The sequence below is a fragment of the Mesorhizobium sp. M0119 genome (assembly GCF_040322615.1).
GTDB lineage: Bacteria > Pseudomonadota > Alphaproteobacteria > Rhizobiales > Rhizobiaceae > Mesorhizobium.
Window position 1 is genome coordinate 1 of sequence record NZ_JAMYTU010000016.1, and the last position, 56298, is coordinate 56298.

Consider the following 56298-nt stretch of genomic DNA (forward strand, 5'->3'; position numbering starts at 1 on the left):
GCCTTCGGCGGCGCGCGCGGCCGCACCGACGTGCCGAAGATCGTCGACTGGTACATGGATGGCAAGATCGAGATCGATCCGATGATCACCCACACACTGAAGCTCGAGGACATCAACAAGGGCTTTGACCTGATGCATGAAGGCAAGTCGATCAGGAGCGTGGTGGTTTACTGACGAGGAGAAAGCCGCCGGCTAGCCAGCCAGAGGCCGAAAAATGCAGATGTTCAACAAGGGAGGAGACAAAAATGCCGGAAAAACTGCATCCTAAAATCGACAATGGATTGCCCCGGGAAAAGGCTGATTTTGCCGGCGGGACGCTGGTCTGCGCCTGCACCAGCAACCCGGTCAAGGTGAAGGTCAAGGGCCAGATCGCCCACAACCATGCCTGCGGCTGCACCAAATGCTGGAAGCCGGAGGGCGCGCTGTTCTCGGTCGTGGCGGTTGCCGGTACGGGCGACGTGACGGTGACCGAAAACGGCGACAAGCTGAAGATCGTCGATCCGGGCGCGCTGATCCTGCGCCATGCCTGCACCGGCTGCGGCGTCCACATGCACGGCCCGGTCGAGCGCGACCACGCGTTCAAGGGGCTCTCCTTCATTCATCCGGAGCGCTTCCAGGAAGACGGCTGGTCGCCTCCGGGCTTCACCGCCTTTGTTTCGTCGATCATCGAATCCGGTGTCGATCCGAGCCGCATGGACGGCATCCGGTCACAGCTGAAGTCGATCGGGCTCGAACCCTACGATTGCCTCAATCCCGGCCTGATGGATTTTATCGCCACCTGGACGGCCAAGAGATCCGGCGCGTTGCCGGCCTAGTAGCTGCTCGACTATCATCGATCGAGCCGGGCGACGCCGCCCGGCTCTTTCACATTTGGAACAACGATGCCCGCACCCGCCATTCTCGTCGATGCCGACGCCTGCCCGGTGAAGGCCGAGGTCGAAAAAGTCGCCGAACGGCACGGCATCGTCATCACCTTCGTCTCCAATGGCGGCTTGCGTCCATCGCGCGATCCGATGATCCGCAATGTCGTCGTCTCCAAGAGTGCCGACGCTGCCGACGACTGGATCGTCGACAATGCCCAGCCCAACGATATCGTGGTGACCGCCGACATCCCGCTTGCCGCGCGCGCCGTGGCGCTTGGCGCCCATGTACTCGGCCCGACCGGACGCCCGTTTACGGCGGAAACGATCGGCATGGCGGTGGCGATGCGCGACCTCAAGCAGCATCTGCGCGAGACCGGCGAAAGCAAGGGCTACAATTCGAGCTTCGCGCCGCAGGATCGCTCGCGGTTTCTTGGCGAGCTTGACCGCATCTTGCGGCGGGCGCTGAAATCCGCCTCAGCGGACTGAAACCATGACGACCGGTGCCCCGACCAAGATGCCCATGCAACGCCACACGCCGTTCGCGCTGTCGGCCTGCATCGGCGTGGCAGCCTTTGGCGCGGCGCTGATCTGGCGCGCGCCGCTTGCCTATTCGATCGGCGCCAATGTGTTCTTTGCCGCCTATCTCGTTCTTGTCATCGCCCACATGCCGCGGCTTACCGGCAGCTACCTGCGCAAGAATGCAGGCGACACGGACCTGCCGGTATTGGCGATTTTCGCGGTCACTCTGGTTGTGGTCGCTATTGCCATCATTTCGTTGTTTCAATTGATCAACAGGGAGAAGAGCGCGGACGCCGTCGAGCTTACGGTGGCGCTGCTGTCTATCCCGCTTGGCTGGTTGACCATCCATGCCATGGCGGCGCTTCACTACGCGCATCTCTATTGGTTGGACGGCGATGCGATGGATGGCGACACCAAAAAGAAAATTCCGGTCGGCGGCCTCGACTTCCCGGGTGGCAAACGGCCGGAAGGCTCGGATTTCCTCTATTTTGCGACAGTGATCGGCATGACGGCGCAAACCGCCGACACCAACATCACGACCTCGCAAATGCGCCGTGTCGTGCTTGTGCATTCGATCCTGGCGTTCTTCTTCAACACGGTCGTCGTGGCAGCCGCGGTCAATCTCGCCGTCAGCCTCGGCAGTCCGTAATAATTCCGTGATCGGGTGAAACATCGCTTAAGCTGGCGACGTATTGGGAGGAGAAGAGATCTGACAGGCCGCGGCGAACACGCGGCCGAAGGGAACAACAGATGGAATCGCTTGCCAGAAACCAAGCCGCCGGAGCAGATACCGCCGCGCCGAGCGATGCGACGCTGATCTATCGCCAGTCGCGCTGGACGCGGCTGACGCATTGGCTGTGGGCGATCGCGCTGTTCTTCATGCTGCTTTCTGGGCTGCAGATCTTCAACGCCCGCCCGCAGCTCTACGTCGGCAAGGAGTCGGGCTTTGGCTACAACAACACCATCTTCGCCATCGGCGCCGAGAACACCGCAAGCGGCCCGCGCGGCTACACCGAAATCTTCGGCAAGCGCTTCGATACCACCGGCGTACTAGGCTGGTCGGGTCCGGCCGGCCAGGAGACCTCCCGCGCCTTCCCGTCCTGGGCGACGATCCCTTCCTACTACGATCTCGGCACCGCGCGCGTCGTTCATTTCTTCTTTGCCTGGGTGCTGACCGCCACGCTGCTGGTCTGGCTGGTCGCCAGCCTGATCAACGGCCATTTGCGCCGCGATCTTGCCCCGCGCCTCGATGATATCAGGCGCCTGCCGCGAGACATCGTCGAGCACGCCAGGTTCAGATTCCACCACAAGCGCGAATACAACACGTTGCAGAAGATGGCCTATGGCGGCGTGCTGTTCCTGCTGCTGCCGCTGATGATCATCACCGGCCTTGCCATGTCGCCGAGCATGGATTCGGTGCTGCCATTCCTGAACGACGTACTCGGCGGCCGGCAGACGGCGCGCACCATTCATTTCACGGTGATGCTGCTGCTCGTCGCCTTCTTCGTCATCCACATCCTGATGATCCTGGCCGCCGGCCCGATCAACGAGCTGCGTTCGATCATCACCGGCTGGTACCGAACCGACCCGCCGGCGCATGGCGACAAAGCGCCAGAGAGGAGTGCCTGACATGGCGAAACTTGAGATCAGCCCCAAGCTACAGATAAGCCGAAGAAAATTCCTGACTTCGGCCAGCCTCGGCCTTTCCGGCATCATGCTGTCGGGCTGCGACGCCTTCGACAGCCAGCTTGGTGTCGGCGACGGCCTGCGCAGCTTCCTCGAAAGCGCCAATGGCCTGACCTGGCGGGCGCAGCGGCTGCTTGCCGGCCGCGATGCGCTGGCGCCGGAATTCACTGAGGCCGACATTCGCCAGCCGCAGCGGCCGAACGGTGTTACCGCGCCCGACGACGATTTCTACAAGGGCCTGCTCGCCAACGATTTCGCCGACTGGCGGCTGGAGGTTTCAGGCCTCGTCGAAAAACCGCTGTCGCTGAGCCGCGAGCAGCTGATGAACATGCCAAGCCGCACCCAGATCACCCGCCACGACTGCGTCGAGGGCTGGAGCTGCATCGCCAAGTGGACCGGCACGCCGCTGTCGCTGGTGCTCGACCAGGCCGTGGTCAAGCCGCAGGCGCGCTATGTCATGTTCCACTGCCTTGACACCATCGACCGCAGCCTGGCCGGCGATATCAAATATTATGGCTCGATCGACCTGATCGATGCCCGTCATCCGCAGACGATCCTTGCCTATGGCCTCAACGGCAAGCCGCTGCCGGTCGAGAACGGCGCGCCGCTGCGCGTCCGCGCCGAGCGCCAGCTCGGCTACAAGATGCCGAAGTACCTCTACAAGATCGAGCTCATCGACGGCTTTGCCAATATCGGCGGCGGCAGAGGCGGCTATTGGGAGGACAATGGCTACGACTGGTACGGCGGCATCTGACGACCGACGATTTAGTGCCTTTTGTTCAGGCGACCTTGTCGATCAGCGGTTTGAGCGCCGGATGGATTTCCGGCGAGGCGTGCTTGATCAGCGTCAGCAACGCGCGCTCGTTCTCATGCAGCGGCCGGTCGCCGATGTGTTCAGCGAGCCATTTGGCCTCGCCGGCGTCGACCGTTTCGGCGCGGCGGGCGAGAGCCTCGGCTGCCTTGTTTCTCGATTCCCATTCGGCCTCGACGTCGCCCGGTGAGCGATAGGCCTCCATAATGCCGGACAGGCCGCCCGACACCATACGGCTGAAGAAACCGCCGATCTCCGGATCGGCCTGCTCGAAAAACGAATCCCGGCGCAGCGCCACATCGCGGATCGGCGCTTCGTAGCCGGCCGAGCACATGACGAAATTGGCGATCGCCTTGACGAACAGATCGTTCCAGGACGGATCGTTGTCGGCCGCCGCTGTCCGCTCGTTGATCTTGAACAGCACCTCGGCCTCGGCGCGGCTGATGGCGATGTTGCCATCGCCGCCATAGGCGTAAAGGATGCGGCGCAACAGCTCGACCTCGGCCTTGGCAATCGACCCGGGGATAAGCCTGCCGCCGGCCATTAGCGGCCCCTTGCCGTCCGCGACCGCATGAGCGACCTGCTCCAGCGCATAACTGGAAAGCGTGCTCGGCGATGATTTGGCAGCTTCCAGCACGTGCACCAGCAACTCGAGTTCTGTCCGGCTATCGACCATGCCGTCGCGCGAAATCGTTCGGATCAGCCAGTCGGCATTCTCCTGCGAAACATAGCCCGCCGGCTTTTCCTGGCGGACGATGAAGTCGGTGACGGCCTCGACGAAAAACTCGAGCCATTCCGCGCATTTGTCCCGCGCCGTCGCGTCGAGTGCAAACAGCGCCTCGGCCTCGCCGCGCGTTACCACGCCGTCGCCGAACACTTCGCCGCGCAGCATGACCACGTCTTCCGCCGTGATCCGATTTTTCGAGGTCAGCCCGGCCATCGGCGCGCTCATGATCAATTCGCCCATTTTCTTCCCCGCCCGCCGCAATCGCCGGTCCTTATCCGGTATATCGGCAAGGTCTTGAGAAACCGGCAAGCAGCGTGGTTAGCGAAGGCTTGCCTGTTCAGAAGGCCTGCAAAGAAGTCTGTCAGTAAAAATGTCGCTGGCAGGTGACAAGGTGTCGTCCACGGGCTATGGATGACGAGTCGAGGGCTTTTAACCGAGTCCTACCTGTTTGCGGGAGAGAGCAGCGAGAGCTGCCGCCGAAGGGGAAATCGCCCGAAATCTCTCAGGCAAAAGAACCGTAGACGGGAAAGACACTCTGGAAAGTCGGGGCTTGCCCCCGCGCCGAAGGTGTAAGCGCTGCCGACAGAGTTACGGGGCGCGAGTCTCTCAGGCTTCAGACAGAGGGGCACGGACTGGTCGCCATTCGCGGCCGCTTGCGTGCGACTCTGGAGATGACATGACGGGCGACACCAAACACCTTCCCCTCGAAGATCTGCACATGGCAGCCGGTGCGCGCTTCGGCGCCTTCGCCGGCTGGTCGATGCCGCTGACCTACCCGGCCGGCGTGATGAAGGAGCACCTTCACAGCCGAGAGCATGCCGGCCTGTTCGACATCTCGCACATGAAGTTGTTCGAAATCAGCGGCCCGGGCGCAGCAGCGCTTCTGAACCGCGCCTGCCCGTTCGATGCCGGCGCGCTTGAGATTTCCCAGTCCAAATACACGTTCTTCCTCAATGAGGCCGCCGGCATTCTGGACGATCTGATCGTCACCAGGCTCGGCGTCGAGCGTTTCATGATGGTCGCCAATGCCGGCAACGCCGCCGCCGACGAAAAGCATCTGCGCGCACTGGCCGGGGATTTCGATGTAAAAGTGGACGCGCTCGACCGCGTCTTCCTGGCCATCCAGGGCCCCGAGGCGTGGGCTGCCCTTTCTCGCGCCGGCATCGAGACCGGTTCGCTGGTGTTCATGCACGGCATCGAGCCGCGCGAAAAATGGTTCATGAGCCGGTCGGGCTATACCGGCGAAGACGGCTTCGAAATCGGCCTGCCGGAGGCGGATGCGCGAAACCTCGTCACCAGGCTGCTCGAGGACGAGCGGGTGATGTGGATCGGCCTTGCCGCCCGCGACAGCCTGCGGCTCGAAGCCGGACTGTGCCTGCACGGGCTGGACATCACGCCGGAGATCGATCCGGCCAGTGCCGGACTGATGTGGGCGATCCCCAAGGAGGTTCGCGCCTCCGGCGCGTTCATCGGCGCCGATGCATTGCGCGCCATCCTGGAGCGCGGCGCGGCGCAAAAACGCGTCGGCCTAAAGCCGGACGGCCGCCAGCCGGTGCGCGCCGGCGCTGCCCTTTTCGATGCCGACGGCAACCCTGCCGGCCATGTCACCTCCGGCGGCTTCGGCCCCTCGGCCGGTCATCCGGTCGCCATGGGCTACGTCCAGACGCCGCTTGCCAAATCCGGCGCAAAACTGTTCGCCGATGTCCGCGGGACGAAAATCCCGGTCGACATCCACCCTCTGCCCTTCACGCCCCATCGCTACCGCAAAGGATGATTTCAATGGCAAAGACCTATTTCACCGAAGATCACGAATGGCTGCGCGTCGAGGGCGGCGTCGCCACCGTCGGCATCACCGACTACGCACAGCAGCAGCTCGGCGACCTCGTCTTCGTCGAGCTGCCGGAATTAGGCAGAAAACTGGCCAAGGGCGACACCGCCGTGGTGGTCGAATCGGTCAAGGCCGCATCGGATGTCTACGCGCCGGTCGACGGCGAGATCACCGAGGCCAACACCTCGCTGTCATCGGATCCTTCGCTCGTCAATTCGGCGGCAACCGGCGACGGCTGGTTGTGGAAGATGAAGCTGGCCAATGAGAGCCAACTCGACGGGCTCCTCGATGAAGCCGCTTACAAAGCCCATATTGGTTGATAGCAGGACCAGGAAGATGACCGCAGCACCCTACCCCTTCTCGGCTCGCCATATCGGCCCGGGCCTCCATGACGTCAGAGCCATGCTGGCGACGATCGGCGTTCCTTCGGTCGAGACGCTGATCAGTCAGGCAGTGCCGAAGTCGATCCGGCTCGACCGGCCGCTGGCCCTGCCCGCCCCCGCAAGCGAAGCGGAAGCGCTGGCCGAGCTCGCGGCGACGATGGCAAAGAACACGGTGCTGAAGAGCTTCATCGGTGCCGGCTATCATGGCGTCCATGTGCCGCCGGTGATCCAGCGCAACCTGTTCGAGAACCCGGCCTGGTATACGGCTTACACGCCTTACCAAGCCGAGATCAGCCAGGGCCGGCTGGAAATGCTGTTCAACTTCCAGACGCTGGTGACAGAACTGACCGGCCTGCCGGTGGCGTCGGCCTCGCTGCTCGACGAGGCGACGGCGGTGGCCGAAGCTGTCGGCATTGCGCTGCGCCATCATCGCGACAAGCGCACCAAGGTGGCACTGGCCGGCACGCCGCACCCGCAGACGCTGGACGTCGTGCGCACGCGCGCCGAGCCGCTTGGCATCGAGGTCGACGGCGAGGTGATCGACGACAACACCGCCGCCCTGCTGGTCTCCTGGCCCGATTCGTTCGGCGTCTACGGCAATCACAAGGCAGCAATCGACAAGGCCCGCGCGGCCGGCGCGTTGGTCGTCTTCATTGCCGACCCGCTCGGCCTGACGCTGACCGAGGCGCCGGCCAGGCTTGGCGCCGACATCGCCGTCGGCCCGATGCAGCGTTTTGGCGTGCCGATGGGCTTTGGCGGGCCGCACGCCGCCTATTGCGCCGTGTCCGACAAGCTGACGCGGCTGATGCCCGGCCGGCTCGTTGGCCAGTCGACGGACAGCAAGGGCCGTCCCGGATATCGCCTGGCTTTGCAGACACGCGAACAGCATATCCGCCGCGACAAGGCGACCTCCAATATCTGCACCGCACAGGCGCTGCTCGCCAACATGGCGACGGCCTATGCGATCTGGCATGGCCCTGCCGGGCTGCAGGCGATTGCCGGCCGCGTCCACACGCTGGCCAACCGCCTGGCTGCCGGCCTCAAGGCAGCGGGCGTTTCGGTGGTCGGCGAAAGCCGCTTCGACACGGTGACCGTGGAAATGAAGGGCAGAGCCGGCGCGATTGCCGCCGCCGCAGAAAAGACCGGCCGGCTGCTGCGCGTCATCGACGCCGACCATGTCGGCATCAGCTTCGACGAGACCTCCACCGAAGCCGATCTGGAGGCGATCGCTGCACTTTTCGGCGCCAAGGCCGGCGTTGCCGCCGGCAGTTCCATGCCAGGAAAACCGCGCGGCAAGGAGTTCCTCACCCAGCCCGTCTTCCGCGAAAACCACTCGGAAACCGACATGATGCGCTTCCTGCGCCGGCTGGCCGACAAGGACCTGGCGCTCGACCGCGCCATGATCCCGCTCGGCTCCTGCACCATGAAGCTCAACGCCGCCGCCGAAATGATGCCGGTGAGCTGGCCTGATATCGCCAACCTGCATCCCTTCGCGCCGGCAAACCATTCGATAGGCTATCGCGCCATGATCGAGGAGCTGGAAGGTTGGCTGGCCGAGATCACCGGCTTCGATGCGGTGACCCTGCAGCCCAATGCCGGCAGCCAGGGCGAATATGCGGGGCTGCTCGCCATTCGCGGCTATCATCTGTCGCGCGGCGAAGGCCATCGCACCGTCTGCCTGATCCCGTCCTCGGCGCATGGCACCAATCCGGCAAGCGCGGCCATGGCCGGCATGAGCGTCGTCGTCGTGCGCTGCACGGAGGACGGCAATATCGACATGGCCGACCTGCAGGCCAAGGCGGCCGAGCATTCGCACAATCTTGCGGCGCTGATGTTCACCTACCCTTCGACGCATGGCGTCTTCGAGGAAGGCGCGCGCGACCTCTGCGCCCTCGTCCACAGCCATGGCGGCCAAGTCTATTTCGACGGCGCCAATCTCAACGCGCTGGTCGGCCTCGCCCGTCCAGGCGATATCGGTGCCGACGTCTGCCACATGAACCTGCACAAGACTTTCTGCATCCCGCATGGCGGCGGCGGCCCCGGCGTCGGCCCGATCGGCGTCAAGGCCCATCTGAAGCCATATCTGCCCGGCCACGTCACCGAGGGGTCGGCCCATGCCGTGGCGGCGGCACCGTTCGGCAGCGCCTCGATCCTGCCGATCACCTGGATGTATATCCGCATGATGGGTGCTTCCGGCCTGAAGCAAGCGACCGAGACGGCGATCATCTCCGCCAACTATGTGGCGACGCGGCTTGGCGAGCATTTCCCCCTGCTTTACAAGGGGCGCAACGGACGCGTCGCGCATGAATGCATCCTCGACACCCGCGTGCTCAAGGACAGCGCCGGCATCAGCGTCGACGATATCGCCAAGCGGCTGATCGACTATGGCTTTCACGCGCCGACCATGTCGTTCCCGGTGGCCGGCACACTGATGGTCGAGCCGACCGAATCCGAGCCCAAGCGCGAGCTGGATCGTTTCTGCGAGGCCATGATCGCCATAGCCGGCGAGGCAGCCAAGGTGGCGAAGGGCGAATGGCCCTTGGCCGACAATCCTCTGGTCAATGCGCCACACACCGCCGCCGAGGCGTTGGCCGGCCAGTGGACCCATCCCTATTCGCGTCTGGAGGCGGCCTACCCCGCCGGCGATGCCGATACCGCGGCAAAATACTGGCCGCCGGTGTCACGCATCGACAACGTCGCCGGCGACCGCAACCTGGTCTGCTCCTGCCCGCCGCTGTCGGAATATCTGGGTGCGGCGGAATAGATCATGATCCCGAAAAGTGGAATCCGGTTTTCGGACAAGATCATGGTCTAACAAGAAGATAGAAGCCTCAATCAGGCAGAACGCAAGGCCGGCCCGTCGGCCTTGCTCGCCCGGTCCCGGGCGACGACGCGATTTCGCCCGGCGCGCTTTGCCGCATAGAGTGCTGCGTCGGCTTCGGCCAACACATCGTCGAGACCGGTGCCGCTTGTTCCGCCAAAGCCGATGCCGCCACTGACTGTGCTTCGCAACGGACCAAGCTGGGTGGCCACGACTTCCGTGCCGAAGGCGACGCTGATCTTGCTCGCAACATCATAGGCCTTCTCTTCCGTCATCCGCGACAGGACGAGGACGAATTCCTCGCCGCCCAGTCGGAAGGCGTCGACGCCGGTCCGGGCGTATTTCCTGATGACGGCGGCAAAGCGGCGCAGGACCTGGTCGCCGACCGGGTGACCGAATACGTCGTTCGTCCTCTTGAAATGGTCGAGATCGAACATGGCGACGGACATGAACGGACCGAAGACCCGCTCGCCGTAGAGTGCCGTCAACGCCCGCCGATTCATCAGCCCGGTCAATGGATCGGTCATCGTCTCGGCCTTAAGTTCGATCTGCGCCTGCAAATGGTGCAGGGAGAGCGTCAATGCGCCGAGCCCGGTCATGCAGGCGACGGCCACGACGGAATTCACCCGCTCGGCCCAATTGTCCGGTGCTACACCGAGCACCCATTGGCCCTTGACCAGCAGGACCGCGCCGCAAAGTCCGAACGACAGCGCACAGACGCCGCTCAGGAACGAGACGACCAGCAATATCCGGCGATCGTGACCACCCTCAATCCAGAACATCGCCCCGATGAGCGAGAGCAGCGCCGTTACCGTCGCGTAGGTGACAATAAAGCCGACACCATCAAACCCGAGATACGTCGCGCCCGCGCAAACAGCCATCGCAACCAAGGCCGGCAAGATGGCTCGCCTGTAGTCGCCTATGCTGAGATATTGCATGGCCGACAGGCAGATAATCAGGAGGCCGAGGCTGAGAAGCACAAGCACGATCTGGCAAAGCCAGGCGCTTGGATCCCTGGTGTAATGCCAGAACAACACTACATGTGCGACGAGCACGAGAATGCCGCACGCCACCGTCAGCACAAATCGTGCCTGTGGCGCGGTGAACCAGATCGCAAACATGGTGATGCTGAGGCACGTGCCCGACAGCGCCGCCGCGAGCAGGAGCGAACTGTAATCCAACATGCTAAAGCGACAGCCTCTTGAGGGTTCCGCTGCATTCTAGGTCAGCGACAGTCCGCAAATACCGTTTTTTCAGCCAATCTTCCGGCGTAACCTTCGGACAGGGTTTACAAAACGTCGATGCTCCAGGCTTCGACCCCATTTCCGCCGCTTGGTTGTCGAATGGTTTTGCAGTAAGAGGCTCTATCCTCGAACGTAACAGGAACCTCCGTCGCCTGCCCGCGAAAAGCGTGGCAGTATCGGGTGGTGATTCGCAGCATCGGAATCCAGAACCAGCATGGACGACAACAACGATCTTTTTGCCAATTTGGGTAAGCAGCCGCAACCGGTTCGCGCCGCCGTGCGCCCAGCCGACCCGCTGGTGCAGGCGGCGAAGCGGCCGGCGGCCCGTGACGCCAGCGAGAGCTACAGTGCCGCCGACATCGAGGTGCTGGAGGGGCTGGAGCCGGTGCGCCGGCGCCCGGGCATGTACATTGGCGGTACCGACGACAAGGCGATGCACCATCTGTTTGCCGAGGTCATCGACAATTCGATGGACGAGGCGGTCGCCGGCCATGCGACCTTCATCGATGTCGAACTTTCCGCCGACGGATACCTGTCCGTTACCGACAATGGCCGCGGCATCCCGGTCGATCCGCACCCGAAATTCAAGAAGCCGGCGCTCGAACTCATCATGACGACGCTGCATTCAGGCGGCAAGTTCGACAGTAAGGTTTACGAAACATCCGGCGGCCTGCACGGTGTCGGCGTTTCCGTCGTCAACGCGCTGTCCGACCATCTCGAGGTCGAGGTCGCGCTGGGAAGGAAACTTTATCGGCAAAAGTTCTCGCGCGGCATTCCTGTGACCGGCCTGGAGCAGCTCGGCGAGGTGCACAACCGCCGCGGCACGAAGATCCGCTTCCATCCAGACGAGCAGATTTTCGGCAAGGGCGCGGCTTTTGAGCCGGCGCGGCTCTACCGCATGGCGCGGTCAAAGGCCTATCTGTTCGGCGGCGTCGAAATCCGCTGGACCTGCGATCCCTCGCTGATCAAGGAAAAGGACACGACGCCGGCCAAGGCAGAATTCCATTTTCCGGGCGGCCTCAAGGACTATTTGAAAGCCTCGCTTGGCGACGAATTCCAGGTGACCCGTGAAATGTTCGCCGGCAAGAGCGAGAAGCAGGGCGGCCACGGTTCGCTCGAATGGGCGGTGACCTGGTTCGGCGGCGACGGTTTTATCAATTCCTATTGCAACACCATCCCGACCGCGGAGGGCGGCACGCATGAGGCCGGGTTCCGCAACGTTCTGACGCGCGGCTTGCGTGCCTATGCCGATCTGGTCGGCAACAAGCGCGCCTCGATCGTCACGTCCGAGGATGTGATGATCTCGGCGGCGGGCATGCTGTCGGTGTTCATCCGCGAACCGGAATTCGTCGGCCAGACCAAGGACAGGCTGGCGACGATCGAGGCGATCCGCATCGTCGAAAGCGCCATCCGCGACCCGTTCGACCACTGGCTGGCCGACAATCCGCAGGAAGCTTCGAAACTGCTCGAATGGGTGATCGCGCGCGCCGACGAGCGGGTGCGCCGCCGCCAGGAAAAGGAAGTGTCGCGCAAGAGTGCTGTGCGCAAGCTGCGTCTGCCCGGCAAGCTCGCCGACTGCACGCAGAATGCCGCCGCCGGCGCCGAGCTTTTCATCGTCGAGGGCGATTCGGCCGGCGGTTCGGCAAAGCAGGCGCGCGACCGCGCCAGCCAGGCGGTGCTGCCCCTGCGCGGCAAGATCCTCAACGTCGCCAGCGCCGGCAACGACAAGCTTGCCGGCAACCAGCAGATATCCGACCTGATCCAGGCATTGGGCTGCGGCACACGCTCGAGATACCGCGACGAGGACCTGCGTTATGACCGGGTCATCATCATGACCGACGCCGACGTCGACGGCGCCCACATTGCCTCGCTGCTGATCACCTTCTTCTACCAGGAGATGCCGAGCCTGGTCCGCGGCGGCCATCTCTATCTGGCGGTGCCGCCGCTGTATTCGATCCGGCAAGGCGGCAAGGTCGCCTATGCGCGCGACGATGCGCACAAGGACGAACTCCTGCGCACCGAATTCACCGGGCGCGGCAAGGTCGAAATCGGCCGCTTCAAGGGGCTGGGCGAAATGATGGCTGCTCAGCTCAAGGAAACCACCATGGACCCGAAAAAGCGCACACTGCTCAGGGTCGACGTTATCGACGCCGAGGCGGCAACCAAGGATGCGGTCGACGCATTGATGGGGACCAAGCCCGACGCCCGCTTCCGCTTCATCCAGGAACGCGCGGAATTCGCCGAGACGGAAGTGCTGGATATCTGAACGTCTTCTGCCTGGCGAGCCACAGACGGCGGTTGTTACTTTCCGGAGTTTTCGCGCAAGGTGAGCCTAAAACGGTTCAGCGTTTCACGGAAACGCCGAACCGCTCTATCTTTTGTTTTGACGCAATTCCGGACGGAAAACCGTTTCACACTTTCCTGGAATTGCTTTAGGCAGCCGCGATCGCCAGCGCGTGCCCGCGTGCGTTTTCGCGCAGCGCGTCGAGGTGGATCGATTTGACCAGCCCGGCGAGATCGCCTTCGGCGGACTGCCCGCCCAATTCCTTCAGCATCAGCCAGCTGACTTCCTGGACGCCGGCGAGGCGTTTGCCATTGGCGACCTCGCGCCAGACCTTCAGCGCGCGCAGAATGATGGCGTGGGTGGCGGCGGCAAGCCCGGCGCGGCGGAACAGTGCCTGCAACGCTATGTCATGCCCGCCGGCCAGCAGCGCCCTCACCCGTTGCTCGGACTGCTGGCTGAGCGCGACCAGCGCCGAGCCAAAGAAGTCGACCTTGCCGTGCGCGATGGTGCGGATGATGAAGCTTGCGGTCAGGTCGCCGCGCAGGCGCAGATGTTCGACAAGTGCGGTATGTTCCTCTGCCCGCGTGCCTTCGATCAGCGTCACCGAAGCCTTGACACAAGCATCGCGCGTGACGCGCTCGGCCCTGGCGGCGCCCATCAGCGCCAGCACCAGCGGCGACCCCTTGAGCATCTCCCCGAGCTTGACCAGCAGCATATGCCGGCAGTCGGCGGGCAATCGGGCGTCGGCGATCAGCGCCTCGCGCACCAGAGGCAGATGGCCGTGCCGCTCGGCCATGCGGCGAAAGCTGACGGATGCGATGTCGGCGCCGCTGTTGGCGAGCAGCGTGGCGCAGGCCTCCGGCTCGCCGATTTCGGCGATCGCTGCCGCAACCGACATCGAGACGCGCGGCCGGTCGGCAATCACCTTCTGCGTCGCCTTCTGGCCGCCGGCAACCCGATCGATCAGGTCGGCATCGGTAAGCAGCGGCGACCGCGCCAGCACCAAGGCTGCGACTTCCGGCTGGTCCGAGGCCAGCGTGCTGACGATCTGCGGCGGCGCATGATGGCTCATGGAAAGCGCGTCGGCGATCGCCAGTCGCACCTTCGACGATGCGTCGTCGAGCAGCAGCGTCAAGGCCGCCTCCGCAGCGCAGCGGTCCTCGAAAGGCAGGTCCGAGTCGACATAGGCGCGAGCCAGTGCGCTTGCCGCCGCGGCGCGCTCCGACACCTTTGCCGTGTGGATCCATTTCAGGAAATGCGAAACGACCATGTCGCCTGCTTACGCCCTTTGCCAGAACGCTTCTGGCCCCTGTCGAGACCGTAGGCACAAATGGTTTACGAACGGTTCACCATGTTCGTTAACTGGCTTGCGAGCCCGGTATGCAAGTCCTATCAACCCTTAAGCAGCGGAGGAGATCGACCATGGCCGGACTTTATCTTGAGGAGTTCGTTGTCGGCAATGAGTTCAAGCACACGCTGCGCAAGACCGTGACCGAAAGCGACAACATGCTGTTTTCGGTGATGACGCTGAACCCGCAGCCGCTGCACATCGATTTCGACTTCGCCGCCAAGAGCGAATGGGGCAAGCCCCTGGTCAATTCGCTGTTCACGCTTGGTCTGATGATCGGCATCTCGGTCAACGACATCACCGTCGGCACCACCATCGCCAATCTCGGCATGAAGGAGACGGTATTTCCGCACCCCGTCTTCCATGGCGACACAATTCGCGTCGAGACCACGGTGGTTTCGGTGCGCGAATCCAGGTCGAAACCGGACCGCGGTATCGTCGAGTTCGAGCACCGCGCCTATAACCAGGACGACGTGCTGGTTGCCAAATGCACGAGGCAAGCCATGATGATGAAGAAGGCATAACCGATGCGTTCACTGCTCTTCGTTCCCGGCGATTCGGAAAAGAAGCTGGAAAAGGGCTTTAGCGTGGGCGCCGACGTGGTCATCGTCGATCTCGAGGATTCGATTGCCGCGCAGAACAAAGGTCTGGCGCGCGACACAGCGGCGCGTTTCATTGCCGAGCACAGGTACCGAACCAACTCCGTGATCTATGTGCGCGTCAATGACCTTTCGACCGGACTGACCGACGACGATCTGGCGGCGCTCGTGCCAGCAAAACCAGACGGCATCATGCTGCCTAAGTCGAACAGCGGACTGGATGTCCAGCATCTCTCGGCCAAGCTCAGGGTGCACGAAGCTGAAAGCGGCCTGCCGGATGGAGCGATAAGGATCCTGCCGATCATCACCGAAACCGCCGCCGGCGTCTTGGCCGCAGCGACCTACGCCCGTGCAAGCGCGCGGCTTGCCGGCGTCACGTGGGGCGCGGAGGATTTGTCGGCGGCAGTCGGCGCGCGCGCCACGCGCGACGCGAATGGCCGCCACACGGATGTGTTCCGCTTCGCCCGCACGATGACCATCCTCGCCGCAAGTGCCGCGGAAGTCGCGGCAATCGACACCGTCTTTCCGGATTTTCGCAACATTGCCGGTTTCGAGGCCGAATGCGCCGAGGCCGAGCGCGACGGTTTCACCGGCAAGATGGCGATCCATCCGGCGCAGGTGCCGGTCATCAACGCCGCCTTCACGCCTTCGGCGCAAGCGGTGAAAAGCGCCCTGGCGATCGTCGAGGCGTTCAAGGCGGCAGGAAATCCCGGCGTCGTCGGCATCGAAGGCAAGATGTACGACCGGCCGCATCTAAAACTGGCCGAGCGGCTCCTGGCGCGGGCCAAGGCATCGGGGCTTGATCCCTAGGGTCTGTTCCGCGCCGAATTTATCCCACCCACGGCCCTGAATAGTCGGCATAGAGCTTTGCCGGATCGGGCCGCGGTCGTTCCGGCGCTGGTCCCTGGTAAGAGCCGATGTGGACAAAACCGACGACCCGCTCATGCGGCGCCAGGCCGAGGATCGCCCTGCCCTCGGGCACGTCGGAATACCAGTTACTGATCATGTTGGTGCCGTAGCCCAGCGCATTGGCGGCAAGCATCAGGTTCATCGCCGCCATGCCGCCGGACAGGAACATCTCCCATTGCGGGATCTTTGGATTTTCCCTGGGGATCGAGATCACGCCGATGACCAGCGGGGCCCGCGAAAAGCGCGCCAATTCCTGGTTGCGCCGGCCTTCCGGCAGCGGCCCTTCGCGCTGTTCGGCAAGTTCTGCCAGCTTCTTGCCGATCTCGATGCGAGCCTCGCCGCGATAAAGGATGAAACGCCAAGGCTCCAGCCGGCCATGGTCCGGCACCCGCGAGGCGGCGGCGATCATCGTCGCGATCTCCGTATCGCTCGGCGCCGGTTCTTTCAAATCCGGGATCGGCGCGGAATTTCGGGTCAGCAGAAGATCGATGATCGGCGACGCCATGGGCGCAAGTCTCCTGGAATTTGAGCTGAAGCGCACCATCGGGACATCGGGCGGCTTGGGCATTGGCGCGGCGCGCCGGACAAAGAGCCCTGTAGCAGAAGCCGACCGGACTCTTAAGCCTTGAAATTGCCACCGCCTTGGGCTTCAACGCAAGGCATGTTTGAGGGGACATTGCGTCTTTTCCTGATATGGCTCGCTGCCGCACTGTTGATGGTGCCGGTTTCGCTCGCCGTCGCCCAGGATGTGGACGGCCTCGGCGAGCTGAAACTTCCCGGAATTTCGGGCTATGCGCCTCCGAAAAGCGAGACATCGCTGGCGTTGGGGAGCAGCGGGGCAATCACGCTGTCGGCGCAATTGACCGACAAGGGCGCCGACATCACGCGCGGCATCGTCTGGCGCGTCTTCAAGCCCGAATCGGCCAGCGACGGCAAGCTGCCGATGGTCGCCTCCGCTCATGGCGGCACCGCCGTATTCCAGCTTGAGCCGGGTTCCTATCTGGTCCACGCCTCCTACGGGCGGGCCGGCGCCACCAAGCGCATCACCGTCGGCAAGGAAGCCAAGCGCGAGAGCCTCGTGCTCGATGCAGGCGGCCTCAAGCTTGATGCCGTGCTGTCCGGCGGGGTGCGCATACCGCCGAAGAAGCTGCGCTTCTCGATTTATGAGAGCCACGCCGCGGCCGATGGCGATCGCGCCCTGATCATACCCGATGTCGAGCCGAACAGCGTCGTGCGGCTCAATGCCGGCACCTATCATGTCGTCTCGACCTATGGTGCGGTGAACGCGGTCATCCGCTCCGATATCCGTGTCGAGGCCGGCAAGCTGACCGAAGCGACGGTCGAGCACCGTGCCGCCGAGATGACCATGAAGCTGGTGCGCGAACCGGGCGGCGAGGCGATCGCCGACACCTCCTGGTCGCTGCTCAACGAATCCGGCGATCCGATCAAGGAAACCGTCGGCGCCTTTGCCTCGATGGTGCTGGCCGAGGGCGACTACACCATCATCGCCAAAAACCGCGACCGCATCTACCAGAAGGATTTTACGGTGGTGGCCGGGCACAACCAGGACATCGAAGTCCTGGCCACCGAGGCTTCGGCCATCGATTCCGAGGAAGGCGCCGACTAAGCCCTGCCTCTCTAAGCTGCCTTGCGCATGCGTCGCGCCAGCAACGGCACGCGGCCACGCGCCTCGACCGGCGCCAGGTCGAAGACGCCACGCTGAAGGCGGTCGAGCAAGGCCTTGCGGTCGCGCAGCTGCTCCAGTTGGTCCCACCCCAGCGCATCGCCCACGCGCACGTCGATCGATTTGCCGGATAGCCGCGCAAATTCGCGGATGAGCAACGATGTGCGCAGGGTCAGCGAGGCCTTGCCGACGAATTTCGCGACACGCCCGTCGCGCTCGGCCATGTTCATCGGCCCGCTGACCAGATGGAACAGCCGCCCGTTCTGCCCGGAAAAATGCATCGGGATGACCGATGCCTTGGCATCCTGGACGAGACGGGCCGGAAACATCTTCCACGGCAAATCGCGCGCCCGGCCAAATCCCTTCGGCGCGGTGGCAACACCCCCCGCCGGGAAGACGACGATGGTGACGCCCTGCTTGAGCAGCCGCACCGCTTCATGGCGGACCGCCATGTTGTTCTTCAGGGCGTCCTTGGTCTCGGAAAAGTCGATCGGCAGCGAATAGGGTTCCATCTCGCGTATCTTCAGCAGATCCTTGTGGATCATGACGCGGAATGGCCGGCCGAGCTGCTCCGCCAGCGACAGCACGGCAATACCATCGCCGATGCCGAACGGATGGTTGGCAACGATCACCAGCGGCGTGTCGGGCAGGTTTGCCGGCGGCCATTGACCGGCGGTCCGCACCCGGACATCGATCAGCTCCAGCATGCGGCTGAACACGCGCTCGCCGCTCGGCACCACGTGCCGGCGCCAGAAATCATAGAGTGCCGCGAAACGATCGCGTCCAGACAGGCCTTCGACCGATTGGATGAACCAGCGCGTCAGCGCCGGCTGATGCGGACTGGCATAGGAGAGCTCTGGAAATGGTCTTTCACGCATCTTCAGCTTGAGCATGGGGCTCGCTATACAATTGGCGTGACAGGCATATGAAAATGGCGGTGGATCGCTCCACCGCCATTCATTGCTGGTCGGCTGGTTCAGGCCGCGCGGCGCCGGCGGTCAGGCGTCACCGCCTCGTCGGCAAGCAGCTTTACGGCGGCTGCGAGGCCGAGCGATTCCTGGTCGCGCGACCCGAGACGGCGGACATTGACCGTTTCCTCCTCGGCCTCGCGCTTGCCACAGACGAGGATGACCGGGACCTTGGCAAGCGAATGCTCGCGGACCTTGTAGTTGATCTTCTCGTTGCGCAGGTCGGCTTCGGCGATCAGCCCGGCCGCCTTCAGCTGCGCAACGACCTTTCGCGCGTAATCGTCGGCATCGGAAGTGATCGTCGCCACCACCACCTGCAGCGGGGCGAACCAAAGCGGGAAATGGCCGGAATAGTTCTCGATCAGGATGCCGAGAAAACGCTCCATCGAGCCGCAGATGGCGCGATGCACCATCACCGGCTGCTTCTTTTCCGAATCCGAGCCGATGTAGAAGGCGCCGAACCGTTCCGGCAGGTTGAAATCAACCTGCGTGGTGCCACATTGCCAGTCGCGGCCGATGGCGTCCTTCAGCACATATTCGAACTTCGGCCCGTAGAACGTGCCCTCGCCCGGATTGACGCCCGTCTTGATCCGGTTGCCCGACCGCGCCGCGATCTTGTCGAGCACGTCCTGCAGCACGCCCTCAGCATGATCCCACATCGCGTCGGTGCCGACCCGTTTTTCGGGGCGGGTCGCCAGCTTGACGGTGATTTCGTCGAAGCCGAAATCGGCATAGGTCGACAGGATCAGGTCGTTGATCTTGATGCACTCGTCGGCGAGCTGTTCCTCGGTGCAGAAGATGTGGGCATCGTCCTGGGTAAAGCCGCGCACGCGCATCAGCCCGTGCAGCGCGCCGGACGGCTCATAGCGATGCACATTGCCGAATTCCGCAAGTTTTACCGGCAGATCCCGGTAGGACTTCAGCCCGTGCTTGAAGATTTGGACGTGGCCGGGGCAGTTCATCGGCTTCAGCGCAAATACCCGGTCGTCGTCGGTGTCGTCGCCGGCGACCGTCACCTTGAACATGTTGTCCCGGTACCAGCCCCAGTGGCCTGACGTCTCCCACAGGCTCTTGTCGAGCACCTGCGGCGCGTTGACTTCCTGATAGCCCTGCTCGTCGAGGCGGCGACGCATGTAATTGACCAGGTTCTGGAACATCCTCCAGCCCTTGGCGTGCCAGAACACGACCCCGGGGCCCTCCTCCTGGAAGTGGAACAGGTCCATCTCACGGCCGAGCTTCCTGTGGTCGCGCTTCTCGGCTTCCTCCAGCATCGTCTGATAGGCTTCGAGCTGCGCCTGATCGGCCCAGGCCGTGCCGTAGATGCGCGTCAGCATCGGATTGTTGCTATCGCCGCGCCAATAGGCGCCGGCGACCTTCATCAGCTTGAAGGCGTTGCCGATCTGGCCGGTCGAGGCCATATGCGGGCCGCGGCAAAGGTCGAACCATTCGCCCTGTGCGTAGATCTTGAGGTCCTGATCCTCGGCGATGGCGTCGATCAGCTCGAGCTTGTAGCGCTCGCCCTTGTCGGCAAAGATTTTTTTCGCCTTTTCGCGCGACCAGACCTCTTTGGTGAACGGCTTGTTGCGCGCAATGATCTCGCGCATTTTCTTCTCGATCACCGGGAAATCGTCGGGCGTGAACGGCTCGTTGCGGGCGAAGTCGTAGTAGAATCCGTTCTCGATCACCGGCCCGATGGTCACCTGCGTTCCCGGCCAAAGTTCCTGCACGGCTTCGGCCAGCACATGCGCCGCATCATGGCGGATGAGCTCCAGCGCGCGCGGGTCTTCACGGGTGATGATCTCGACCTTGCCCGATCTGCCGATCGGGTCGGAAAGATCGCGCGCTGTGCCGTCGATCGAATAGGCAACGGCCTTCTTGGCCAGCGACTTCGAGATCGATTCCGCCAGGCCGGCGCCGGTCATCGCCGCGTCGTAGTCGCGGACAGAGCCATCGGGAAATGTCAGGGAAACGGAATTCAGCATAAAGATTCTCCTATCCAGTCCCGCAAACGAGCGCGGGTGGTGAAATGCATGTCGCCCAAAACTGCCTAGCGGTTTTGGGGCTGCGACATGCATCAGTAAGAGCCGGATGCGTCCGGCGGCGAGCGGTCTTTTATGGACAGTTTTCGGTGCCGTAAAGCCGGATGTAGGTCACCTGACGAGATTCGGCAGCTCTTTCAGGAACATCGCCCGCGTCTTGAGCCCCTTTGGCGTGTCGGAACGTTTCGTATCGACTACCAGGCGGGCAAAGACGATCTTGCGAGCATCGGTCTGCGCCCAGCCGACAAACCAGCCAAGCGAGCGCTTGTCGGCGCTGTCGCCAACCTTGGTCGTTCCGGTCTTGCCCTGCACCGTCCAGCCGCCTGCCCGGAAGGTCGGGACAATCGCGCTGGTCATCGCATGGGCCTTGTCCGAGACCGCCAGTTTCCGCGCCAGCAGCTTGCGCAGGAAATCGACCTGCTCGACCGGCGATATCTTGAGCGAAGAATTCACCCAGGAATGGGTGAGTCCGTCATTCCTGCCGGCAGTGCCGGAGACGTCGGTGTTGCCATAGTCCAATCTCGACACATAGCCGGCAAACTGTTTGCTGCCGAGCCGGCGCGTAACCTCGCGTGAGAACCAAAGGACCGAATCCCTTTCCCAGATCGTCGGGTCGACGGTCTTGCGGTCCCGTTTCGGCGCATTGAACTCTGCCTTGTACTCCCAGCTTGGCGTGTGCTCGTCGCTCAGGATTCCGGCATCATAGCCGATCAGCGCCAGCGGAACCTTGAATGTCGAGGCGGGACTGAAGCGCTGGTCGCAGCTCCCTTGGCGATACAGCGTCTCGCCGCTTGCGGCGTCGACGATCAGGGTGCATTCGACGTCCGCGAGCGGCGCCGACTGCGCACGGATCGGAAAACCCAACAGCCACGCCAGGACATAGAGAACCACGGCGAAAACGAAGGGAAGACGATCTATCCGGCGCATTTGGTAACCTCTCCTGAAGGGTGTCAGGAGCGGCTTAGCGAGGCGTCTTGTCTCGATTTTGTCTCAAATGCGCGATGTCCGCGCAAGCTGCGGTTAACCCTACCAGATCGTAAAAGCGGTCCGGTTGTGCACTGAACAGTTGCGGTCAGCTGTCCAGGTCGCTGCGTTTTTTCCCGATCCGCCAGTACTGCCATGGCGTGAACCAACGGTAACGATCAGCCAAGATCTCCGGCACGCGGTCGATGCCGTGCGTTCCGAACGGTCCGCAGCGCAGCACCCGGAAAAACCCCATCCAGCCGCCGGCCCACAGCCCGTGGCGGGCGATCGCTTCGTGCGCGTATTCGGAACAGGTCGGCAGATGCCGGCAGGAATTGCCGACGAAGCCGGACAGCGTCAGCTGGTAGAGCCGGACAAGCGACGTGCCGAAGACGCGGCCCGGCGTCTTGCGCCACGGGCCGGGCCAGTTGCGTCCTTGTCGAATCGGCCTGGCGCCGTGCGCATGCCGATGTTGGTCAACCACCGCAGTCTCCACATCGCATTTTCCCACACGATAGATGTGCGCATCGGACTGGGAACGCAATGGCGTTCCGGCAATCCCGTCATGGCCTGGTACGGCGAACCGGGTAGCGGTCGGGCGCCGGCTTCCGGCATACGGCGACGCTGGTCGGCGGCCTCTCCTCGTACCAATCCCTATGCGGTTTCTCGTCGTGCCATTGAAACGTCGCGATCCGCACGACATCGCCCAGAATGTTGAGAAACTGGATCATGGCAGCACTCCTTGAGCACCGATTAGAGCGCCGCTGGCCTTGATCTTCAAACGAGTATAACGTTCACGTCAGATAACTCTGAGTTATGCGAATGAAGCGCGGACACCTTCCCTTGACGGCTCTTAGAAGCTTCGAAGCAGCCGGTCGTCACCTGAGCTTCAGCCGTGCGGCCGAGGAGCTTTACGTTTCGCAGGCAGCGATCAGCCGCCAGATCCGCGAGCTCGAAACCTTCCTGCGCCAACCTTTGTTCTTCCGCCATCATCGCCGCGTCGAGTTGACCGACACCGGCCGGCGGCTGCTCGACCAGTTGGTCAGAAGTTTCGAGGGGATCGACAGGCTGCTTTCGGAATTGACGGCGGCCCCGACGCAGTCCGTGGTCCGTGTCAGCGTCGAGCCGTCGCTTGCATCCGTATGGCTGGTGCCGCGGCTCAACCGGTTTCGCGAGTTGCGACCCGATATCGACGTTTCCCTTGAGGTCGACCCGAGGTTGATAGAGTTTCGCAGCGATCAGCCCGAACTTGCCCTACGCTTCAGTGCGCATGCCACCTCATGGCCACGCAGCGAAGCCGAACAGCTTGCCGCGGTCGTCGATTCACCAGTTCTATCGCCGGCACTTCTTGCATCCGGCCCAGTTCTGGAAAAGCCGATCGACCTTGGTCGCTATACATTGCTGCACGAAGAAAACCGTCAGGCTTGGGCGCGCTGGTTCGAAGCGGCCGGCGTGACGGCTGAAGCCGTGCCTGCGCGCGGCCCGATGCTCGCGGATGCTTCGCTTTCGAAGCAGGCAGCCTTGCTTGGACATGGCGTCGCACTGGGCGATCTTTTGCAGATCGGCGAAGAACTTGCATCCGGCGCGCTGATCAAGCCTTTCGACATCGACGTCGCGTCCGGCGCCTATTGGCTAGTGGCCAGAAGGCTGAATGACCTTTCCGAGCCGGCCACGGCTTTTGCCGACTGGGTCCGGGCGGAATTCGCCGAAAGCCGGCGTTTCCTTGCCGAGATCTAGGCCGCCTCTTCCGCCCGCTTCTTTTCGATCTGGCCGACGGCATCGACCACTGCGTCGAAGGTCAGCATGGTCGAGGCGTGGCGCGCCTTGTAGTCGCGCACCGGTTCCAGGTATTTCAGGTCGGCGAAGCGGCCTTCGGGCGGCGGGCCATTTTCCTTCAGCATCTTCAGCATCGTCTCGCGCACGCTGCGCAATTCTTCGGCGCTGGCGCCGACGACATGCTGCGCCATGATCGAAGACGAAGCCTGGCCAAGCGCACAGGCCTTCACGTCATGCGCGAAATCGCTGACGACGCCATCATCCATCTTCAGATCGACGGTCACCGTCGAGCCGCACAGCTTGGAATGTGCTCGTGCGGTTGCGTCGGGCCGCTCGAGCCGGCCGATCCGTGCGATGTTTCCGGCAAAACCCAGAATTTTCGCATTGTAAACATCGTCGATCATATTTTTCCAATCCGTCGCCGCCCAGCGAACAGTCATTGCCGCTCTGGCGTCTTCCTTTCGCTCGGCACGAACATATATAATGGCGATAGTCGGGTATCGACAAGGCGACCACAAACCTCGTCATACCCAATTCTGTTCACGCCACTTACGGGCTGGAAACCGGGCGAGTTTCTGACACCCGAAAGGTCGTGGTCCGTTCAACTCGTTCCTCCTGAGAGAGGAACTACGGGAGACGCCTTTATGGACGCCGTTATCAAGAAACTCATGCCGCGGTCTGCCTATATGGAAAAGCCGGTCACCGACCGGCCGAGCGAGGCCGAAGTCGAAGCCGCTGTGCGCACCTTGTTGCGCTGGACCGGCGACAACCCTGACCGCGAGGGCCTGATCGACACGCCGAAGCGCGTCACCAAGGCGTTCAGCGAAATGTTCAACGGCTATGATATGTGCCCAGCCGAGGAACTTGGCCGCACGTTCGAGGAAGTCGCCGGCTATGACGATCTCGTCCTCGTCAAGGACATATCCTTCCACTCGCATTGCGAGCATCACATGGTGCCGATCATCGGCAAGGCGCATGTCGGCTATCTGCCTGACGGCAAGGTTGTCGGCCTGTCCAAGATAGCCCGCGTCGTCGACATCTTCGCCCATCGCCTGCAGACCCAGGAAGCGATGACCGCGCAGATTGCCGGCGTCATCCAGGACGTGCTCAATCCACGCGGCGTGGCCGTTATGCTTGAGGCGGAGCATATGTGCATGGCCATGCGCGGCATCCGCAAGCAGGGCTCGACCACGCTGACCTCAACCTTCACCGGCGTCTTCAAGGACACACCCGAAGAGCAGGTCCGCTTCGTTACCATGGTGCGCGGCGGCAGGATCTGATCGGCCTGCCGGCTTCGCTAGATGAGGACCGGCGAATGTCGGCATTGGAATTCCCGAAAGCTCCAACAGACAAGAAGGCACTCGAGGAAGGCGCGGTCCTGTCACCGCGCTTCGATGCCGGGGGCCTCGTCACTGTCGTGGTCACCGATATCGAAGATGGCATGCTGCTGATGGTCGCGCATATGAATGCCGAGGCGCTGGCGCTGACGCTCGAGACCGGCATCGCGCACTACTGGTCGCGTTCGCGCAAGGCGCTGTGGAAGAAGGGCGAAACCTCGGGCAATGTCCAGCAGGTCGTCGAGATGCTCACAGATTGTGACCAGGACGCGATATGGTTGCGCGTCAAAGTGCTGGGTCATGAAGCAACTTGTCACACCGGCCGACGTTCATGCTTTTATCGGACGGTGGGGCTGAGCGATGGCAAAGGGACGCTTGCCAGCGACGGCAGCAAGCCGCTGTTCGATGCGGAAAAAACCTATCGAAAGCCCAATACACCATCAATATGAACCATTCGCAGCACTTCAGCCACGTATATTCATGATTTCGATACGGCCCGCCTGTAGGATGACCGTGGGACAAGGGAGATTGTGATGCTCGACTGGGCGTCATTGCGCAACAGACCTGACGTTCGGGAGGCCAATGGCCTCTCCTCGGCCGCAGGCGCATCCGAAACCAAATCTCCGGGCAAAACAGGGATTTCGCTGGCATTGGGTGGCGGCTGTGCGCGCGGCTGGGCGCATATCGGCGTGCTGCGCGCGCTTGACGAAGCCGGCATCGAAGTGTCGATGATCGCCGGCACCTCGATCGGCGCGCTGGTCGGCGGCTGCTATGTTGCCGGCAAGCTCGACGAGCTGGAAGAATTCGCGCGCAGCCTGACCAGGCGGCGCATTTTTGGCCTTCTCGACCTCAATCTACGCGGCAGCGGCCTGTTCGGTGGCATGAAGCTCGATGCGCGGCTGCGCGAGCACATAGCCGGCATCCGCTTTGAGGACCTGCCAAAACCATTCGTCTGCGTCGCTTCGGAAATCCGCACCGGCCATGAAATCTGGCTGTCGAGCGGCTCGTTGAGCACCGCCATGCGCGCCTCCTACGCGCTGCCCGGCGTGTTCGAGCCGGTCGCCTGCAATGGGCGTGTGCTGGTTGACGGCGCCTTGGTCAATCCGGTGCCGGTCTCGGTCTGCCGTGCCTACGAGCAGCCGCTCGTGGTTGCGGTGAACCTTCACTACGATCTGTTCGGCCGCGCCGCGGTGATCAAGCACAGTGCCGGCGAGCTGGTCATCGAGAAAGACGCGCCGAGAGCGGGCCACGCCGATCCCGAACGCCAGTCGCGCGAGACGCGGCTCGGCATTACCGGCGTCATGGTCGAAGCCTTCAACATCATCCAGGACCGCATCTCGCGCGCCAGGCTGGCCGGTGACCCGCCGGACATATCGCTGCAGCCGAAGCTCAGCCATATCGGCCTGACCGAATTCCACCGCGCCGACGAAGCGATCCGTATCGGCTACCAGGCAACGATGGCGCAGATCGGCGATCTGACCCGGCTGCAGACCGTCCTCGCTTAGGCAGAGCGGTCAGCGAGCTCTCAGGCAAGCGCCGCGTCGACGATACGAAATTGCACCGTGCGGTTGCCGTTCCAGTGGTTGCCCGACAGCGAGCCGGCTACATGCACCGGCTTGCCCCTGTTCTTGAACAGGAATTCGCCAAGAGCCGTCTCGACGGCGCGAAAGGCGATCGCCTGGATGCGGCCGCCGCTTTCCGACTGCAGTTCGGCGCGGATGTGGTTGCTCCCGACCGCCCGCGCATCGACAAGCCGGTGGCGCGGCAGCGCGAACACCGGCGCGACGTGCCCGGCACCGAACGGCCCTGCCCTCTCAAGTGCATCGAGCAGCGCGAGCGTCGCGCCCTCGGCGGCAAGCGCGCCGTCGATCGCCAGGCTCTCCTCGCCTTGCAGCCGGAACACATCCACCGCCGCGCGCTCTTCGAAAAAAGCCCGGAGCGCGCCGAGCTTCGCCCGCTCGACGGTGATGCCGGCCGCCATTCCGTGGCCGCCGCCCTTGACGATAAGTCCGGCATCGGCAGCCTCGCGCACCAGCCGGCCGAGGTCGAAGCCAGACACTGAACGGCCTGAACCGGTACCGACACCATTGGCGTTGAAGGCGATGGCAAATGCGGGCCGGCGCGCATGGTCCTTGAGCCGCGAGGCAAGCAGGCCGACAATGCCCGGATGCCAGTTGCTGCTGGCTGTGACCACGATTGCCGGACCATTACCGCCGGCAAGCTCGGCGTCGGCCTCTGAGCGCGCCGCGGCCAGCATCTCCTGCTCCATCGACTGCCGCTCCTGGTTGAGCCGATCCAGCGTCTCGGCGATGGTGCGGGCTTCGACCGGGTCGTCGGTGGCAAGGAGGCGACTGCCAAGTGCTGCGTCGCCGATGCGCCCGCCGGCGTTGATACGCGGACCGATCAGAAAGGCCAGATGGAACGTGCTGATCGGCTCGCCTATACGCGAGACCCGCGCCAGCGCCGCCAGCCCTTCGTTTCTCTGCTGTCGCGCCACCTGCAGCCCCTTGACCACGAAGGCGCGGTTGACGCCGGTGAGCGGCACCACGTCGCAGACTGTGCCCAGCGCCACCAGGTCGAGCAGGGCAAGCAGGTCCGGCGGTGCGGCATCCGGCAGGCGGCCGCGCAGGATCTTCGCCGTCTGCACCAGGCAAAGGAAGACAACGCCGGCGGCACAAAGATGGCCCTGTCCGGAAAGGTCGTCCTCGCGATTTGGGTTGACGACCGCAGCCGCTGCCGGCAACGGCCCGCCGACCTGATGGTGATCGAGCACCACGACGTCGGCGCCGGCGGCCTTCGCCGCGTCGATGGAAGCAGCACTGTTGGTGCCGCAATCGACGGTGACGATCAGCGTCGCGCCGCGCGAGACGAGCTCGCGCATCGCTTCCGGATTGGGGCCGTAACCCTCGAAGATGCGGTCCGGTATGTAGATCTCCGACGGCACCGAGAAATGTGCGAGGAAGCGCTTGAGCAGCGCCGACGAGGCGGCGCCGTCGACATCGTAGTCGCCAAAGATCGCCACCTTTTCCCTGGCCGTCACCGCCTGGGCGATGCGGGCGGCGGCCTTGTCCATGTCGGTCAGCGATGCCGGGTCGGGCAGCATGTTGCGGATGGTCGGATCCAGAAACCGCTCGGTCTGCTCGGCGGTGACGCCGCGCCCGGCCAGCACGCGCGCCACGATATCGGGCACGCCATAACCTTGCGCGATGGCGAGCGCAGCCATGTCCTGGCGCTCGGTCAGCCGGTGTTCCCAGGAAACGCCGGTGGCCGATTGCCTGACATCGAGGAAAAAGCGTCTTTCCCCCGTCACGTGATGCGCCGTCTGCAATTTGTCATTGCGCACAATATGCAACGGCTAACTGAGTCGAAATCAAAACTTTTCCAGATCCTGGTGCCTGGCCTTGATCTCGCGCACGGTCCGCGATGACGAGCGCAGCACGATCGTATGCGTGGTGATGAAATTGCGGCCGAACTTGACGCCGGCCAGCATGTTGCCGTCGGTGACGCCGGTCGCGGCAAACAGCACGTCGCCGCGTGCCATGTCTTGCGTGTGGTAGATCCGTTTGGGGTCGGAGATGCCCATCTTGGCGGCGCGCACCAGCTTTTCCGGCGTGTCGAGCATCAACCTGCCCTGCATCTGGCCACCGGTGCAGCGCAAGGCGGCAGCTGCGAGTACGCCTTCCGGCGCGCCTCCGGTGCCGAGATAGATGTCGATGCCGGTCTCGTCCGGGTCGGTGGTGTGGATGACCCCGGCGACATCACCGTCGCCGATCAGACGGATTGCGGCTCCGGTCGCCCGCACGGCTTCGATCAACGCGCCATGGCGTGGCCGGTCGAGAATACAGGCGGTGATCTCCGCCACCGGCACGCCCTTGGCCCTGGCGAGGCTGGCGATGTTTTCGGCCGGCGAGGCATCGATGTCGATGATGCCGTCGGCATAGCCTGGGCCGATCGCGATCTTGTCCATATAGACGTCCGGCGCGAACAAAAGGCTGCCTTTTTCGGCAATGGCGATAACGGCCAATGCGTTGGGCAGGTTCTTGGCGCAGATCGTCGTGCCTTCGAGCGGATCGAGCGCGATGTCGACAGCCGGGCCTTTGCCCGTACCGACCTCCTCGCCGATATAAAGCATCGGCGCCTCGTCGCGTTCGCCTTCGCCGATCACCACCGTGCCGTTGATGGCAAGACGGTTGAGCTCCTGCCGCATGGCATCGACCGCGACCTGGTCGGCGGCTTTCTCGTCGCCGCGTCCGCGCAATCTGGCGGCCGCGACCGCGGCGCGTTCGGTGACGCGCACCAATTCCATGGTCAGTATCCGGTCGAGGCCGGCGACAATGTTCTGGGCCACATTCATTGATGGACAATCCTCGTTGGCACTTTGTTTTTATGCATGTCGTTGTCCCAAAACCGCCGCACACTTTTGGGCGACATGCATTAGCCTCCCGCCAGAGACGCGCTTCTTGTGTCAAAGCCCCGTGACAACAGCAAGACCTGCGCTGGACCTTTTTGAAAGCGCAGCAATATCAATCGATTAAACGCAAAATGTGAGACTGCTATCCGGCCCGCTCGATGCGGATGACTTGCGGCTTGTCGGTCAGAAGGCTGTCTCTGATGATGCCGTCGACAGCCTTGCGCACCGCCGCCTCGGTCGTCTCGTGGGTCACCAGGATGACGGTCTTCTGTGCCTCGGTTTCCGGCCCGGCGGCATGCTGGACGATCGATTCCAGCGAAATGTCGTTGTCGGCCATGCGCTTGGCTATTGCCGCGAAGACGCCGAGGCGGTCGTGCACGGTCAGCCGGATGAAATAGCCGCCGGCATGGCTGCGCATCTGCGCCTTCTTGTAAGGCTTCAATTCCTTCGCCGGCCGGCCGAAGACCGGACCATGCTGGAAGCCAGGCCGGCTCTTGGCGATGTCGGCAATGTCGCCGATCACCGCCGACGCGGTGGCGTTGCCGCCGGCGCCAGGGCCGGAAAGCAGCAATTCGCCGAGGATGTCGGTTTCTATCGCGACCGCATTGGTGACGCCGTGCACCTGCGCGATGACCGAGGCCGTCGGCACCATGGTCGGGTGCACGCGCTGCTCGATGCCGCTTTCGGTGCGTTGGGCGACGCCAAGCAGCTTGATCCGGTAGCCGAGATCGCCGGCCGCGCGGATGTCGGCTTGGCTGATGTTGGAGATGCCTTCCATATAGATATCGTTGGCGGCGATCCTCGTGCCGAAGGCAAGGCTGGTCAGGATCGACAGCTTGTGCGCGGTGTCGTGGCCCTCGATGTCGAAGGTCGGGTCGGCTTCGGCATAGCCCAGCCGCTGGGCATCCTTCAGGCAGGCATCAAAGGACAGGCCCTCGGCTTCCATGCGCGTCAGAATATAGTTGCAGGTACCGTTGAGGATGCCGAAAACGCGGGTCACCGAATTGCCGGCCATCGCCTCGCGCATTGTCTTGATAACCGGAATGCCGCCGGCCACCGCCGCCTCGTAATTGAGCAGCACGCCTTTCCTCTCGGCGATCTCGGCCAATGCCACCCCGTGCTTGGCAAGCAACGCCTTGTTTGCGGTGACGACATGTCGGCCGGCCTCGAGCGCCGCTTTGACGGACGAGCGTGACGGGCCTTCGTCGCCGCCGATCAGCTCGACGAAGACATCTATCTCGGCGGTCTGCGCCATCTTGACGGCGTCGTCGAACCACTGTGCTGTGCCAAGATCAACGCCGCGGTCGCGTTTGGGATCGCGGGCCGAAACCGCCGACACGACGATGTCGCGTCCGCACTGCCGCGTCAGTTCGGCCGCCTTGTCGCGCAGCACGCGGGCCACCGACGCACCGACGGTGCCGAGGCCGGCAATTCCAACACGCAACGCTTCAGCCATGTCCGGCGACGCCCCATTCGGTCGATTGATGTGTAAAAAATCAGCGATGCGCGGCGAGCGGTACGACGTTATTCGGCTGCTTGGCGCTGGACGCGAGGAAGCGCTTGATGTTGCGCGCCGCTTGCCGGATCCGGTGCTCGTTTTCGACCAGCGCGATACGCACGTGATCGTCGCCATGCTCGCCGAAGCCGACGCCCGGCGCCACCGCGACGTCGGCGTGCTCGATCAGGAGCTTGGAGAACTCAAGCGAGCCCAGGTGCTTGAACGGCTCCGGGATCGGCGCCCAGGCGAACATCGATGCCGCCGGTGCCGGAATGGTCCAGCCGGCACGGCTGAAGGCGTCGACCATGACATCGCGGCGTTTGCGGTAGACGTCGCGCACTTCGGCGATGTCGGCGCCGTCGCCGTTGAGTGCATGCGCGGCCGCCACCTGGATCGGCGTGAAGGCGCCGTAGTCGAGATAGGATTTCACACGCGTCAGCGCCGAGATCAGCCGTTCATTGCCGACCGCAAAACCCATGCGCCAGCCCGGCATCGAAAAGGTCTTCGACATCGAGGTGAACTCGACCGCGACGTCTATGGCGCCCGGCACCTGAAGCACCGAAGGCGGCGGATTGCCGTCGAAATAGATCTCCGAATAGGCAAGATCCGACAGGATGATGATGTCGTTCTTCCTCGCGAAGGCCACCACCTCCTTGTAGAAATCGAGCGAAGCGACCAGTGCCGTCGGGTTGGACGGATAATTGAGGATCAGTGCCAGCGGCTTCGGGATCGAATGGCGGATGCCGCGCTCCAGGGCCGGGATGAAGCCGTCGTCCGGCTCGGCCTGCAGCGAGCGGATGACGCCGCCCGACATAATGAAGCCGAAGGCGTGGATCGGATAGGTCGGATTGGGGCACAGGATCACGTCGCCGGGGGCGGTGATCGCCTGCGCCATATTGGCGAAGCCCTCCTTCGAGCCGAGCGTCGCCACCACCTGGCTGTCCGGGTCGAGCTTCACGCCGAAGCGGCGGGCATAGTAGTTGGCCTGGGCACGGCGCAGACCCGGAATGCCGCGCGACGACGAATAGCGGTGCGTGCGCGGATCGCGCACCACCTCGCAGAGTTTGTCGACGATGGCCTTGGGCGTCGGCAGGTCCGGATTGCCCATGCCAAGGTCGATGATGTCGGCGCCGCGCGAACGCGCGCTGGCCTTCAGCCGGTTGACCTGTTCGAAAACATAGGGCGGAAGCCGGCGGACCTTGTGAAATTCTTCCATGGCAGTTCCAGACAGTGAGGTTGCGGTCGCGCGTATAAGCTTATTTGCAATTAGGGTCGAGAGCGGGGTCGCATTTGCCTTCGATCTGCTTCAGCGCCTCGGCGCCGTGTTTTTTTGCCAGCTGGTCCAGCGCTGCCTGGTCCGCGACCTTGACGCCGCCGCCCTTCGCGGCCTGATTCTGCTCCTCGGCCTTCAGTTGGGCAAGCTTGGCGTTCTTTTCCTCGTCGGTGAATTGCTCGGCCGCCACCTGCGGCGGGATGTTCAGGTTCGGATAGGAACCGGTGTCCTTCGCCCCGACAAGGCCGGTGGCGGGCGCTGCACCTTCTATGTTGCTGCTCGTGCAACCGGCCATCGCCAACAGGACGAGCGCCATGCGGCAAAAACGACCAGTGCCGGAAAAAACGTTCTTGCCAATATTAATCGTCATATTGTTTTCCTGGCGGGCGGGTTAGAGCACATTGGACCCTGTCCGATATCCCATGGTAATATGTCAACAAAACGCTTCGGGAGGAACCCCGCGAACCATGTCCAAAACACCCGATTCGGGCAAAGCGGAAGATGACCAACCTTCGACCGTCGAGCAATATCTGGTGAAGGACCCGGAACGCTTCGCTCTGAACATGGCCCGCATGATCGAGCAGGCCGGCAAGGCCGCCTCGGCATGGGCCGAGCCGCGGGAAAAGGGCGAGGTGCGCGATCACGTCGCCGAGCCGGTCGTCGACATGGTGAAGACCTTCTCCAAGCTCACCGAGTACTGGCTCTCCGACCCGCAGCGCGCGCTGGAGGCGCAGACGCGGCTGTTTTCCGGCTACATGACCGTCTGGGCCAACGCCGTCCAGCGCATCGGCGCCGGCGCCGAGGACGCCGAGGACGCGGTCAAGCCCGAGCGCGGCGACAAGCGTTTCCAGGACCCCGAATGGGGCCGCAACGCCTTCTTCGATTTTCTGAAACAGGCGTATCTGGTCACCTCGCGCTGGGCGGCCGAACTGGTCGAGCACGCCGACGGCCTGGACGAGCACACCCGCCACAAGGCCAGCTTTTATGTCAGGCAGGTGTCCAACGCCATCTCGCCGTCGAATTTCATCCTGACCAATCCGGAATTGTTTCGCGAGACCATCGCCTCGAACGGCGAAAATCTGGTGCGCGGCATGAAGATGCTGGCCGAGGACATTGCCGCAGGCAAGGGCGACCTGAAGCTGCGGCAGGCCGATTATTCACCCTTCGAGATCGGCAAGAATCTCGCCACCACGCCCGGCAAGGTGGTCGGCCGCAGCGACGTCGCCGAAATCCTGCAATACGATCCGGCGACCGAGACCGTACTCAAGCGGCCGCTGCTGATCTGCCCGCCATGGATCAACAAATACTACATTCTCGACCTTAATCCGCAAAAATCCTTCATTCGCTGGGCGGTCGAGCAAGGCCACACCGTCTTTGTCATCTCGTGGATCAACCCGGACGAGCGGCACGGCGCCAAGAGCTGGGAGGCCTATATCCGCGAGGGCCTGCAATACGGCCTCGACACGATCGAAAAAGCCACCGGCGAAAGCGAAGTCAACGCCATCGGCTATTGCGTCGGCGGCACGCTGCTGGCGGCAGCCCTCGCGCTAATGGCGCAGGAAGGCGACCAGCGCATCAAATCCGCCACCTTCTTCACCACCCAGGTCGATTTCACCTATGCCGGCGATCTAAAAGTGTTCGTCGACGAGGAGCAGGTCGCGGCCGTCGAAAAGGCGATGAACGAAAAAGGCTATCTCGACGGCACCAAGATGGCGACCGCCTTCAACATGCTGCGCTCGGGCGACCTGATCTGGCCCTATGTCGTCAACAACTACATGCGCGGCAAGGATCCCCTGCCCTTCGACCTGCTCTACTGGAATGCCGATTCGACCCGCATGGGCGCTGCCAACCATTCTTTCTATTTGCGCAATTGCTATCTCGAGAACAGGCTTTCCCAAGGCACGATGGAACTGGCTGGCCGCACGGTTTCGCTGAAGGACGTTACCATTCCGGTGTACAACCTCGCCTCTAAGGAGGACCACATCGCGCCGGCGCTTTCGGTATTCCTCGGCTCGAATTATTTCGGCGGCGAGGTCGACTACGTCATGGCCGGCTCCGGCCACATCGCCGGGGTCGTCAATCCGCCGGCGGCGCAGAAATATCACTACTGGACCGGCGGCAAGCCGGCCGGCGACTTCGACCAATGGCTCGCCGGGGCCACCGACCATCCCGGTTCCTGGTGGCCGCACTGGCAACGCTGGATCGAAGCCAAGGACAATACCCGCGTACCGGCCCGCAAACCGGGCGAGCATATGCAAGTTCTAGGCGAAGCCCCCGGCACCTATGTCAAGGTGCGCGTGTAACCATCTGTAATGTGTGGTGAGTTGACGCGCCGCCAAAAGCGGGCGAAATGGTGCCGTCAACCCTGAGCAGCCTTGATTCATCCTCTAGCCGCCAAATTACTTTGAGGCTTGCAGATTTGACACAGGTCTCGTTTCCGGTTCGGGGAACAAGGGTCATTTCGACGAGACGTTTCGACGCCGCGCCAATGACGAACCGGTCGGATATCGAGGGGGAATTTTGTTTTGAGATCAGCAGGATCGCGCCTCGCGAAGGGAGAAAGCCGCGCCATTGTGGCGGCGCTTTTCTCGGTGCTCCTGGCGTCCTGCACCTCCGCCGGCGACCCGACCATGTCGGTCGGCATGCCAGGCTACAATACCTCGGCTACCGAAATCAGCACGGCCGCCGGTGCGCCCCAGGCCAGCACGGCCGCGTCATCGTCGCAGATGACAACCGCACAAATGACGATGAATGCAGAGGGCGACGCCAACCTTCCCGAGCAGGTCGCCTATGTGCCCGTGGCCAAGCCAGGGGCCAAGCCCGATGCCGGCTTCCCGATCGCCGTTCCCACGGCAGCCGAGACGATCGCGGGACACACGCCGCAACCGCTGCATCCAAACGCCGAGGCGGCTGAACAGGCCAACGTTGTGGCGCAGAACAGTGCCGCCGCCGATGCCGGCGCATCGAAGTCCGACGCCAAGGCAGCCGCACCGGCGATGAACAACCCGGTCTATGTGACCGCCGGCGAGATGCCGCAGCCACAGGCCTACGCACCGAAGAAAAACTTCCTGGCCTCGCTGTTCAGCGCCACCCCCGCTTCGGCGGCATCGCCGGCCAACAGTCGATCGGGCGGGCAACCAACGGTCGTGCAGGCCAACGCGACGCCTGCGGCAAAACCTACCGTTACCCTGGCCTCGGCCAATCCGGCTGAAAAACCGGTGCAGTTGGTGTCGACAGGCGATACCAGCCACTTCACGGCCGATGCGCTGCCCGGCGTGCGCCAGACGGCGCTGTTCGAGATCAAGCGCAAATCCGGCCTCGACGATGAGAGTGATGTCGATCTCAACGAAGACGAAGGTTCGGGTGGCGCCTACCAGGTCGCCTCCGCCGCCGGCCTCGCCCGGCTGGCGCCCAATGGCCTCCTGAAACAAAACGAAAGCGTCGATGTTGCCTGCTTGAAGCCGTCGTTGGTTCGCGTGCTGAAGACGATCGAAGGCCATTACGGCCGCAAGATGACGGTCACCTCCGGCTATCGCGATCCGGCCCGCAACCGCCGCGCCAACGGCGCCAAGAATTCGCTGCACATGTACTGCGCCGCCGCCGACATTCAGGTTCCCGGCGTCTCGAAATGGGAACTGGCGAGCTACCTCCGCACCATGCCGGGCCGCGGCGGCGTTGGCACCTACTGTCACACCGAATCCGTTCACGTCGATGTCGGGCCCGAGCGCGACTGGAACTGGCGCTGCCGCAGGCGCGGCTAGGGCGAGGTTCTTCCGCCACTGCGAAGGCTCCCCTCGGCGGCGTTGCATCATGCCGCAAAAACCAGTTTGGCTGTCGGAAAAACGCGGTTTGGAGCCAAAGGAAAAAAGTTGTCGCAGCCGGCGCCAGACGGGTTGCCGGTTTGTCGCGACGCAACTATAAGCGCTCACATCTGAGCGCGCCCATCGTCTAGCGGTCAGGACACCGCCCTTTCACGGCGGTAACAGGGGTTCGATTCCCCTTGGGCGTACCAGCAATTTCAACTTGGCATATGTCTATCGCCAGCGTGATGCTGCGCAAGCTTTGCTGGACCCGCCACTCTGATGGGGATGTCGGCAAGAGGAGGCGAAGACAGACTGAGGATTGTGTCGAAGGCTTCCTACGCCCGCAGTCCCCTCGCCTCGCCGCCGCGCTTGCGTGGAACCATCATGTCCCTGGCAAGGAGGCCGCTCACCCGGCAAAAGGCCATGAAGGCCCGCCATGCGTCTTCGGTCTCGACGATGTCCACCGTGGCACCAAAACAGGCGTTGAATGCGGCCTGGTAGGTTGGCCCCTTCCGGCGAACCGGCCACGTTTGCAGGAAATCGAGCGCCTGCTCGACACTGTAGATTTCCTCGACCGGCTGGCCGGGCACAGGCGCGATCCGCACCGGCACCTCGAATTGCAGTCTGTCCATTCGATCTCTCCCGAACCCGACGCCCCCGCAGCAACGCCGTTCGTCGCAAAAAAATTGCCGTGGCGGCTTAATGCTTGGGCCGCTTCTCGCCTAGAAATGTGTCGTCACTACGGTAGCCAATGAACCCGGCGGAAGCATGGGCCGCTACACGCAAGGAGAATGCCCCCAGGGCGTGAATATCGCCGGTCTTCGGCCGTCGCCGGCAGTTCGTCCTTGAACCTTGCGCTTTCCAGTGCCAAATCTGGGGAGATTTCTCTCGCGGAGGCTCATCCAGCCTCGCATCTCTGCAAGACGGATAAAAATGGTCACCTATCTCGACGCCGCCACGGCACCGCTCAGAAACACCGGCCAGATCCGTCTTTACGACGAGGAAGGTTTTGTCGGCATGCGCAAGGCTTGCGATCTCACCGCGCGCTGCCTCGACGAACTGGTGACGATGGTGGCGCCCGGCGTCACCACCGAAGCGATCGATCGCTTCGTCTTCGAGTTCGGCATGGACCATGGCGCGCTTCCGGCGACGCTCAACTACCGCGGCTACACGAAATCATCCTGCACCTCGATCAACCACGTCGTCTGTCACGGCATACCCGACAGCAAGCCGTTGAAGGATGGCGACATCGTCAATATCGACGTCACCTATATCCTCGACGGCTGGCATGGCGACTCCTCGCGCATGTATCCGGTGGGCACGATCAAGCGTGCCGCGGAGCGGCTGCTCGAAGTCACGTATGAGTGCCTGATGCGCGGCATCGCGGCAATCAAGCCGGGCGCCCGCACCGGCGCCATCGGCGCCGCCATCCAGACCTATGCCGAAGCCGAGCGTTGCTCAGTGGTGCGCGATTTCTGCGGCCACGGCGTCGGCCGGCTGTTTCACGACGCGCCGAACATCCTGCATTACGGCAGCGCCAGCGAAGGCGTCGAGATGCGGCCGGGCATGATCTTCACCGTCGAGCCGATGATCAATCTCGGCCGGCCGCATGTAAAGGTGCTGTCGGACGGCTGGACCGCGGTGACGCGCGACCGTTCGCTGTCGGCGCAGTACGAGCACACGATCGGCGTCACCGAGACCGGCTGCGAGATCTTCACGCTATCGCCAAAAAATCTCGACCGCCCCGGCCTGCGGGCCTAGTGTCTGGCAGATCGGGCGTTACCTTGCCCGGCCAATGCTGGTGGGGCAGCCATGAACGGTGACGACGACGAGCGGGCCTTCTTTCCCGAAAGGCCGGTGCGATCGCCCGCCAAGGCGGTGGCCGCCGACAAGCCGCATTATCTCGGTCATCGCGACCGCCTGCGCGAGCGCTTCGCGGCCGGTCCCAACACCCTCCCCGACTACGAACTGCTCGAGCTTTTATTGTTTCGGCTGATCCCGCGCGCCGACACCAAGCCGGTCGCCAAGGCATTGCTGGCACGCTTCGGTACATTGGCCGAGGTCCTCGGCGCGCCCGTCGAGCGCCTGCAGGAGGTGAAGGGCATCGGCCCGGCGGTGGCGCTCGACCTCAAGGTGGTTGCGGCAACGGCGCAGCGCATGGCGCGCGGCGAGATCGCCGGCCGCGAGCTGTTGTCGACCTGGACGCAGGTTCTCGAATACTGCCGGTCGGTGATGGCCTTCGAGGAGCGCGAGCAGTTCCGCATCCTGTTCCTCGACAAGAAAAACGCGCTGATCGCCGACGAAGTCCAGCAGGTCGGCACCGTCGACCACACACCGGTCTATCCGCGGGAGGTGGTCAGGCGCGCCTTGGAGCTCTCCGCCACGGCGATCATTCTGGCGCATAACCATCCGTCGGGAGACCCGACGCCGTCGCGCGCCGACATCGAGATGACCAAGCTGATCATCGAGACGGCCAAACCGCTGGGCATTGCCGTTCACGACCACATCATCATCGGCAGGAAAGGCCACTCCAGCATGAAGGGCCTGCTGCTGATTTGAGGTTTGTTGTTTTCAGCTTTGTTGCGCGGATGTACCGCGACGCTCAAGGCGGGTCGGGTCGGTAAACTCCGGCGCCGAGGCTCAGCTGGCCGTGCGCATGCGCCGCGATCGGACAAAGGTCTTAAGTCCCTCGGAATCGAACGCGTGGCCGAAGGCATAACCCTGCAATATGTCGCAGCCCAGGCCCTTGAGTAGCCGTGCATGCTGCATCGTCTCGACGCCTTCCGCCACGACCTCGATACCCAGCGACTTGCCGATTTCAATGATCGACGAGACAACCTGCCTTCTCTGCGGCGATTTGACGATTGGGGTGACCAGCTGCCGGTCTATCTTCAGCCGGCGAGGCTGCAACTTCAGCAAACTGACCATCGAAGCGTAACCGGTACCAAAATCGTCTATTTCGACGTCAATCCCCAGTTCTTTTATCTGCTCGATGTTCCAGGTGACAAGGTCGTCGTTCTCATCCAGGAAAATCGACTCAACAAGCTCAAACGAAACTGTTCCTTTCTTGATATTTTGTTCTCGCAGGCTCTTGATGAGCTCCTCGTCTTGAAGGCGCCGCGCCGAGACATTGACCGACACCCGCGGAATGCGAAGTTTTGCAGCGGACCACTCTTCGAAATCCAAAAGCGATTGCTTCAATATGGCTTGGTCGATGAACGAGACGACGTTCAGTTCTTCTGCAATCCTCAGGAAGACGTCGGGCGCCAAAATACCCTTTACTGGATGTCTCCACCTCGCCAGCGCCTCAACCCCAACGATTTCGAGCGTCTTTGCGTCAAATTGGGGCTGGTAGAACGGGATGAACTCGTTGCGCTCGAGGCCGCCGAGAATTTCGTCGGCGATCCGCTTTGTATCGACGATTTCGCTTTGCATCGCGCCAGTGAAGAATTCGTATCGATTGCGCCCACGCCTCTTTGCTCGGTAAAGCGCGATGTCGGCGTTTACCAGCAGGTGTTTGGCTTCGACACCTTTTCCGTTGTCGACAGCTATACCCACGCTGACGCCAAAACGGCATCGATGGCCTTGATAGTAGACGGGTTCGCGCATTTGGCTGATTACCCGATCGGCAAGCAGCGCCAGTTGCTTGGTATCGTCGCGTACCACGCACAGAACGATGAATTCGTCTCCTCCGATGCGGGCGACGAATCCTTCGTCGCCGACCTTCGATCTGAGGACTGTCGACGCGTGAACCAACATCGCGTCACCGGCGGCGTGGCCCAGCGTATCGTTGATGTGCTTGAACCGATCCAGATCTATGTGAAGCAGTGCCGCATGACCGCCTGAGCGCCTGGCGTTTGCCGCGTAGTCTTCCAGTACCTGGTCGAGGTAACGCCGATTGGGCAAGCCGGTCAGCGAGTCATGAAGCGCGATGTGCTCTATGCGCGCCTTGGCCGACTCGAGTTCTGCATTTTTCGACTCGGACAGCTGTTTTGCGCGAACCAGATCCTTGTTCAGCAGGACGTCGGCAGTCACATCCCATTCCGCGCCGATCATTTTTGGGGTGTCGTTTGTGGCACGGTAAAGGATCGCCTTGGACCGGACATGACGGATTTCGCCATTCGGGCGCACAATCCGGTACTCCGACAAATACGGTCGTCCGCTGGCCACCGCCCTATCGAAATCTGCGTTGGCGCCAGCCAGATCATCTGGATGGATCGCTCCCGCCCAGTCTGTGTAGCCCCGGTGCTCCCCCGCTGGTTTGCCATATATTTCATTGACGCGTTCATCCCATGTAAGCTCGTTGGTCGCGAGATCGTGTTCCCAAACCCCGATAGCCGAAGCTTCCAGGGCGAGTTCAAGGCGCCGTGACAATCGGCGCAATTCCGCATAATTGCGCTGTCTTTCGCCTATCAGACGGCCAGTGACCAGGAAGGGGAACACAACCAAGGCCCCGGCCGTCGCCATGATCGCGCGCAACAACCATGCGTTACTTGGCGTCGAAGGCCAGCCATTCTTGGGAATGGCAGCGAGCTGCCACGAACCGGAAGGAAGCAAAACGTCAGCCGTCACCGGATCGCTTTTGCTGATCTCCTCATTGCCGTAGAATTGACCACCACGGTGACCAAGGGCGTCCCTGCCGATCAGCGCGACGTCGATCCCGAGATCGTCGTCAAGCATGCCGCTCGCTCTGTAAAGGCGCTGCACGTCGACAACGGCGGAAATAATGCCCCAGAATCGTTCCGTGTTGCCCGCGCTCGGCACGAAAACCGGAAAGCGGCCGATGAAGCCTTGTCCTCCCTGCTTCAGCTCGACGGGACCGGCAAGCACCAGCTTGCGTTCATCTCGCGCCCTTAGCGCAGCCGCACGCTGCCGCTCGTTCTTGCGGTAGTCCAGGCCCATCGCCTGCTCATTACCCTCCATCGGGTACATCAGGGAAACGACCAGATCGGGCGCGCCGGCAATATTGTTCAATTGCGAGTCGGAGCCAAACAGGTTGCTCGCCAGCGAGGCGAAGCGTTGCTGTCCCATATAGGGCTCGGTCACGACCGCCGCGACCAATCCACGCACGAGTTGAAGGTTTCCGTTGATATTGCCTTCGAGCTTGGCACGGATGAGATTGACCTTGGTCAGCACGTCCGCACGGACGGCCTGGTCCGAGACGACTTTGTTCTGGTGCTCCGCGAACGCTGCGCTGATAAGTATGACGACAAGCGCGATCGCCGCCGGAATATTTGCCGACGAAAAGACGACCTCCTTGATGCCGCCGAACCTAGCGCGGAAAAAAGCCAATAGGCGATTCCTCAAGTGCCATTTCAGGTTCCCGGGTCGACCCGATGAGGAAACATTAGCTTTCAATGTTTAATTTGACCTTCACGCTCCTTAGAGCTTTTGCGCTTTCCGACCCATTGCTGATGTTGCAGGCCCGAGCGGCTGGAGCCAGCTGCCGACTTCCACTGACATCGTCCCACTGATTGCGATGCGCTGGCGCCGGGGATCCAGAGTCTGTTGACCATTCGCGAGGAGATCTGATGGGAGCAAGAAACGGCGGCCGGCCGCCGTTTCCTGCTCATCTCAAGGCGTTCGTCTGTGGAAACGGACCCACAGAGAGGCCAGCTAGACCATGCTTGCTCGGAAGATCAAGGAGCGCGAGCGCGATTGCACACTTCGACGCTCCGACCCGAGTACTCAAGAGCGTTGGCCTGGACTAGTGGCCCTCAATCGCCTTGGGAGACACAAGGTACGGTATCTTGCCGACGCTGCGTTTCGTCGCGCCAATGGAATAGGCCATCGGTATCTTGGGAGAGTTCTCCGGCAGGCCGTACATATCCTTGCCGGCCCGCACTGCAAATGAAAAGTGCTGCCACGAAACGGTGTCATGCTCATTGAGAAAATCGAGCGTCAGACCCGCTGAAATCAGCGCATTCACCACGTCACTGATCGGGTGGATCCACTCATAATAGCGAGGATGCTTCAAGATGCGGTCATCGCCGGTGTAGGTCAGTTCCTCGTTCCAGGCGAGCGGCCGAGCTATCGGCGTTCGCCAGTCATGCTTCAATTCCAGGGCTGCGGCCTTTCGATCGCACTGAAACATCAATGGATGGCCCTCGGCCATGTAGAGGCGGCCGCCGGGTCGCAGGAGATCGGCAACCACCCGCGCCCAACGGAACACGTCGTCCAGCCAGTTTACCGAACCCCAGGTAACATAAGCGATATCAAAGGTCCGACCGAGCGCTTCCACCGCCTCGAACAGTGGCGCTTCCACGAAGCGCACGTCGGTGCCTGCCTTCGCAGCAAAATCCCGCGCCGCCACGATCGCCGTCGGTGAAAAGTCGAGCCCGGTCACGCTGCCTGCGCCGAGATTCTTCAGGCTGATCGTGTCAAGACCGATGTGACATTGCAGGTGGACGATATCCTTTCCGGCGATATCGCCGAGCTCGCGCGTTTCCAGCTCATAGAGATTGGATCCGCCGGCCAGCACATTCTCGATGTGGTAGCTGCCCGTTGTGTCGGTCGAGTGCAGTTCGGCCCGATCATCCCAATTAAGGCGGTTCGCGCCCAGAAACCGTTCCAAATTCCCCCCACCCCTGACTGACGCATGGTAAACAAGTCGTTAAAGTACCTTTGCAGCGAAAATATCGCGCGTCAATCCGGACCGGGCGGCAGTGTGCGCCGCCGCTCGCGAAAGCCATAGCTCCGGGAAGGCTTGCTGCTGATCAAAGGCTCCTGGCGCAGTCGCCGTGCCCGGCGACAAGACCCCGCAGGCGACCCCCGACGCCACCGTCGTGGTCTGCATGTGGATTAGTCGGTTCCTCAGCCCCCGCGGCCACCATCGCGATGTTTCTGGAGAGCTCGTTTGTGGGGTCAACTGCGTCTGCTCTGCCGCTCGTGAGTGCTCGGTAAAGTGCCACATAATCGCTGCACATGCGCTCGACCGTGAACCTCGTCTCGAACGTCTGCCGCACTCGTGCGCGCTCGAGGCTGTCTATGCGCCGGAGCGCGCCCACAGCTTCCTCCACCGTATCCACGATCCATCCGGACACACCGTCATCGATGATCTCCGGGACGGCGCCACGCCGGAACGCAACCACCGGCGTACCACAGGCCATTGCTTCGATCGTTACGAGCCCGAAGGGTTCCGGCCAGTCGATTGGGAACAAAAGCGCTTTCGCATTGCCCAGAAAATCCGCCTTTTGCCGCTCATCGATCTCGCCAATGAACTCCACGTTCGAATGCCGCAGCACTTGCGGCTCGACCCTTTCCTTCCAGAACGACTGGTCCACCTTGTCGATCTTGGCGGCGATCTTCAGAGGAATCCCGGCCCGCGCTGCTATTTCTATGGCCGTTTCCGGCCCCTTTTCCGGCGAGATGCGACCGAGAAACGCAAGATAGCCAGAGGTGTTCGGGTGGAATGGCAGAAGATCGCGGGGCAGGCCGTGATGCACGGTTCCAACCCAATTGACGGGTGGCATGGGCCGGCGCTGGTCGAAGGAAATCGAGACCAGGGGAACGTCGTCGAACATCGCATAAAGCTGCGCCAGATCGGGCAGGTCGAGCCTGCCGTGAAGCGTGGTAACCGTTCGTCTGGCAAAATCCCGAATTATGGGGAAGTGCAGGACATCGACGTGGAAATGTAAAACGTCGAATTCATCGGCTCGCCGGCGCACCCGTTCAAGCATCATAACATGGTGCGGACCACCGTCCTGGACCCTGGGGTTCAGGCGCAGCGCGACGTCGCAACACCGCACCAGCTCGGCTGAGGTACGAGAATCGGCGCTGGCGAACAGCGTCACCTCGTGGCCCTGTCGGACAAGTTCTTCGGTCAGATACGAAACAATTCGCTCGGTTCCACCGTAGGTTCGGGGCGGCACGGATTCGGTTAGCGGTGCGATCTGGGCTATTTTCATTTAGAAAATCTTTTCGGCGGCGATCGCCGTCTTTCAAACAAGCTTCGGCGGCAACCAAGACAAGCGAGAGCTTCCCGTTGCGAAGTATTCTATGCAGAGCGTATTTATAGTTGTGCCGTCCGTGCTCCTCCCGTGCAATCAGGTTTCCCTTATTCAACTCCTCTGCATCCAAGAACTGCGATCCCTGAGAAATGTTTCACCGGCTCGATAAAAAGACAGAATGAGCTACGCGCCGCCGCCCCGCCGCCCCCTGACAGGCAGCTTTGGATTTGTTCGATCACCACCAATTGATCCAGGCGTGCCGGTGCCGAATGGAACATAAAGCCCGGAATTCAGTTAGATAGCTGGATTTGGCTGGAGTACCGCCAGATGCGGAATTCCAGCCGGGCAGGGCACTACCGTGACACGGAGTGAGCGGCTTCGGGCGCATCTCGCCGAACTCAGGCACCACCTTGCCGAACTCAGGAGCCATAAACGCTCCTTATGGAGGATGCCATGAACCAGTGGACAAACGCCAGGCTCTGTGACGTAGCCAACCTGATCCTTGGGGCAATTCTGTTCTTCTCTCCCTGGATCTTCACATTTGCGGCAGGCCCGCAGACGCAGAACGCCCTCGGCAGCGGAATCTTGATCGTCGTGCTTTCGGTTGCCGCCCTCGCAGCATTTGCCGTGTGGGAAGAGTGGGTGAACCTGGTCGTCGGACTGTGGGTTCTCGCATCGCCCTGGGTGCTTGGATTCCAGGCGACCACGGCGATGACCGTGCATGTCGTGATCGGCATTCTGGTCGCCGTGCTGGCGGCGATCGAGCTCTGGATGATGTATCAGAACCCGCCGACCCAGTCCGCCGCCTAACAGGCGCAGCCAGCCAGCGCCCTTTTTTGGGCCTGACGGATCTATCGGTCGTCTGCCGGTCTCTCGGCAACAGCCGCCGGAGGCCGGGCAGGCGGTTGTTTGGACGAGAATAGGAAGGGTGGCGCATTATGGTCGGTGACAATCCGCGTTCGACGGCCAGGATTGCGGGACATCCTATTCATCCGATGCTCGTGCCATTTCCGATCGCCTGCTTCGTCGGCACCCTGCTGACGGATCTAGCCTATTGGCGAACAGCGGAGATGATGTGGGCTGACTTCTCCGCTTGGCTGGTTACCATCGGCGTGATCATGGGCTGCCTAGCAGCGATCGCGGGGCTGATCGATTTCCTGGCCAATCCGCTGATAAGGGCACAGCCCCCCGCCTGGCCGCACGTGCTCGGCAATCTTCTGGCGCTGGCGTTATCCATCATCAACATGCTCGTGCACACCCGCGATGCATGGACCTCCATCGTTCCTACCGGCTTGATCCTCTCGGCGGTTGTCGTGCTCATCCTCATCTTCACTGGTTGGCTGGGCTGGTCCATGGTTTACCGGCATCACGTCGGAGTGGCGGATTGATGCGCGTAGCAAGCTCCATCAGTCAGACCAGGCGCATCGCGGTGTCCGTCCTCATTGGCACTGCGGCGATCACGCTTGCCGCATGCAGCGGCAACGACCCAGATCCCGGCAGGCAGATAGGGCCAAATCCAAACCTGCCCGAACCGATCCAATATTTCTTCCCGCCCATGCATCTCGCTTCCGTGGTCGGATGGAAGAACGACGAAAAGCCGACAATCGCGCAGGGGCTGCAGATCCAGGCTTTTGCCCACGGCTTGCAGCATCCGCGGTCGCTTTATGTGCTGCCCAATGGCGACGTCCTGGTGGTCGAGTCCAAGGCGCAATGGCTACAAGGTGGTGTTCGTACCATTCAGCGGCGGCCATCCGAGCGGCGTCGCTACCGACGTGGTGACTGACTTCCTGGATAAGGACAACAAGGCGCGCGGCCGGCCTGTCGGCCTGGCTGTAGACAAAACCGGGGCCCTGCTCATCGCTGATGACGTCGGCAACACAGTTTGGCGGGTGACATCTGCCGGCCAATAAAGTGGCTCCACTCCCTTCGTCGAGCTGTCGGTCGAGCAGGTGGAACCGACACTGCTCCAAGCAATCGTGCTGGCGTTCTTCGTCATGCTGCTGTTCCTGCAGAACCTGCGCGCGACGATCGCCGTTCCGGTGATTCTGCCGGGCACATCGGCGTGCCGCCATTGCCGGTTACTCGACGCTGACGATGTTTGCAGCGCGCTCGCCATCGGGCGGCTGAGCTGGAATTGGATGAAGGCCTGCCCTGATCACCGCCGAGCCTAAGGACCGCCAGCGCCGAGAAATGGTATTTTTGCCCTTCCCACAGCCGGCTCTAGAATTTTCATCGCAAATCAAGTTATGATGCACTTGGTATTTCCCGGGACGGCTTTGCGCCGCTTGGAATACCGGGAGGAACCGGGACATGGCCGTTGCGCTTGTACTCGTTCTGATAGTCGTGGGCTCGGTGTTGTTCCACTTCCTGAGCCCATGGTGGTGGACGCCGATTGCCTCAAACTGGGACTATATCGACAAAACCATCATCATAACTTTCTGGATCACCGGCGTCGTCTTCGCCGCCGTGGTTCTTTTCATGGCCTATTGCGTCTTCCGCTTCCGTCATCGGGAAGGCAATCAGGCGGCATATGAACCTGAGAACAGGCGGCTCGAATCCTGGCTGACGGTCGTCACCGCGGTTGGCGTCACGGCCTTGCTCGTTCCCGGCCTGTTCGTCTGGAGCCGGTTCGTCAACGTTCCAAGCGACGCAACCGAGGTCGAAGTCGTCGGCCAGCAGTGGCAATGGAGTTTCCGCCTCCCCGGCAAGGACGGCAAGCTCGGCACATCGGACACCCGCGACGTCAACGCTGAAAATCCACTCGGCGTCATCGCCGCCGATGTCAACGGCCAGGACGATGTCGTAGTGGAAGCGGCCGACCTGCACCTCCCGGTTGGCAAACCGGTCAAGATGCTGCTCCGGTCGATCGATGTGCTGCACGATTTCTACGTGCCGGAATTCCGCGCCAAGATGGACATGATCCCGGGCTCGGTCACCTATTTCTGGTTCACTCCGACCAAGACCGGAACCTTCCAGGTCCTGTGTGCCGAACTCTGCGGCCAGGGACATCCGATGATGCATGGCGTGGTCATGGTCGATACTCAGGAAGACTATCTGGCGTGGCTTGGCCAGCAGCAGACTTTTGCGCAGCTGTCCGCGCCCCAGCAGATGGGCTCGGCAGAGTAGGGAACCGGAACGACGGCGCGCCGTCGGGATTGAAAATAGTGCGGCAAGCCCGAACTGTCGGGCTGGCCGAAAAGGGCACGGAGGTGTTCCTATGGTCGATATCACACCTGCAGATGCGGTACCGCCGGCCGAAGTCGCGGAAATGGAACTCTACCATCCGCACAGTTGGTGGACGAAATACGTTTTCTCGCAGGACGCCAAGGTCATCGCCATCCAGTATTCGGCGACGGCGACAGCGATCGGCATGGTGGCGCTGGTGTTGTCCTGGCTGATGCGGCTGCAGCTCGGCTTCCCCGGCACGTTCGACTTCATCACCCCGGAGGCCTACTACCAGTTCATCACCATGCACGGCATGATCATGGTGATCTACCTGCTCACGGCACTCTTCCTGGGCGGCTTCGGCAACTATCTGATTCCGTTGATGGTTGGTGCTCGCGACATGGTCTTTCCCTATGTCAACATGCTGAGCTACTGGATCTATCTGCTCGCCGTGCTGGTCCTGGTGTCGAGCTTCTTTGCGCCCGGCGGACCGACGGGTGCCGGCTGGACGCTCTATCCGCCGCAGGCGATCATGACCGGTACGCCAGGCGGCCAGGACTGGGGCATCATCCTGATGCTTGTCTCGCTGATCCTGTTCATCGTCGGCTTTACCATGGGCGGCTTGAACTATGTCGTGACGGTGCTGCAGGGCCGCACGCGCGGCATGACGCTGATGCGCCTTCCGCTTACTGTCTGGGGTATTTTCACCGCCACCGTCATGGCGCTGCTCGCCTTCCCGGCGCTGTTCGTCGCCTGCGTGATGATGCTGCTCGACCGGGCGCTCGGCACCAGCTTCTTCATGCCGGCGATCGTCGAGATGGGCGAACAGTTGCAGCACGGCGGCGGCAGCCCGATCCTGTTCCAGCATCTGTTCTGGTTCTTCGGCCATCCAGAGGTCTACATCGTGGCGCTTCCGGCCTTCGGCATCGTATCCGACCTGATCAGCACCCATGCGCGCAAGAACATCTTCGGCTACCGCATGATGGTCTGGGCCATCGTCGGCATCGGCGCGCTGAGTTTCGTGGTCTGGGCGCACCACATGTATGTCAGCGGCATGCATCCCTATTTCGGCTTTTTCTTCGCCACCACGACATTGATCATCGCCGTTCCAACAGCCATCAAGGTCTATAACTGGGTACTGACGCTGTGGCGCGGCGACATCCATCTCACCATACCGATGCTTTTTGCCCTGGCCTTCATCGTCACCTTCGTCAATGGCGGGTTGACTGGGTTATTTCTCGGCAATGTCGTCGTCGACGTTCCACTGTCGGACACGATGTTTGTCGTCGCCCATTTCCATATGGTCATGGGGGTCGCTCCAATCATCGTGATTTTCGGCGCGATCTATCACTGGTATCCGAAGGTCACCGGCCGGATGCTGAACGAGACACTGGGCCGGTTCCATTTCTGGGTCACCTTCCTCGGCGCCTATCTGATCTTCTTTCCCATGCACTATCTCGGCTTGATGGGCGTGCCGCGGCGCTACAACGAATTGACCGACATGACGGTGATGACGGAATCGGCCCACCACCTGAACTCGTTCATCAGCATCATGGCTTTTATCGTCGGTTTTGCCCAGATTGTGTTTCTGTTCAATCTCATCTGGAGCATCCGCCATGGCCGTGAGGCTGGCGGCAATCCGTGGCGGGCAACGACGCTCGAGTGGCAGACGCCCGAAACACCGCCCGCCCACGGCAATTTCGGCAAGGATCTGCCGATCGTCTATCGCTGGGCCTATGACTACAGCGTACCGGGAGCCAAGGAGGACTTCATACCGCAAAACGTTCCGGGCTCCTTCGCGCCCTCCAGGGAGCCGGCATGAGCGTAATCCTGGTCTTCCTGCTCGTGATCGCCGGTATTGCCGGGTGGTGGCTTTCCCATCAGCGGCTAATGACGAAGCCGTGGCTCGAGCAAGGTATGATCGGGGATTTTGTCGCTCTGGACCGATCGGCGCTGCCGACCGCAAAGATCGGTCTCGGCGTCTTCCTTGCCGTCGTCGGCTGCCTGTTCGCGCTGTTCACCAGTGCTTATTTCATGCGCATGGCGCTGTCGGATTGGCGGCCGCTGCCCATCCCGCCCCTGCTCTGGCTTAACACCGGCGTACTGGTCTTGAGCAGCATTGCGATACAGTGCGCTTCGCTCGCGGCGCGCAAGGGTCAAGTGGACATGGTCAGGCTTGGCCTCGCCACCGCTGGACTCACGGCGCTCGTCTTCCTGATTGGACAGCTTGTGGCATGGCGGGAACTGAGTGCGGACGGCTATTTTCTGGCATCCAATCCGGCCAACAGCTTCTTCTACTTGCTAACGGGAATGCATGGCCTGCATATACTGGGAGGACTGGTCGGGCTGGGCAGAACGAGCGTCGGCGCCTGGAACGGAGCGCAGCCGCAGCGGCTTCGCCTCAGTGTCGAGCTGTGCGCCATGTACTGGCATTTCCTGCTTTTCATCTGGCTCGCCATCTTTGCGCTTCTGGCCGGCTGGGCTTCGACTTTAATCGACATTTGCCGAGGGTTGCTGACCTAGGAGGAATGGGCGGATGGCAGAGACGACACTGGCCCACATCGGCCGAACAGAGCTGCGGCCCGCAGGCTTGCAAGGCATCGCCGCCGACTGGTCCTCGGATCAGCGGGCGTTCAAAAACGTGTCCTGGGGCAAGGCCATGATGTGGATCTTCCTGCTCAGCGACACGTTCATCTTCGGCTGCTTCCTGCTCTCCTACATGACCGCGCGTATCTCAACACGCGTGCCGTGGCCCAATCCGAGCGAGGTCTTCGCCCTGCGCATCGGTGGCTCCGACATTCCACTGATCCTTATCGCCATCATGACCTTCGTGCTGATCTCGAGCAGCGGAACGATGGCCATGGCGGTCAATTTCGGCTACCGCCGCGACCGCCGCAAGACGGCAGTGCTGATGCTCTTGACCGCAGCACTCGGCGCGACCTTCGTCGGCATGCAGGCCTTCGAATGGACCAAGCTGATCACCGAGGGCGTGCGGCCTTGGGGCAATCCCTGGGGCGCTGCCCAGTTCGGCGCATCCTTTTTCATGATCACCGGCTTCCACGGCACGCACGTGACGATCGGGGTGATCTTCCTGATCATCGTGGCGCGAAAGGTCTGGCGCGGGGATTACGATGTCGGACGGCCCGGCTTCTTCACCAGCCGGAGGGGCCGCTACGAGAACGTCGAAATCATGGGGCTTTACTGGCATTTCGTCGACCTGGTCTGGGTGTTCATTTTCGCATTTTTCTATCTTTGGTGAGAGGCAGGACATGGCTGAAGCAACCGCAAACGGCCTGGGACAGCATGCGCTGGACAGCGCCCATACCCATGATGCGACGACGACCGGGTTTACCCCGGCGGAGGTTCATCAGGAGCACCCGATCAAGCTCTATCTGGTGGTCTGGGCGTGGTTGTTCATCCTCAGCACCTGCTCCTATCTGGTCGACTATTTCGGTCTCCACGGCTATCTCAGATGGTCGCTGATCCTGATCTTCATGATCCTCAAGGCAGGGCTGATCGTCGCCATCTTCATGCACATGGCCTGGGAACGGCTGGCGCTGACATATGCAATCATCCTGCCGCCGGTGCTGGTGCTGGTGTTCGTGACGATGATGGTCTTCGAAGCGGACTACACGCTTCTCACCCGAATGGCGTTTTTCGGGGCCGGGCCCTGACATGCAATCCGGATCCAGGCGGTCCGGTCCTGGAGCCTTCGCCTTGAAACAATCCACGGCTGGTCCATTTCTGTTGGTATCGGAAACGACAGGCGATGCCGGCGTTTCCACATGCGTCGCGAACACCAGCAAGGGGCGCCCAAGATGACCATCGCAAACAGACTGAAGGACTTCATCGATAGGAAAGGAATTTCCTACGACACCGTCGAGCATCACCGCACGGCGACAAGCAGACAATCTGCCATTGCGGCACATGTGCCTGGCAGCATAATGGCCAAATCGGTCGTCGTTCACCACGACCGTGGCTACGCGCTGGCCGTGGTTCCAAGCACGCACCGGATAGAACTCGCGACATTGCAGGATGTCATGGACAAGCCCCTTGGGCTAGCCTCCGAAGACGAGGTGGTCTCGTTGTTCGGCGATTGCGACGTCGGCGCTGTGCCGCCGATCGGCGCTGCCTATGATGTGCCGGTGGTCCTCGACGAAAGCCTCGGCGACGCTCCCGAAGTCTATTTCGAGGGCGGCGACCACAAGACGCTTGTGCATGTGAGCGGCAAGGATTTCCGCGACCTGACAAAGGACGCGCGCCAGGCCCGTTTCAGCCACCCGGCCTATTGAAAGCTCTGCCCCCACCCTGCCCGCACCCGGCACTTTCGCCGGTGCGGGCACGGCAGGTTTTCAGCTCACGGTCTGGTGGCCGGCGGCGATTCCACAACTTTCCGATAGACATGCCAGGTGGCATGACCAAGGATCGGCAGCACGACTGCCAACCCGGCGAACACTGGCAGCGAGCCGATGATCAGGGCGACGGCGACGATAAGGCCCCACACCGCCATCACGATCGGGTTGGCCAGGACAACGCGCACCGAGGTGTGGATGGCTTCGTAGGCCCCGACATCGCGGTCGAGCAACAACGGGAATGCGACGACCGTGGTGCATAGCACAACCGCGGCGAACACGAAGCCGATGGCGTGACCCAGAATGATGAGCGTCCAGCCGCGTCCCGTGGCGAATATTTCACTGATGAAGCTGGACAGCGATTGCGGCGGCGCCGGGCCGAACAGGGTCTGGTAAAATATCTGGGCCGTCAAAAGCCAGGCGATGAAGATCGCAAGCAGCATGATGCCGACCGCCGCGATAGCCGGCAGTGCCGGAGAACTCCTGACCTCAAAGGCGTGTCTCCACGAGGCATCGAGCCCGGCTTCCCGTCGCCGGCTGATCTCATAGAGGCCGATCGCCGCGAACGGACCAATCAGTGCAAAGCCGGACACAAGCGGAAACAGCAATGGCAGCGTGTTGTTGCCTGATGTCCAGACAGCAAGCACGACCCCGGCAAGCGGATAGATCAGGCAGAGAAAAACGATGTGCGACGGCTTGACCATAAAATCATCGACCCCACGCCTGAGCGCATCAAAAAGATCGGAGACACCGATTTTTCGAACTCTGGTGTGTTCCAGCGTCTCGCTGGCGCCTGCTATCACGTGAAAGCTTGCCATGACCATTCCTCCAGACCAGGTCCGGTAAGGTCGCGTTTTACGGTGCTGCCGTTCTGCATGATTGGCCCACACAAACCGCGACCTGCACCATGATCAATATACTCTCATGCGGGGGACTTGTCGCGCTTTGTAGGAAGGCCGGGAGTAAGAGGTCGCGGGTAGCCTGACTAGCTCCGGACGCCGTTCTTCGATATGCTCTTCTAGTCGAAGGTGAAGGTCATGGATGGAAGGACAGTTCTCATACTCGGCCTTGGCGTCGCTATTCTGCTGTTGCTTGGATTTTGTGCTCTGCCGACGTGATGTTTTGAGCAGGGGTCAATAGCCGGCTGACGCGACCACCCGCATTACAATGGTGTCGGCAAGCAGCGCCGCAAAGATTGCGAAAAGATAGACAATCGAATACGCAAACAGCGCCTTTGCCGGCTTCATCTCCTTGTCGGCGACGAGAACCTTCCAGGCCTGCCAAATGAAACCTGCGCCCAATGCGGCTGAAACAGTGCCGTAATATCCGCTCGCGAAGCCAAAGCCCCAAGGGAGAACGCCGATTGGCGCCAAGAGCAGCGAATAGGCGAAGATTTGTTTTCTGGTCGAGTGCTGGCCGGCCACATTCGGCATCATCGGGATACCCGCCGCGGCATAGTCGCCGACCTTGAAAAGGGCCAGCGCCCAGAAATGAGGCGGCGTCCAGAGGAAAATGATCAGAAACAGAATGAGACTTTCAATACCGATAGCGCCGGTTGCAGCCGCCCACCCGATCACCGGAGGAAGGGCGCCTGCCGCGCCGCCTATGACGATGTTCTGTGGCGTCGAGCGCTTCAGCCACATCGTGTAGATAACGACGTAGAAAAAGATGGTGAACGCCAACAGCGATGCGGCAAGCCACCCCACCAGCACGCCGAGCGTCACGACCGACAGTGCGGAAAGCACCAGACCGAAGCCGAGAGCTTCGCCAGGCGTGACGCGACCGGACGGAATTGGTCGCTTGGACGTGCGAGACATCAAGGGGTCTATGTCTGCGTCGTACCACATATTGAGCGCGCCGGCGGCTCCTGCTCCGACCGCAATTGCGCCGATGGCGATTACGGCGATAACTGGATTCATTACGCCGGGCGCCATCATCAGGCCGACGAAGGCGGTAAAAACGGCAAGCGCCATGACTCGCGGTTTCAAAAGCGCAAAGAAATCACCCGCCGTCGCCTCCGAGAGGCGGATGCCAGTATCCTTGAGACGGCTTTCTTCAGTCGACATTCAGACGACCACCGATGGGAACGGCAGCCTAGCCGGCCAATGTCTTTTTTGCAACGAGCCGCCTCCCCACCTGACGCTGCCGGCAGATTGCGGCCGAGGCTATGCCCCGACCTGTTTGCGATACCAAGATCCGGCGGAAGAGCCGCGTTATTTGGAGAATTGCTTCAGGTAGGCAATGACATTGGCGATGTCCTCGTCTTTCTTGAGGCCGGGAAACGCCATCTTCGTTCCTTTGACCATCGCCTTGGGATCGCGAAGGTAGGTCGTCAGCGTGGCCTCATCCCATTTGACGCCGGACTTGCCAGCTTCGGTCATCGCCTTGGAATAGCTGAACCCCGGATGCGTGCCGGCCGTTCGGCCGATGACGCCGTTCAACGACGGACCGACCTTGTTCTGATCCTTGTCCGCGACGTGGCAGACCTTGCATTTGGCGAAGACCTTCTCACCTGCCGCGGCATCCTGGGCCCACGAGGGGCCGGCAATGACGGTCGCGACGGACATGACGATAAAAAACACGATGGCACGCATGGCATTTCCTCCCTGATCGCCAATTTGCCCTGGCTGACCTGCACAGGCCGACATCTAGTCCGCTGGCATGCGCTCTTGAATGGCAGAACGGATATCCACTGCCTGGAGTTGCGGCACCTACATACCACAGAACCCGGCCGGCAGGTAGAGTTCGATCATGCAATGGATTAATGCGGACAATCCGCTCAAGGCAATTTGGTGTTGCAGGTGGTGGCGATCCGGCCGACGGCCTCTTCAACTCCGGCGAGGTCAAACTCGGCTTTGCCGCGCCCCGACAGCAGCCCGAACCGCCAGGACAGCAGCAGCCGGTCCGCGGAAATCAGTCGTCTGATGCCGTCGGCACCGTCGCGGACCAGCATCCTGCTGCGCGGGCCGACCGACCAGCTTTCGTTGAGCTTGCCGGATTGGCCGACAGTCACCGACATGGCGATGGTTCGGCTGGCGGAAACGGTGTCGCTCAGCTGCAGCCATTCGCTCCAACGCGGTTCGCCGGCGGTCCGGCAGGCGATCGTCAATACCGGGCTGTAACTCAATGCGCCGCCGCCGGTGATGAGCTTGTTGGTCGCGTACAGCGAGGCGGTGACAAGGCCATCGCTGGTCTTGTCGAACCGCCAGTTGTCGAGAACCGTATCAGCCTGAGCGATCCCGCAGACCGACGCAAGCAGGAATGCCGCCGCCATCACGCTTCCGATACCGAAGAACTGTCTCAACGATGCCTCCAACAACCGCTGCGGTCAGCAACCCTGCGCAGATAATCATCAAAGCTTCGTATCGCCACCTCGACCGCCAGATGCGTGAAATCCGTTGCGTCTGCGCCACAACGAAAAAGGCCGCCTCGAGAAGGCGGCCTTTCGGAATTCAGCAGGGACGTTATTCAGCGTCCTTGGCGGCCTTCTTCTTCGGCGCGGCCTTTTTCTTCGGCTCTTCAGCGTCGTCGTCGGCCTTCTTGGCGTCGGCTTTTTTCGCGGCCGGCTTCTTTGCCGGCTTCGCTTTGGTCGTCTCCGTATCCTCGTCGTCGGCCAGCAACTCTTCCTTGCTGACCTTGACATCGGTGACCGAAATCTGGCCGAGCAGATGGTCGACCACCTTCTCTTCGAACATGGGCGCGCGCAACGTATTCAGCGCTTCGGGATTGTTGCGATAGAATTCGAAGGCTTCCTGCTGCTGGTTGGCCGGATAGCGGCGCACCTGCTCGAACAGGCCGCGCTGCAATTCCTCGTCCGTCACGGTGACGCCGGCCTTCTCGCCGATTTCGGCGAGAACCAGGCCGAGACGCACGCGGCGCTCGGCAAGCCGCATATATTCGGCACGCGCTTCTTCTTCCGTCGTCTCTTCGTCGGCAAAGGTGCGCCCGGCGGCTTCGAGATCGCGGTTGACCTGGTTCCAGATGTTGTTGAACTCGGCCTCGACGAGCTTGGACGGCGCCTCGAACGAGTAGGCGGCGTCGAGTTGGTCGAGCAACTGGCGCTTGACCTTCTGGCGCGTCATCGAGCCGAACTGATTTTCGATCTGACCGCGCACCACCACGCGCAGGCGCTCCAGCGACTCCAGGCCGAGGTTTTTGGCCATCTCGTCGTTGATCTCAAGTTCGCCGGGCTTCGACACTTCCTTGACGGTCACGTCGAAAGTGGCTTCCTTGCCGGCCAGATGCGCCGCCTGGTAGTTTTCCGGGAAGGTTACCGTGATCTGCTTCTCGTCGCCAGCCTTGCTGCCGACCAGCTGGTCCTCGAAGCCGGGGATGAATTCCTTGGAGCCGAGTACCAGCGGCTGATCGGTGCCGGCGCCGCCGTTGAAGGCTTCGCCGTCGATCTTGCCGACATAATCGATAGTCACGCGGTCGCCCTCGGCGGCCTTGCCGGTCTTCGGCTCGTAGGTGCGGGCGGATTCAGCGACACGCTTGACCTGCTCGTCGATCTCTTCATCCGGCACGTCGAACACCTGGCGCGTCACCTTGATGTCGGAGAAATCCTTGATCTCGATCGGCGGAATGACCTCATAGTTCAGGCGGAACTCGAAGTCGGCGCCGCCGGCCAGGATCTTCTCGGCCTCCTTCTCGTCCTCCGTCATGATCACTTCGGGCTGCATGGCGGCCTTTTCGCCGCGCCCGGTGATGATCGAACGGGTCGAATCGTTGAGGATCTCGTTGACCACTTCGGCCATGAACGATTTGCCGTAGACCTTGCGCAGGTGCTGCACCGGCACCTTGCCCGGGCGGAAGCCGTTGATGCGGACCTTGTTCCTGGCATCGGAGAGCCGCGCCATCAGCTTGGCTTCCATGTCACCGGCCGGCACGGTGATCTTGATCTCGCGCTTGAGACCGGAGTTGAGCGTTTCGGTGACCTGCATCATAAAACCTTTGTTTCCACCAATGAGGCCGTCAAACGGCCCCTGCCGTTTACAGCCTGCCGGTATGATCTTGCCGGGAATGGCTTTTGGTGCGGGACTTGGCGATCTGTCCGCCCAA

53 protein-coding genes, 1 tRNA gene, 3 pseudogenes and 1 riboswitch are annotated in these 56298 nt (G+C 62.1%); of the genes and pseudogenes, 33 read left to right on the forward strand and 24 right to left on the reverse strand.

Annotation, left to right across the window (positions count from 1 at the left end; genetic code table 11):
- The 6 genes and pseudogenes from NKJ40_RS16715 to NKJ40_RS16740 all read left to right on the forward strand — a co-directional run.
- Nucleotides 1–174, forward strand: a pseudogene (locus NKJ40_RS16715) (S-(hydroxymethyl)glutathione dehydrogenase); the annotation flags it as partial.
- A gap of 71 nt (nucleotides 175–245) precedes the next feature.
- A complete protein-coding gene (gene gfa, locus NKJ40_RS16720) occupies nucleotides 246–815 on the forward strand; it encodes an S-(hydroxymethyl)glutathione synthase (RefSeq protein WP_352466954.1) in 570 nt (189 codons plus the stop codon).
- A gap of 66 nt (nucleotides 816–881) precedes the next feature.
- Nucleotides 882–1349: a YaiI/YqxD family protein gene (locus NKJ40_RS16725; RefSeq protein ID WP_352466955.1), complete on the forward strand. Its 468-nt coding sequence runs from the start codon at nucleotides 882–884 to the stop codon at nucleotides 1347–1349.
- Nucleotides 1350–1353: 4 nt separating this feature from the next.
- Nucleotides 1354–2031: a DUF1345 domain-containing protein gene (locus NKJ40_RS16730; protein ID WP_352466956.1), complete on the forward strand. Its 678-nt coding sequence runs from the start codon at nucleotides 1354–1356 to the stop codon at nucleotides 2029–2031.
- Between the two features lie 101 nt (nucleotides 2032–2132).
- On the forward strand, nucleotides 2133–3011 hold the full coding sequence (locus tag NKJ40_RS16735; RefSeq protein ID WP_352466957.1) for a cytochrome b/b6 domain-containing protein: 879 nt from the start codon (nucleotides 2133–2135) through the stop codon (nucleotides 3009–3011).
- 1 nt (nucleotide 3012) lies between these two features.
- Complete coding sequence (locus tag NKJ40_RS16740) at nucleotides 3013–3822, forward strand: molybdopterin-binding protein (protein WP_352466958.1); 810 nt, start codon at nucleotides 3013–3015, stop codon at nucleotides 3820–3822.
- A 25-nt stretch (nucleotides 3823–3847) separates the two neighbouring features.
- On the opposite strand, the gene NKJ40_RS16745 is transcribed toward NKJ40_RS16740, so the two are convergent.
- Entirely contained in the window at nucleotides 3848–4846 is a 999-nt protein-coding gene (locus NKJ40_RS16745) for a hypothetical protein (protein WP_352466959.1), read from the reverse strand.
- A 201-nt stretch (nucleotides 4847–5047) separates the two neighbouring features.
- Nucleotides 5048–5134: riboswitch (glycine riboswitch) on the forward strand.
- 148 nt (nucleotides 5135–5282) lie between these two features.
- Between NKJ40_RS16745 and gcvT the strand changes: the two genes are divergently transcribed.
- Genes gcvT through gcvP form a run of 3 tightly spaced genes read left to right on the forward strand, consistent with a single transcriptional unit; the run spans nucleotide 5283 to nucleotide 9581 of the window.
- On the forward strand, nucleotides 5283–6380 hold the full coding sequence (gcvT, locus tag NKJ40_RS16750; protein WP_352466960.1) for a glycine cleavage system aminomethyltransferase GcvT: 1098 nt from the start codon (nucleotides 5283–5285) through the stop codon (nucleotides 6378–6380).
- Nucleotides 6381–6385: 5 nt separating this feature from the next.
- Nucleotides 6386–6754, forward strand: a complete 369-nt coding sequence (gene gcvH / locus NKJ40_RS16755) for a glycine cleavage system protein GcvH (protein ID WP_254818377.1) — start codon at nucleotides 6386–6388, stop codon at nucleotides 6752–6754.
- Nucleotides 6755–6770: 16 nt separating this feature from the next.
- Entirely contained in the window at nucleotides 6771–9581 is a 2811-nt protein-coding gene (gene gcvP / locus NKJ40_RS16760) for an aminomethyl-transferring glycine dehydrogenase (protein WP_352466961.1), read from the forward strand.
- A gap of 71 nt (nucleotides 9582–9652) precedes the next feature.
- On the opposite strand, the gene NKJ40_RS16765 is transcribed toward gcvP, so the two are convergent.
- Nucleotides 9653–10822 (reverse strand): GGDEF domain-containing protein, encoded by a 1170-nt coding sequence (locus tag NKJ40_RS16765; protein ID WP_352466962.1) that lies wholly within the window; start codon nucleotides 10820–10822, stop codon nucleotides 9653–9655.
- 274 nt (nucleotides 10823–11096) lie between these two features.
- Here NKJ40_RS16765 and parE point away from each other — a divergent pair, with 274 nt between their 5' ends.
- Complete coding sequence (gene parE / locus NKJ40_RS16770) at nucleotides 11097–13148, forward strand: DNA topoisomerase IV subunit B (RefSeq protein ID WP_352466963.1); 2052 nt, start codon at nucleotides 11097–11099, stop codon at nucleotides 13146–13148.
- Nucleotides 13149–13314: 166 nt separating this feature from the next.
- Here the strand turns inward: parE and NKJ40_RS16775 are convergent, their stop codons facing one another.
- Nucleotides 13315–14436, reverse strand: coding sequence for a DUF2336 domain-containing protein (locus tag NKJ40_RS16775; RefSeq protein ID WP_352466964.1), 1122 nt, complete (start codon nucleotides 14434–14436; stop codon nucleotides 13315–13317).
- Nucleotides 14437–14546: 110 nt separating this feature from the next.
- On the opposite strand from NKJ40_RS16775, the gene NKJ40_RS16780 reads away from it, so the two are divergent.
- Together NKJ40_RS16780 and NKJ40_RS16785 are read left to right on the forward strand one after the other, a co-directional pair.
- Nucleotides 14547–15038, forward strand: a complete 492-nt coding sequence (locus NKJ40_RS16780) for a MaoC family dehydratase (RefSeq protein WP_502903724.1) — start codon at nucleotides 14547–14549, stop codon at nucleotides 15036–15038.
- 3 nt (nucleotides 15039–15041) lie between these two features.
- On the forward strand, nucleotides 15042–15923 hold the full coding sequence (locus tag NKJ40_RS16785) for an HpcH/HpaI aldolase/citrate lyase family protein (protein ID WP_352466966.1): 882 nt from the start codon (nucleotides 15042–15044) through the stop codon (nucleotides 15921–15923).
- Nucleotides 15924–15942: 19 nt separating this feature from the next.
- Here the strand turns inward: NKJ40_RS16785 and NKJ40_RS16790 are convergent, their stop codons facing one another.
- Complete coding sequence (locus NKJ40_RS16790; RefSeq protein WP_352466967.1) at nucleotides 15943–16527, reverse strand: nitroreductase family protein; 585 nt, start codon at nucleotides 16525–16527, stop codon at nucleotides 15943–15945.
- A gap of 156 nt (nucleotides 16528–16683) precedes the next feature.
- Between NKJ40_RS16790 and NKJ40_RS16795 the strand changes: the two genes are divergently transcribed.
- Complete coding sequence (locus NKJ40_RS16795) at nucleotides 16684–17649, forward strand: RgsD C-terminal domain-containing protein (RefSeq protein ID WP_352466968.1); 966 nt, start codon at nucleotides 16684–16686, stop codon at nucleotides 17647–17649.
- 11 nt (nucleotides 17650–17660) lie between these two features.
- Here NKJ40_RS16795 and NKJ40_RS16800 read toward each other — a convergent pair whose 3' ends face one another.
- From NKJ40_RS16800 to NKJ40_RS16820, 5 genes are all read right to left on the reverse strand, one after another.
- Nucleotides 17661–18599 (reverse strand): lysophospholipid acyltransferase family protein, encoded by a 939-nt coding sequence (locus NKJ40_RS16800; RefSeq protein WP_352466969.1) that lies wholly within the window; start codon nucleotides 18597–18599, stop codon nucleotides 17661–17663.
- An 83-nt stretch (nucleotides 18600–18682) separates the two neighbouring features.
- On the reverse strand, nucleotides 18683–20656 hold the full coding sequence (thrS, locus tag NKJ40_RS16805) for a threonine--tRNA ligase (protein WP_352466970.1): 1974 nt from the start codon (nucleotides 20654–20656) through the stop codon (nucleotides 18683–18685).
- Between the two features lie 168 nt (nucleotides 20657–20824).
- A complete protein-coding gene (blaOXA, locus tag NKJ40_RS16810; RefSeq protein WP_352466971.1) occupies nucleotides 20825–21640 on the reverse strand; it encodes a class D beta-lactamase in 816 nt (271 codons plus the stop codon).
- A 145-nt stretch (nucleotides 21641–21785) separates the two neighbouring features.
- Nucleotides 21786–22160: a membrane protein insertion efficiency factor YidD gene (gene yidD / locus NKJ40_RS16815; protein ID WP_352467044.1), complete on the reverse strand. Its 375-nt coding sequence runs from the start codon at nucleotides 22158–22160 to the stop codon at nucleotides 21786–21788.
- Nucleotides 22161–22239: 79 nt separating this feature from the next.
- Complete coding sequence (locus NKJ40_RS16820) at nucleotides 22240–22407, reverse strand: hypothetical protein (RefSeq protein WP_352466972.1); 168 nt, start codon at nucleotides 22405–22407, stop codon at nucleotides 22240–22242.
- A gap of 91 nt (nucleotides 22408–22498) precedes the next feature.
- Between NKJ40_RS16820 and NKJ40_RS16825 the strand changes: the two genes are divergently transcribed.
- Nucleotides 22499–23413: a LysR substrate-binding domain-containing protein gene (locus tag NKJ40_RS16825; RefSeq protein ID WP_352466973.1), complete on the forward strand. Its 915-nt coding sequence runs from the start codon at nucleotides 22499–22501 to the stop codon at nucleotides 23411–23413.
- Here NKJ40_RS16825 and NKJ40_RS16830 read toward each other — a convergent pair.
- Complete coding sequence (locus tag NKJ40_RS16830; protein ID WP_352466974.1) at nucleotides 23410–23856, reverse strand: iron-sulfur cluster assembly scaffold protein; 447 nt, start codon at nucleotides 23854–23856, stop codon at nucleotides 23410–23412. The genes NKJ40_RS16825 and NKJ40_RS16830 overlap by 4 nt on opposite strands.
- Before the next feature lie 240 nt (nucleotides 23857–24096).
- On the opposite strand from NKJ40_RS16830, the gene folE reads away from it, so the two are divergent.
- From folE to NKJ40_RS16845, 3 genes are all read left to right on the forward strand, one after another.
- Nucleotides 24097–24732, forward strand: a complete 636-nt coding sequence (folE, locus tag NKJ40_RS16835) for a GTP cyclohydrolase I FolE (protein ID WP_352466975.1) — start codon at nucleotides 24097–24099, stop codon at nucleotides 24730–24732.
- Nucleotides 24733–24767: 35 nt separating this feature from the next.
- Nucleotides 24768–25238 (forward strand): phosphoribosyl-AMP cyclohydrolase, encoded by a 471-nt coding sequence (gene hisI, locus NKJ40_RS16840; protein WP_352466976.1) that lies wholly within the window; start codon nucleotides 24768–24770, stop codon nucleotides 25236–25238.
- A gap of 84 nt (nucleotides 25239–25322) precedes the next feature.
- Entirely contained in the window at nucleotides 25323–26294 is a 972-nt protein-coding gene (locus tag NKJ40_RS16845; protein WP_352466977.1) for a patatin family protein, read from the forward strand.
- A 20-nt stretch (nucleotides 26295–26314) separates the two neighbouring features.
- On the opposite strand, the gene recJ is transcribed toward NKJ40_RS16845, so the two are convergent.
- The 5 genes from recJ to NKJ40_RS16870 all read right to left on the reverse strand — a co-directional run bounded on the left by recJ (nucleotide 26315) and on the right by NKJ40_RS16870 (nucleotide 32341).
- Nucleotides 26315–28099 (reverse strand): single-stranded-DNA-specific exonuclease RecJ, encoded by a 1785-nt coding sequence (gene recJ, locus NKJ40_RS16850; RefSeq protein ID WP_352466978.1) that lies wholly within the window; start codon nucleotides 28097–28099, stop codon nucleotides 26315–26317.
- Nucleotides 28100–28159: 60 nt separating this feature from the next.
- Nucleotides 28160–29143, reverse strand: coding sequence for a class II fructose-bisphosphatase (gene glpX / locus NKJ40_RS16855; protein ID WP_352466979.1), 984 nt, complete (start codon nucleotides 29141–29143; stop codon nucleotides 28160–28162).
- A 199-nt stretch (nucleotides 29144–29342) separates the two neighbouring features.
- A complete protein-coding gene (locus tag NKJ40_RS16860) occupies nucleotides 29343–30656 on the reverse strand; it encodes a homoserine dehydrogenase (protein WP_352466980.1) in 1314 nt (437 codons plus the stop codon).
- 40 nt (nucleotides 30657–30696) lie between these two features.
- Nucleotides 30697–31914 (reverse strand): LL-diaminopimelate aminotransferase, encoded by a 1218-nt coding sequence (locus NKJ40_RS16865; RefSeq protein WP_352466981.1) that lies wholly within the window; start codon nucleotides 31912–31914, stop codon nucleotides 30697–30699.
- A gap of 40 nt (nucleotides 31915–31954) precedes the next feature.
- Nucleotides 31955–32341, reverse strand: a complete 387-nt coding sequence (locus tag NKJ40_RS16870; protein ID WP_352466982.1) for a hypothetical protein — start codon at nucleotides 32339–32341, stop codon at nucleotides 31955–31957.
- Nucleotides 32342–32438: 97 nt separating this feature from the next.
- Here NKJ40_RS16870 and phaC point away from each other — a divergent pair, with 97 nt between their 5' ends.
- From phaC to NKJ40_RS16885, 3 genes are all read left to right on the forward strand, one after another.
- Nucleotides 32439–34274, forward strand: a complete 1836-nt coding sequence (phaC, locus tag NKJ40_RS16875) for a class I poly(R)-hydroxyalkanoic acid synthase (protein WP_352466983.1) — start codon at nucleotides 32439–32441, stop codon at nucleotides 34272–34274.
- Between the two features lie 327 nt (nucleotides 34275–34601).
- A complete protein-coding gene (locus NKJ40_RS16880) occupies nucleotides 34602–35732 on the forward strand; it encodes a YcbK family protein (RefSeq protein ID WP_352467045.1) in 1131 nt (376 codons plus the stop codon).
- A 176-nt stretch (nucleotides 35733–35908) separates the two neighbouring features.
- A tRNA-Glu gene (locus NKJ40_RS16885) sits at nucleotides 35909–35983 on the forward strand.
- A gap of 126 nt (nucleotides 35984–36109) precedes the next feature.
- On the opposite strand, the gene NKJ40_RS16890 is transcribed toward NKJ40_RS16885, so the two are convergent.
- Entirely contained in the window at nucleotides 36110–36406 is a 297-nt protein-coding gene (locus NKJ40_RS16890) for a DUF982 domain-containing protein (RefSeq protein ID WP_023678889.1), read from the reverse strand.
- A 301-nt stretch (nucleotides 36407–36707) separates the two neighbouring features.
- Between NKJ40_RS16890 and map the strand changes: the two genes are divergently transcribed.
- On the forward strand, nucleotides 36708–37535 hold the full coding sequence (map, locus tag NKJ40_RS16895; protein WP_352466984.1) for a type I methionyl aminopeptidase: 828 nt from the start codon (nucleotides 36708–36710) through the stop codon (nucleotides 37533–37535).
- 51 nt (nucleotides 37536–37586) lie between these two features.
- Nucleotides 37587–38333, forward strand: a complete 747-nt coding sequence (gene radC / locus NKJ40_RS16900) for a RadC family protein (RefSeq protein ID WP_023720155.1) — start codon at nucleotides 37587–37589, stop codon at nucleotides 38331–38333.
- A gap of 81 nt (nucleotides 38334–38414) precedes the next feature.
- Here radC and NKJ40_RS16905 read toward each other — a convergent pair whose 3' ends face one another.
- The 3 genes from NKJ40_RS16905 to NKJ40_RS16915 form a co-directional block, all read right to left on the reverse strand.
- The gene (locus NKJ40_RS16905; protein WP_352467046.1) at nucleotides 38415–40994 is read right to left on the reverse strand and encodes a bifunctional diguanylate cyclase/phosphodiesterase; all 2580 of its coding nucleotides are present in this window, start codon (nucleotides 40992–40994) and stop codon (nucleotides 38415–38417) included.
- 487 nt (nucleotides 40995–41481) lie between these two features.
- Entirely contained in the window at nucleotides 41482–42348 is an 867-nt protein-coding gene (locus NKJ40_RS16910; protein ID WP_023678894.1) for a class I SAM-dependent methyltransferase, read from the reverse strand.
- 142 nt (nucleotides 42349–42490) lie between these two features.
- Complete coding sequence (locus NKJ40_RS16915; protein ID WP_352466985.1) at nucleotides 42491–43681, reverse strand: glycosyltransferase family 4 protein; 1191 nt, start codon at nucleotides 43679–43681, stop codon at nucleotides 42491–42493.
- Between the two features lie 495 nt (nucleotides 43682–44176).
- Here NKJ40_RS16915 and NKJ40_RS16920 point away from each other — a divergent pair, with 495 nt between their 5' ends.
- From NKJ40_RS16920 to NKJ40_RS16965, 11 genes and pseudogenes are all read left to right on the forward strand, one after another.
- On the forward strand, nucleotides 44177–44533 hold the full coding sequence (locus NKJ40_RS16920) for an SPW repeat protein (RefSeq protein WP_352451366.1): 357 nt from the start codon (nucleotides 44177–44179) through the stop codon (nucleotides 44531–44533).
- Nucleotides 44534–44661: 128 nt separating this feature from the next.
- Complete coding sequence (locus NKJ40_RS16925; RefSeq protein WP_023678897.1) at nucleotides 44662–45111, forward strand: DUF2231 domain-containing protein; 450 nt, start codon at nucleotides 44662–44664, stop codon at nucleotides 45109–45111.
- Nucleotides 45112–45152: 41 nt separating this feature from the next.
- The gene (locus NKJ40_RS16930) at nucleotides 45153–45506 is read left to right on the forward strand and encodes a hypothetical protein (RefSeq protein WP_352466986.1); all 354 of its coding nucleotides are present in this window, start codon (nucleotides 45153–45155) and stop codon (nucleotides 45504–45506) included.
- Nucleotides 45430–45633 (forward strand): annotated as a pseudogene (locus NKJ40_RS31945) (PQQ-dependent sugar dehydrogenase); the annotation flags it as partial. The gene NKJ40_RS16930 and the pseudogene NKJ40_RS31945, both read left to right, overlap by 77 nt.
- A 6-nt stretch (nucleotides 45634–45639) precedes the next feature.
- Nucleotides 45640–45826 (forward strand): annotated as a pseudogene (locus NKJ40_RS16935) (efflux RND transporter permease subunit); the annotation flags it as partial.
- A 207-nt stretch (nucleotides 45827–46033) separates the two neighbouring features.
- Nucleotides 46034–46849: a cytochrome c oxidase subunit II gene (gene coxB, locus NKJ40_RS16940; RefSeq protein ID WP_352466988.1), complete on the forward strand. Its 816-nt coding sequence runs from the start codon at nucleotides 46034–46036 to the stop codon at nucleotides 46847–46849.
- Between the two features lie 91 nt (nucleotides 46850–46940).
- Nucleotides 46941–48710, forward strand: a complete 1770-nt coding sequence (ctaD, locus tag NKJ40_RS16945) for a cytochrome c oxidase subunit I (RefSeq protein WP_352466989.1) — start codon at nucleotides 46941–46943, stop codon at nucleotides 48708–48710.
- Nucleotides 48707–49411, forward strand: a complete 705-nt coding sequence (locus NKJ40_RS16950; protein WP_352466990.1) for a cytochrome c oxidase subunit 3 — start codon at nucleotides 48707–48709, stop codon at nucleotides 49409–49411. Before ctaD ends, NKJ40_RS16950 begins: the two co-directional genes overlap by 4 nt.
- Nucleotides 49412–49424: 13 nt before the next feature.
- Complete coding sequence (locus NKJ40_RS16955; RefSeq protein ID WP_352466991.1) at nucleotides 49425–50147, forward strand: heme-copper oxidase subunit III family protein; 723 nt, start codon at nucleotides 49425–49427, stop codon at nucleotides 50145–50147.
- Nucleotides 50148–50157: 10 nt separating this feature from the next.
- Complete coding sequence (locus NKJ40_RS16960; protein ID WP_352466992.1) at nucleotides 50158–50562, forward strand: cytochrome C oxidase subunit IV family protein; 405 nt, start codon at nucleotides 50158–50160, stop codon at nucleotides 50560–50562.
- A gap of 144 nt (nucleotides 50563–50706) precedes the next feature.
- On the forward strand, nucleotides 50707–51180 hold the full coding sequence (locus tag NKJ40_RS16965; RefSeq protein WP_352466993.1) for an aminoacyl-tRNA deacylase: 474 nt from the start codon (nucleotides 50707–50709) through the stop codon (nucleotides 51178–51180).
- 65 nt (nucleotides 51181–51245) lie between these two features.
- Here the strand turns inward: NKJ40_RS16965 and NKJ40_RS16970 are convergent, their stop codons facing one another.
- The 5 genes from NKJ40_RS16970 to tig form a co-directional block, all read right to left on the reverse strand.
- Nucleotides 51246–52058 carry a DUF2189 domain-containing protein gene (locus NKJ40_RS16970; RefSeq protein WP_352466994.1) on the reverse strand — a complete coding sequence of 271 codons (813 nt, stop codon included), beginning with the start codon at nucleotides 52056–52058 and terminating at the stop codon, nucleotides 51246–51248.
- Nucleotides 52059–52373: 315 nt separating this feature from the next.
- Nucleotides 52374–53306, reverse strand: coding sequence for a heme o synthase (locus NKJ40_RS16975; protein ID WP_352466995.1), 933 nt, complete (start codon nucleotides 53304–53306; stop codon nucleotides 52374–52376).
- A 147-nt stretch (nucleotides 53307–53453) separates the two neighbouring features.
- Nucleotides 53454–53807: a c-type cytochrome gene (locus NKJ40_RS16980; RefSeq protein WP_502903725.1), complete on the reverse strand. Its 354-nt coding sequence runs from the start codon at nucleotides 53805–53807 to the stop codon at nucleotides 53454–53456.
- A gap of 212 nt (nucleotides 53808–54019) precedes the next feature.
- Complete coding sequence (locus NKJ40_RS16985) at nucleotides 54020–54514, reverse strand: hypothetical protein (RefSeq protein ID WP_352466997.1); 495 nt, start codon at nucleotides 54512–54514, stop codon at nucleotides 54020–54022.
- Between the two features lie 190 nt (nucleotides 54515–54704).
- Nucleotides 54705–56180: a trigger factor gene (tig, locus tag NKJ40_RS16990; protein WP_352467047.1), complete on the reverse strand. Its 1476-nt coding sequence runs from the start codon at nucleotides 56178–56180 to the stop codon at nucleotides 54705–54707.
- Nucleotides 56181–56298: the final 118 nt, after the last annotated feature.

Coding starts and splice junctions, on each gene's coding strand:
- gfa (WP_352466954.1), top strand. CDS start 246: ATGCCGGAAAAACTGCATCCTAAAATCGACAATGGATTGCCCCGGGAA.
- NKJ40_RS16725 (WP_352466955.1), top strand. CDS start 882: ATGCCCGCACCCGCCATTCTCGTCGATGCCGACGCCTGCCCGGTGAAG.
- NKJ40_RS16730 (WP_352466956.1), top strand. CDS start 1,354: ATGACGACCGGTGCCCCGACCAAGATGCCCATGCAACGCCACACGCCG.
- NKJ40_RS16735 (WP_352466957.1), top strand. CDS start 2,133: ATGGAATCGCTTGCCAGAAACCAAGCCGCCGGAGCAGATACCGCCGCG.
- NKJ40_RS16740 (WP_352466958.1), top strand. CDS start 3,013: ATGGCGAAACTTGAGATCAGCCCCAAGCTACAGATAAGCCGAAGAAAA.
- NKJ40_RS16745 (WP_352466959.1), bottom strand. CDS start 4,846: ATGGGCGAATTGATCATGAGCGCGCCGATGGCCGGGCTGACCTCGAAA.
- gcvT (WP_352466960.1), top strand. CDS start 5,283: ATGACGGGCGACACCAAACACCTTCCCCTCGAAGATCTGCACATGGCA.
- gcvH (WP_254818377.1), top strand. CDS start 6,386: ATGGCAAAGACCTATTTCACCGAAGATCACGAATGGCTGCGCGTCGAG.
- gcvP (WP_352466961.1), top strand. CDS start 6,771: ATGACCGCAGCACCCTACCCCTTCTCGGCTCGCCATATCGGCCCGGGC.
- NKJ40_RS16765 (WP_352466962.1), bottom strand. CDS start 10,822: ATGTTGGATTACAGTTCGCTCCTGCTCGCGGCGGCGCTGTCGGGCACG.
- parE (WP_352466963.1), top strand. CDS start 11,097: ATGGACGACAACAACGATCTTTTTGCCAATTTGGGTAAGCAGCCGCAA.
- NKJ40_RS16775 (WP_352466964.1), bottom strand. CDS start 14,436: ATGGTCGTTTCGCATTTCCTGAAATGGATCCACACGGCAAAGGTGTCG.
- NKJ40_RS16780 (WP_502903724.1), top strand. CDS start 14,547: ATGCAAGTCCTATCAACCCTTAAGCAGCGGAGGAGATCGACCATGGCC.
- NKJ40_RS16785 (WP_352466966.1), top strand. CDS start 15,042: ATGCGTTCACTGCTCTTCGTTCCCGGCGATTCGGAAAAGAAGCTGGAA.
- NKJ40_RS16790 (WP_352466967.1), bottom strand. CDS start 16,527: ATGGCGTCGCCGATCATCGATCTTCTGCTGACCCGAAATTCCGCGCCG.
- NKJ40_RS16795 (WP_352466968.1), top strand. CDS start 16,684: ATGTTTGAGGGGACATTGCGTCTTTTCCTGATATGGCTCGCTGCCGCA.
- NKJ40_RS16800 (WP_352466969.1), bottom strand. CDS start 18,599: ATGCTCAAGCTGAAGATGCGTGAAAGACCATTTCCAGAGCTCTCCTAT.
- thrS (WP_352466970.1), bottom strand. CDS start 20,656: ATGCTGAATTCCGTTTCCCTGACATTTCCCGATGGCTCTGTCCGCGAC.
- blaOXA (WP_352466971.1), bottom strand. CDS start 21,640: ATGCGCCGGATAGATCGTCTTCCCTTCGTTTTCGCCGTGGTTCTCTAT.
- NKJ40_RS16820 (WP_352466972.1), bottom strand. CDS start 22,407: ATGATCCAGTTTCTCAACATTCTGGGCGATGTCGTGCGGATCGCGACG.
- NKJ40_RS16825 (WP_352466973.1), top strand. CDS start 22,499: ATGAAGCGCGGACACCTTCCCTTGACGGCTCTTAGAAGCTTCGAAGCA.
- NKJ40_RS16830 (WP_352466974.1), bottom strand. CDS start 23,856: ATGATCGACGATGTTTACAATGCGAAAATTCTGGGTTTTGCCGGAAAC.
- folE (WP_352466975.1), top strand. CDS start 24,097: ATGGACGCCGTTATCAAGAAACTCATGCCGCGGTCTGCCTATATGGAA.
- hisI (WP_352466976.1), top strand. CDS start 24,768: ATGTCGGCATTGGAATTCCCGAAAGCTCCAACAGACAAGAAGGCACTC.
- NKJ40_RS16845 (WP_352466977.1), top strand. CDS start 25,323: ATGCTCGACTGGGCGTCATTGCGCAACAGACCTGACGTTCGGGAGGCC.
- glpX (WP_352466979.1), bottom strand. CDS start 29,143: ATGAATGTGGCCCAGAACATTGTCGCCGGCCTCGACCGGATACTGACC.
- NKJ40_RS16860 (WP_352466980.1), bottom strand. CDS start 30,656: ATGGCTGAAGCGTTGCGTGTTGGAATTGCCGGCCTCGGCACCGTCGGT.
- NKJ40_RS16865 (WP_352466981.1), bottom strand. CDS start 31,914: ATGGAAGAATTTCACAAGGTCCGCCGGCTTCCGCCCTATGTTTTCGAA.
- NKJ40_RS16870 (WP_352466982.1), bottom strand. CDS start 32,341: ATGACGATTAATATTGGCAAGAACGTTTTTTCCGGCACTGGTCGTTTT.
- phaC (WP_352466983.1), top strand. CDS start 32,439: ATGTCCAAAACACCCGATTCGGGCAAAGCGGAAGATGACCAACCTTCG.
- NKJ40_RS16880 (WP_352467045.1), top strand. CDS start 34,602: ATGTCGGTCGGCATGCCAGGCTACAATACCTCGGCTACCGAAATCAGC.
- NKJ40_RS16890 (WP_023678889.1), bottom strand. CDS start 36,406: ATGGACAGACTGCAATTCGAGGTGCCGGTGCGGATCGCGCCTGTGCCC.
- map (WP_352466984.1), top strand. CDS start 36,708: ATGGTCACCTATCTCGACGCCGCCACGGCACCGCTCAGAAACACCGGC.
- radC (WP_023720155.1), top strand. CDS start 37,587: ATGAACGGTGACGACGACGAGCGGGCCTTCTTTCCCGAAAGGCCGGTG.
- NKJ40_RS16915 (WP_352466985.1), bottom strand. CDS start 43,681: ATGAAAATAGCCCAGATCGCACCGCTAACCGAATCCGTGCCGCCCCGA.
- NKJ40_RS16920 (WP_352451366.1), top strand. CDS start 44,177: ATGAACCAGTGGACAAACGCCAGGCTCTGTGACGTAGCCAACCTGATC.
- NKJ40_RS16925 (WP_023678897.1), top strand. CDS start 44,662: ATGGTCGGTGACAATCCGCGTTCGACGGCCAGGATTGCGGGACATCCT.
- coxB (WP_352466988.1), top strand. CDS start 46,034: ATGGCCGTTGCGCTTGTACTCGTTCTGATAGTCGTGGGCTCGGTGTTG.
- ctaD (WP_352466989.1), top strand. CDS start 46,941: ATGGTCGATATCACACCTGCAGATGCGGTACCGCCGGCCGAAGTCGCG.
- NKJ40_RS16950 (WP_352466990.1), top strand. CDS start 48,707: ATGAGCGTAATCCTGGTCTTCCTGCTCGTGATCGCCGGTATTGCCGGG.
- NKJ40_RS16955 (WP_352466991.1), top strand. CDS start 49,425: ATGGCAGAGACGACACTGGCCCACATCGGCCGAACAGAGCTGCGGCCC.
- NKJ40_RS16960 (WP_352466992.1), top strand. CDS start 50,158: ATGGCTGAAGCAACCGCAAACGGCCTGGGACAGCATGCGCTGGACAGC.
- NKJ40_RS16965 (WP_352466993.1), top strand. CDS start 50,707: ATGACCATCGCAAACAGACTGAAGGACTTCATCGATAGGAAAGGAATT.
- NKJ40_RS16970 (WP_352466994.1), bottom strand. CDS start 52,058: ATGGCAAGCTTTCACGTGATAGCAGGCGCCAGCGAGACGCTGGAACAC.
- NKJ40_RS16975 (WP_352466995.1), bottom strand. CDS start 53,306: ATGTCGACTGAAGAAAGCCGTCTCAAGGATACTGGCATCCGCCTCTCG.
- NKJ40_RS16980 (WP_502903725.1), bottom strand. CDS start 53,807: ATGTCCGTCGCGACCGTCATTGCCGGCCCCTCGTGGGCCCAGGATGCC.
- NKJ40_RS16985 (WP_352466997.1), bottom strand. CDS start 54,514: ATGGCGGCGGCATTCCTGCTTGCGTCGGTCTGCGGGATCGCTCAGGCT.
- tig (WP_352467047.1), bottom strand. CDS start 56,180: ATGCAGGTCACCGAAACGCTCAACTCCGGTCTCAAGCGCGAGATCAAG.